General features: G+C 59.3%; 48 protein-coding genes (1 of these 48 running past the window's edge). 34 read left to right on the forward strand and 14 right to left on the reverse strand.

Going from position 1 to position 57,671, the window contains the following annotated elements:
- The 12 genes from ACUTJJ_RS02475 to ACUTJJ_RS02530 form a co-directional block, all read left to right on the forward strand.
- The coding region (locus ACUTJJ_RS02475; RefSeq protein ID WP_445541186.1) for a protease inhibitor Inh/omp19 family protein at positions 1-264 on the forward strand (264 nt) is incomplete at its 5' end.
- A gap of 92 nt (positions 265-356) precedes the next feature.
- Positions 357-1,520 (forward strand): cell division protein ZapE, encoded by a 1,164-nt coding sequence (gene zapE / locus ACUTJJ_RS02480; protein ID WP_445541187.1) that lies wholly within the window; start codon positions 357-359, stop codon positions 1,518-1,520.
- Between the two features lie 178 nt (positions 1,521-1,698).
- A complete protein-coding gene (mdh, locus tag ACUTJJ_RS02485; protein ID WP_003523512.1) occupies positions 1,699-2,661 on the forward strand; it encodes a malate dehydrogenase in 963 nt (320 codons plus the stop codon).
- A gap of 33 nt (positions 2,662-2,694) precedes the next feature.
- Complete coding sequence (sucC, locus tag ACUTJJ_RS02490; RefSeq protein ID WP_445541188.1) at positions 2,695-3,888, forward strand: ADP-forming succinate--CoA ligase subunit beta; 1,194 nt, start codon at positions 2,695-2,697, stop codon at positions 3,886-3,888.
- 17 nt (positions 3,889-3,905) lie between these two features.
- Positions 3,906-4,808 (forward strand): succinate--CoA ligase subunit alpha, encoded by a 903-nt coding sequence (sucD, locus tag ACUTJJ_RS02495; protein ID WP_003492390.1) that lies wholly within the window; start codon positions 3,906-3,908, stop codon positions 4,806-4,808.
- A 176-nt stretch (positions 4,809-4,984) separates the two neighbouring features.
- Positions 4,985-7,981: a 2-oxoglutarate dehydrogenase E1 component gene (locus ACUTJJ_RS02500; protein WP_144578170.1), complete on the forward strand. Its 2,997-nt coding sequence runs from the start codon at positions 4,985-4,987 to the stop codon at positions 7,979-7,981.
- A 53-nt stretch (positions 7,982-8,034) separates the two neighbouring features.
- On the forward strand, positions 8,035-9,267 hold the full coding sequence (gene odhB / locus ACUTJJ_RS02505) for a 2-oxoglutarate dehydrogenase complex dihydrolipoyllysine-residue succinyltransferase (RefSeq protein WP_063948331.1): 1,233 nt from the start codon (positions 8,035-8,037) through the stop codon (positions 9,265-9,267).
- Positions 9,268-9,337: 70 nt separating this feature from the next.
- Complete coding sequence (locus tag ACUTJJ_RS02510; protein ID WP_445541189.1) at positions 9,338-9,751, forward strand: MAPEG family protein; 414 nt, start codon at positions 9,338-9,340, stop codon at positions 9,749-9,751.
- Between the two features lie 11 nt (positions 9,752-9,762).
- Complete coding sequence (locus ACUTJJ_RS02515; protein WP_209086912.1) at positions 9,763-10,404, forward strand: LysE family translocator; 642 nt, start codon at positions 9,763-9,765, stop codon at positions 10,402-10,404.
- A gap of 66 nt (positions 10,405-10,470) precedes the next feature.
- Positions 10,471-11,877, forward strand: coding sequence for a dihydrolipoyl dehydrogenase (lpdA, locus tag ACUTJJ_RS02520; RefSeq protein ID WP_445541190.1), 1,407 nt, complete (start codon positions 10,471-10,473; stop codon positions 11,875-11,877).
- Positions 11,878-12,004: 127 nt separating this feature from the next.
- Positions 12,005-12,505, forward strand: a complete 501-nt coding sequence (locus ACUTJJ_RS02525; protein WP_144578162.1) for a cytochrome b — start codon at positions 12,005-12,007, stop codon at positions 12,503-12,505.
- A gap of 86 nt (positions 12,506-12,591) precedes the next feature.
- Positions 12,592-13,080 (forward strand): DUF2867 domain-containing protein, encoded by a 489-nt coding sequence (locus ACUTJJ_RS02530; RefSeq protein ID WP_445541191.1) that lies wholly within the window; start codon positions 12,592-12,594, stop codon positions 13,078-13,080.
- Here the strand turns inward: ACUTJJ_RS02530 and ACUTJJ_RS02535 are convergent.
- Together ACUTJJ_RS02535 and ACUTJJ_RS02540 are read right to left on the reverse strand one after the other, a co-directional pair.
- Positions 13,064-14,161, reverse strand: coding sequence for a TraB/GumN family protein (locus tag ACUTJJ_RS02535; protein ID WP_445541192.1), 1,098 nt, complete (start codon positions 14,159-14,161; stop codon positions 13,064-13,066). The two genes, ACUTJJ_RS02530 and ACUTJJ_RS02535, sit on opposite strands and share 17 nt — an antisense overlap.
- A gap of 80 nt (positions 14,162-14,241) precedes the next feature.
- Complete coding sequence (locus tag ACUTJJ_RS02540) at positions 14,242-15,189, reverse strand: tyrosine recombinase XerC (RefSeq protein ID WP_445541193.1); 948 nt, start codon at positions 15,187-15,189, stop codon at positions 14,242-14,244.
- Between the two features lie 121 nt (positions 15,190-15,310).
- Between ACUTJJ_RS02540 and ACUTJJ_RS02545 the strand changes: the two genes are divergently transcribed.
- The 8 genes from ACUTJJ_RS02545 to fdhD all read left to right on the forward strand — a co-directional run bounded on the left by ACUTJJ_RS02545 (position 15,311) and on the right by fdhD (position 24,352).
- Entirely contained in the window at positions 15,311-17,527 is a 2,217-nt protein-coding gene (locus ACUTJJ_RS02545) for a primosomal protein N' (protein ID WP_445541194.1), read from the forward strand.
- A gap of 80 nt (positions 17,528-17,607) precedes the next feature.
- Positions 17,608-17,994 carry an AGROH133_08824 family phage infection protein gene (locus tag ACUTJJ_RS02550; RefSeq protein WP_144578152.1) on the forward strand — a complete coding sequence of 129 codons (387 nt, stop codon included), beginning with the start codon at positions 17,608-17,610 and terminating at the stop codon, positions 17,992-17,994.
- A 261-nt stretch (positions 17,995-18,255) separates the two neighbouring features.
- Positions 18,256-18,822: a F0F1 ATP synthase subunit delta gene (locus ACUTJJ_RS02555; protein ID WP_172801591.1), complete on the forward strand. Its 567-nt coding sequence runs from the start codon at positions 18,256-18,258 to the stop codon at positions 18,820-18,822.
- Positions 18,822-20,351: a F0F1 ATP synthase subunit alpha gene (gene atpA, locus ACUTJJ_RS02560; RefSeq protein ID WP_063948351.1), complete on the forward strand. Its 1,530-nt coding sequence runs from the start codon at positions 18,822-18,824 to the stop codon at positions 20,349-20,351. The genes ACUTJJ_RS02555 and atpA overlap by 1 nt, the downstream gene beginning before the upstream one ends.
- 31 nt (positions 20,352-20,382) lie before the next feature.
- A complete protein-coding gene (locus ACUTJJ_RS02565; protein ID WP_063948352.1) occupies positions 20,383-21,261 on the forward strand; it encodes a F0F1 ATP synthase subunit gamma in 879 nt (292 codons plus the stop codon).
- 23 nt (positions 21,262-21,284) lie between these two features.
- Positions 21,285-22,739 carry a F0F1 ATP synthase subunit beta gene (gene atpD, locus ACUTJJ_RS02570; RefSeq protein WP_063948353.1) on the forward strand — a complete coding sequence of 485 codons (1,455 nt, stop codon included), beginning with the start codon at positions 21,285-21,287 and terminating at the stop codon, positions 22,737-22,739.
- A gap of 129 nt (positions 22,740-22,868) precedes the next feature.
- The gene (locus tag ACUTJJ_RS02575; RefSeq protein WP_004443766.1) at positions 22,869-23,279 is read left to right on the forward strand and encodes a F0F1 ATP synthase subunit epsilon; all 411 of its coding nucleotides are present in this window, start codon (positions 22,869-22,871) and stop codon (positions 23,277-23,279) included.
- 308 nt (positions 23,280-23,587) lie between these two features.
- Positions 23,588-24,352 (forward strand): formate dehydrogenase accessory sulfurtransferase FdhD, encoded by a 765-nt coding sequence (fdhD, locus tag ACUTJJ_RS02580; protein ID WP_296071414.1) that lies wholly within the window; start codon positions 23,588-23,590, stop codon positions 24,350-24,352.
- Between the two features lie 129 nt (positions 24,353-24,481).
- On the opposite strand, the gene ACUTJJ_RS02585 is transcribed toward fdhD, so the two are convergent.
- The 5 genes from ACUTJJ_RS02585 to ACUTJJ_RS02605 all read right to left on the reverse strand — a co-directional run bounded on the left by ACUTJJ_RS02585 (position 24,482) and on the right by ACUTJJ_RS02605 (position 33,883).
- A complete protein-coding gene (locus ACUTJJ_RS02585) occupies positions 24,482-26,257 on the reverse strand; it encodes a methyl-accepting chemotaxis protein (protein WP_296071411.1) in 1,776 nt (591 codons plus the stop codon).
- A gap of 328 nt (positions 26,258-26,585) precedes the next feature.
- Positions 26,586-27,062 (reverse strand): chemotaxis protein CheW, encoded by a 477-nt coding sequence (locus tag ACUTJJ_RS02590; RefSeq protein ID WP_003504949.1) that lies wholly within the window; start codon positions 27,060-27,062, stop codon positions 26,586-26,588.
- 262 nt (positions 27,063-27,324) lie between these two features.
- On the reverse strand, positions 27,325-31,485 hold the full coding sequence (locus tag ACUTJJ_RS02595; RefSeq protein ID WP_445541195.1) for a translocation/assembly module TamB domain-containing protein: 4,161 nt from the start codon (positions 31,483-31,485) through the stop codon (positions 27,325-27,327).
- A gap of 45 nt (positions 31,486-31,530) precedes the next feature.
- Complete coding sequence (locus ACUTJJ_RS02600; RefSeq protein WP_445541196.1) at positions 31,531-33,456, reverse strand: autotransporter assembly complex protein TamA; 1,926 nt, start codon at positions 33,454-33,456, stop codon at positions 31,531-31,533.
- Positions 33,457-33,631: 175 nt separating this feature from the next.
- Positions 33,632-33,883: a YMGG-like glycine zipper-containing protein gene (locus tag ACUTJJ_RS02605; protein WP_004443753.1), complete on the reverse strand. Its 252-nt coding sequence runs from the start codon at positions 33,881-33,883 to the stop codon at positions 33,632-33,634.
- Between the two features lie 368 nt (positions 33,884-34,251).
- Between ACUTJJ_RS02605 and hemA the strand changes: the two genes are divergently transcribed.
- The gene (gene hemA, locus ACUTJJ_RS02610; protein ID WP_063948362.1) at positions 34,252-35,469 is read left to right on the forward strand and encodes a 5-aminolevulinate synthase; all 1,218 of its coding nucleotides are present in this window, start codon (positions 34,252-34,254) and stop codon (positions 35,467-35,469) included.
- Positions 35,470-35,503: 34 nt separating this feature from the next.
- Here hemA and dxr read toward each other — a convergent pair whose 3' ends face one another.
- Positions 35,504-36,697 (reverse strand): 1-deoxy-D-xylulose-5-phosphate reductoisomerase, encoded by a 1,194-nt coding sequence (dxr, locus tag ACUTJJ_RS02615; RefSeq protein ID WP_445541197.1) that lies wholly within the window; start codon positions 36,695-36,697, stop codon positions 35,504-35,506.
- A 127-nt stretch (positions 36,698-36,824) separates the two neighbouring features.
- Between dxr and ACUTJJ_RS02620 the strand changes: the two genes are divergently transcribed.
- Positions 36,825-37,526: a phosphatase PAP2 family protein gene (locus ACUTJJ_RS02620; RefSeq protein ID WP_445541198.1), complete on the forward strand. Its 702-nt coding sequence runs from the start codon at positions 36,825-36,827 to the stop codon at positions 37,524-37,526.
- Positions 37,527-37,552: 26 nt separating this feature from the next.
- Positions 37,553-38,809, forward strand: a complete 1,257-nt coding sequence (locus ACUTJJ_RS02625) for an FAD-dependent oxidoreductase (RefSeq protein WP_445541199.1) — start codon at positions 37,553-37,555, stop codon at positions 38,807-38,809.
- 24 nt (positions 38,810-38,833) lie between these two features.
- Here ACUTJJ_RS02625 and ACUTJJ_RS02630 read toward each other — a convergent pair whose 3' ends face one another.
- Genes ACUTJJ_RS02630 through ACUTJJ_RS02645 form a run of 4 tightly spaced genes read right to left on the reverse strand, consistent with a single transcriptional unit; the run spans position 38,834 to position 42,728 of the window.
- A complete protein-coding gene (locus ACUTJJ_RS02630) occupies positions 38,834-39,760 on the reverse strand; it encodes an ROK family protein (protein WP_445541200.1) in 927 nt (308 codons plus the stop codon).
- A gap of 3 nt (positions 39,761-39,763) precedes the next feature.
- Complete coding sequence (gene nagA, locus ACUTJJ_RS02635) at positions 39,764-40,930, reverse strand: N-acetylglucosamine-6-phosphate deacetylase (protein ID WP_445541201.1); 1,167 nt, start codon at positions 40,928-40,930, stop codon at positions 39,764-39,766.
- Positions 40,927-41,949, reverse strand: a complete 1,023-nt coding sequence (locus ACUTJJ_RS02640; RefSeq protein WP_445541202.1) for an SIS domain-containing protein — start codon at positions 41,947-41,949, stop codon at positions 40,927-40,929. Before ACUTJJ_RS02640 ends, nagA begins: the two co-directional genes overlap by 4 nt.
- 26 nt (positions 41,950-41,975) lie before the next feature.
- Positions 41,976-42,728, reverse strand: a complete 753-nt coding sequence (locus tag ACUTJJ_RS02645; RefSeq protein WP_063948375.1) for a GntR family transcriptional regulator — start codon at positions 42,726-42,728, stop codon at positions 41,976-41,978.
- A 441-nt stretch (positions 42,729-43,169) separates the two neighbouring features.
- On the opposite strand from ACUTJJ_RS02645, the gene ACUTJJ_RS02650 reads away from it, so the two are divergent.
- The 5 genes from ACUTJJ_RS02650 to ACUTJJ_RS02670 all read left to right on the forward strand — a co-directional run bounded on the left by ACUTJJ_RS02650 (position 43,170) and on the right by ACUTJJ_RS02670 (position 48,672).
- On the forward strand, positions 43,170-44,351 hold the full coding sequence (locus ACUTJJ_RS02650) for a Gfo/Idh/MocA family protein (protein WP_063948377.1): 1,182 nt from the start codon (positions 43,170-43,172) through the stop codon (positions 44,349-44,351).
- A 13-nt stretch (positions 44,352-44,364) separates the two neighbouring features.
- Positions 44,365-45,249, forward strand: coding sequence for a carbohydrate ABC transporter permease (locus ACUTJJ_RS02655; protein ID WP_445541203.1), 885 nt, complete (start codon positions 44,365-44,367; stop codon positions 45,247-45,249).
- Entirely contained in the window at positions 45,246-46,103 is an 858-nt protein-coding gene (locus ACUTJJ_RS02660; protein ID WP_445541204.1) for a carbohydrate ABC transporter permease, read from the forward strand. Before ACUTJJ_RS02655 ends, ACUTJJ_RS02660 begins: the two co-directional genes overlap by 4 nt.
- Before the next feature lie 38 nt (positions 46,104-46,141).
- Entirely contained in the window at positions 46,142-47,374 is a 1,233-nt protein-coding gene (locus ACUTJJ_RS02665; protein ID WP_209086950.1) for an ABC transporter substrate-binding protein, read from the forward strand.
- Positions 47,375-47,559: 185 nt separating this feature from the next.
- Entirely contained in the window at positions 47,560-48,672 is a 1,113-nt protein-coding gene (locus tag ACUTJJ_RS02670) for an ABC transporter ATP-binding protein (RefSeq protein WP_296071385.1), read from the forward strand.
- 145 nt (positions 48,673-48,817) lie between these two features.
- Here the strand turns inward: ACUTJJ_RS02670 and ACUTJJ_RS02675 are convergent, their stop codons facing one another.
- Positions 48,818-49,303 (reverse strand): hypothetical protein, encoded by a 486-nt coding sequence (locus ACUTJJ_RS02675; protein WP_445541205.1) that lies wholly within the window; start codon positions 49,301-49,303, stop codon positions 48,818-48,820.
- A 243-nt stretch (positions 49,304-49,546) separates the two neighbouring features.
- Here ACUTJJ_RS02675 and ACUTJJ_RS02680 point away from each other — a divergent pair, with 243 nt between their 5' ends.
- The 6 genes from ACUTJJ_RS02680 (at position 49,547) to ACUTJJ_RS02705 (ending at position 56,713) form a co-directional block, all read left to right on the forward strand.
- Positions 49,547-50,410, forward strand: a complete 864-nt coding sequence (locus ACUTJJ_RS02680; RefSeq protein ID WP_063948385.1) for a MurR/RpiR family transcriptional regulator — start codon at positions 49,547-49,549, stop codon at positions 50,408-50,410.
- Between the two features lie 80 nt (positions 50,411-50,490).
- Positions 50,491-51,273, forward strand: coding sequence for an SDR family oxidoreductase (locus tag ACUTJJ_RS02685; RefSeq protein ID WP_445541206.1), 783 nt, complete (start codon positions 50,491-50,493; stop codon positions 51,271-51,273).
- Positions 51,274-51,317: 44 nt separating this feature from the next.
- Positions 51,318-53,237, forward strand: a complete 1,920-nt coding sequence (locus tag ACUTJJ_RS02690; protein WP_445541207.1) for a beta-N-acetylhexosaminidase — start codon at positions 51,318-51,320, stop codon at positions 53,235-53,237.
- 10 nt (positions 53,238-53,247) lie between these two features.
- Positions 53,248-54,681 (forward strand): M81 family metallopeptidase, encoded by a 1,434-nt coding sequence (locus ACUTJJ_RS02695; RefSeq protein WP_445541208.1) that lies wholly within the window; start codon positions 53,248-53,250, stop codon positions 54,679-54,681.
- Between the two features lie 59 nt (positions 54,682-54,740).
- Positions 54,741-55,946 carry an MFS transporter gene (locus ACUTJJ_RS02700; RefSeq protein ID WP_445541209.1) on the forward strand — a complete coding sequence of 402 codons (1,206 nt, stop codon included), beginning with the start codon at positions 54,741-54,743 and terminating at the stop codon, positions 55,944-55,946.
- Between the two features lie 26 nt (positions 55,947-55,972).
- Complete coding sequence (locus ACUTJJ_RS02705) at positions 55,973-56,713, forward strand: copper homeostasis protein CutC (protein ID WP_445541210.1); 741 nt, start codon at positions 55,973-55,975, stop codon at positions 56,711-56,713.
- Here ACUTJJ_RS02705 and ACUTJJ_RS02710 read toward each other — a convergent pair.
- Positions 56,679-57,671: the 3' portion of a glycosyltransferase family protein gene (locus ACUTJJ_RS02710; protein WP_445541211.1), read on the reverse strand. 159 nt of this gene lie beyond the right edge of the window; the window shows 993 of its 1,152 coding nt (coding positions 160-1,152); the start codon falls outside the window, past its right edge; its stop codon occupies positions 56,679-56,681. The two genes, ACUTJJ_RS02705 and ACUTJJ_RS02710, sit on opposite strands and share 35 nt — an antisense overlap.

Consider the following 57,671-nt stretch of genomic DNA (forward strand, 5'->3'; position numbering starts at 1 on the left):
TCCATGGTCGGCAACTGGCGCGTCTCGAATGGCGGCGCCAATTGCGACATGTTCCTGACGCTCACCAACCTCGGTGGCGGTTCGCGTGGCGGCACGCGTGGTTGCTCCGGCGAGCTGACGGCGATGGGGTCCTGGGAAGTGTCCGGCAAGATGGTCGTCTTCAAGAACCGCTCGGGTGACACGATCGGCCGCGTCTACAAGAGCGCCGATGCGCGCTTTGACGGCACGACCAATAGCGGCCAGCCACTCAGCCTCAGCCGATGAGCATGTCCGGTGTGGCCGGAATGTTCATTTTGCTCTAAGCCATTCCATTCGTCGCGGGTGCCTCGTTGCGCCCGCGATCGAGGTGCTTTTCCATGAAGCCATTGCCTGATTATAATCATAGTGTCGTTGAACAGCTCAACGCATTGACGGCAGCTGGCACCCTGCAGGCTGATGCCGCACAGCTTAGCGTCGCGGCCCATCTCGACAGAATTCTCGCCGATCTGAAGGCCCGCAAGCCCGCCAAGAAAAAGAGCGCCCTCGGCTGGATGTTCGCCCGCAAGTCCGGCCCGGCAACGACGGTCAAGGGATTGTATGTCTATGGCAGCGTCGGCCGCGGCAAGACCATGCTGATGGACATGTTCTACGAGATGGCGCCCGTCTCTTCCAAGCGGCGTTGCCATTTTCATGAGTTCATGGCCGACGTGCATAATCGCGTGCATGCGCACCGGCAGAAGCTGAAAAATGGTGAAACCAAGCAGGCCGATCCCATTCCGCCCGTTGCTGCCCAGCTTCTGGCGGAGGCGGAACTCCTGTGCTTCGACGAATTTTCCGTCACTGATATCGCCGACGCAATGATCCTTGCGCGGCTGTTCACCGAATTGTTCGCTCATGGCTGTACATTGGTAACAACCTCAAACGTCGTGCCTGACAATCTCTACAAGGACGGCCTCAATCGCGGCCTCTTCCTGCCCTTTGTTGATCTGCTGAAGAAATATGTTGACGTGGTGACGCTGGACAGCCCAACCGATTATCGGATGGAGAAGCTGGAAAGCCTGCCGGTCTACGTGACTCCGCTCGATGGCGCAGCGGATCAGGCCATGGACATGGCTTGGCGGCATATGACTGGCGGCCATCTCGTCGCTCCAACTGAAATCCCCATGAAGGGCCGCTCCATTCTCGTGCCGCGCGCCAGCGGCCGGGTCGCCCGTTTTTCCTTTTCCGATCTCTGTGAAAAGCCGCTGGGAGCTTCCGACTTCCTTGCCATCGCCAACAGGTTCGATACGATCTTCATAGACCACATTCCGTTGCTGAATGCCGACAAGCGCAACGAAACCAAGCGTTTTATCATCCTCATCGATGCGCTCTATGATCATAGCGTCAGGCTTTTCGCCTCTGCCGCTGCCATGCCGGAAGATCTCCTTGGAAAGCGCAAGGGTACGGAGGGTTTTGAGTTCGATCGCACAGCGTCGCGGCTTTTTGAGATGCGTAGCGCCGATTATCTGGCACTACATCAAGAAAAACGGCAGAAAGTTTGACACTTTCGTGACGCATTGTCTTACGTTTACGTAAGAAAATAATGATCTAAACGATTGAAAATACTGAGCAGAAAAGAATCTGTTGCCTATTTTGGTCAATGGGTCTAATCGGAGTGCGACAATTTGGCTGCCGGTTTGGCGCGGTGAAATTGAATTGAAGCTCAAGAGGAAGCATTCGATGGCTCGCAAAAAGATTGCACTTATTGGTTCTGGCATGATCGGCGGCACGCTGGCGCATCTGGCCAGCCTGAAGGAACTGGGCGATATCGTCCTCTTCGATATTGCTGATGGCATCCCACAGGGCAAGGGCCTGGATATTGCCCAGTCGGGCCCGGTTGAAGGCTTCAATGCAAAGCTCACCGGCGCTTCCGATTATGCTGCCATCGAAGGCGCTGACGTCTGCATCGTGACCGCCGGCGTTGCCCGCAAGCCCGGCATGAGCCGCGACGATCTTCTCGGCATCAACCTCAAGGTCATGGAGCAGGTCGGCGCCGGCATCAAGAAATATGCGCCGAACGCTTTCGTCATCTGCATCACCAACCCGCTCGACGCCATGGTCTGGGCGCTGCAGAAGTTCTCCGGCCTGCCGAAGAACAAGGTCGTCGGCATGGCCGGCGTTCTCGACAGCGCGCGCTTCCGCCTCTTCCTTGCTGAAGAATTCAATGTTTCGGTGGAAGACGTCACCGCCTTCGTTCTCGGCGGTCACGGCGACACCATGGTGCCGCTCGCCCGTTACTCCACCGTTGCCGGCGTTCCGCTGACCGACCTGGTCAAGATGGGCTGGCTGACGGCCGAGCGTCTGGAGCAGATCATCCAGCGCACCCGTGACGGCGGCGCCGAAATCGTCGGTCTCTTGAAGACCGGCTCGGCCTATTACGCCCCGGCTGCCTCGGCAATCGAAATGGCTGAATCCTATCTCAAGGACAAGAAGCGCGTCCTGCCAGCCGCTGCCCACCTCTCGGGCCAGTATGGCGTGGACGACATGTATGTCGGCGTTCCCACCATCATTGGTGCAGGCGGTATCGAGCGCATCATCGAGATCGAACTCAACAAGGAAGAAGAAGCCGCCTTCCAGAAATCCGTCGGTGCCGTCGCCGGGCTTTGCGAAGCCTGCGTCAACATCGCTCCGTCGCTGAAGTAATAGCCTCAAGCGGCTCCAAACAGGGATTATTCCATGAATATTCACGAATATCAGGCCAAGGCTCTTCTGAAGGGCTACGGCGCGCCGGTTGCAGAAGGCGTTGCCATTCTCAAGGTCGAAGAAGCCGAAGCTGCTGCAAAGCAGCTTCCCGGCCCGCTCTACGTCGTCAAGAGCCAGATCCATGCTGGTGGCCGCGGCAAGGGCAAGTTCAAGGAACTCGGCCCGGATGCCAAGGGCGGCGTTCGTCTGGCGAAGTCGATCGAAGAGGTTGTTTCCCACGCCAAGGACATGCTCGGCAACACGCTGGTAACGGCGCAGACGGGCGATGCCGGCAAGCAGGTTAACCGCCTCTACATCGAAGACGGCGCTGATATCGCCCGCGAACTCTACTGCTCGCTGCTGGTAGACCGTTCGGTCGGCCAGGTGGCTTTTGTGGTTTCCACCGAAGGCGGCATGGATATCGAAGCTGTCGCCCACGACAAGCCCGAGAAGATCCACACCATCGCCATCAACCCTGAAAAGGGTGTTTCCGATGCCGACGTTGCTGCGATCTCCAAGGCGCTTGAGCTTGACGGCGTTGCAGCCGAAGATGCCAAGTCGCTCTTCCCGATCCTCTACAAGGCCTTCAGCGAAAAGGACATGGCTCTCCTCGAGATCAACCCGCTGATCGTCATGGAAAACGGCCATCTGCGCGTTCTCGACGCCAAGGTTTCCTTCGACGGCAACGCCATGTTCCGCCATGACGACGTCAAGGCGCTGCGCGACGAGACCGAAGAAGACGCCAAGGAAATCGAAGCCTCCAAGTGGGACCTCGCTTACGTGGCGCTCGACGGCAACATTGGCTGCATGGTCAACGGCGCTGGCCTTGCCATGGCGACGATGGACATCATCAAGCTTTACGGCAAAGAGCCGGCAAACTTCTGCGACGTCGGCGGTGGCGCCGGCAAGGAGAAGGTTGCAGCAGCTTTCAAGATCATCACTGCCGACCCGAAGGTCGAGGGCATCCTCGTCAATATCTTCGGCGGCATCATGAAGTGCGACGTTATCGCCGAAGGTGTTATCGCCGCGGTGAAGGAAGTCGGCTTGCAGGTTCCGCTCGTTGTTCGCCTCGAGGGCACCAACGTCGAGCTCGGCAAGAAGCTCCTGAACGAATCTGGCCTTGCGATTACGGCTGCTGACGATCTGGACGACGCAGCCAAGAAGATCGTCGCGGCGATCAACGGCTAATTGAGGGACCGGAAATAATGTCTATTCTCGTTAATAAAGACACCAAGATCCTCGTTCAGGGTCTGACCGGCAAGACCGGTACCTTCCACACCGAGCAGGCACTTGCCTATTACGGCACGCAGATGGTCGGCGGTATTCATCCGAAGAAGGGTGGCGAAACCTGGACCGGTTCCAAGGGCGAAAGCCTGCCGATTTTCGCAACGGTTGCCGAAGCCAAGGAAAAGACCGGTGCGGACGCATCCGTGATCTATGTTCCGCCGGCAGGTGCAGCAGACGCGATCATCGAAGCCATCGATGCGGAAATTCCGTTCATCACCTGCATCACCGAAGGCATTCCGGTCATGGACATGGTGCGCGTCAAGGCTCGCCTCGACCGCTCCAAGTCTCGTCTTCTCGGCCCGAACTGCCCCGGCATCCTGACGCCGGAAGAATGCAAGATCGGCATCATGCCGGGCTCCATCTTCCGCAAGGGTTCGGTCGGTATCGTATCGCGCTCCGGCACGCTGACCTATGAAGCCGTGTTCCAGACCTCCAACGAGGGCCTCGGCCAGACGACGGCTGTCGGCATCGGCGGCGACCCGGTCAAGGGCACCGAGTTCATCGACGTCCTGGAAATGTTCCTCGCTGACGACGCCACGCAGTCGATCATCATGATCGGCGAAATCGGCGGTTCAGCTGAAGAAGATGCGGCGCAGTTCCTGATCGACGAAGCCAAGAAGGGCCGCAAGAAGCCGATGGCCGGTTTCATCGCGGGCCGTACGGCTCCGAAGGGCCGCACCATGGGCCACGCCGGCGCTGTCGTTTCCGGCGGCAAGGGCGATGCGGAATCCAAGATCGCTGCCATGGAAGCAGCGGGCATCAAGGTATCGCCTTCCCCGGCGCGCCTCGGCAAGACGCTGGTTGAAGTCCTCAAGGGCTGAGACCACATGAAACGGTGACGGGCGGCGCGGCTTGAAGCTCGCGCTGCCCGATGCCGCAAGAACGACAGACAGACGGCATACCGCCCCGGCGGCAGACAGCAATAATCAAAGCGGCAGGCCGGTCGAACGGCCCTAACGGCATCGAGGAGGCGGACGGATAAGTCCGCAAGAACACAATGGCAAGGCAAGAAGCGAACGAGCAGTTTCAGATCACGTCGTTTCTGGACGGCGCGAATGCAGCCTATATCGAGCAGCTCTATGCCCGGTACGAAGAGGATCCCTCTTCCGTGTCGCCGGAGTGGCAGAGCTTCTTCAAGGCACTGTCCGATAATCCGGAAGATGTGAAGAAGGCGGCCAAGGGCGCCTCCTGGAAGCGTGCCAACTGGCCGATCCCGGCAAATGGCGACCTGGTTTCCGCACTGGACGGCAATTGGGCCACGGTCGAAAAGGCCATCGAAAAGAAGGTTCAGGCAAAGGCTGAGGCCAAGAGCGCCGACACCGGCAAGCCCGTCAGCGAAGCCGAAGTGCTGCAGGCGACCCGTGACAGCGTTCGCGCCATCATGATGATCCGCGCCTACCGCATGCGCGGCCACCTGCATGCCAAGCTCGACCCGCTCGGCATTGCCGTTGCCGTCGAGGATTACAACGAGCTCTCGCCGAAGTCCTACGGCTTCGAGGAAAGCGATTACGACCGCAAGATCTTTATCGATAACGTGCTCGGCCTCGAATATGCGACCGTGCGCGAGATGATCGATATTCTGGAGCGCACCTACTGCTCCACCATCGGCGTCGAATTCATGCATATGTCCAGCCCGGAAGAAAAGGCCTGGATCCAGGAGCGTATCGAAGGCCCGGATAAGGGCGTCGCCTTTACAGCCGAAGGCAAGAAGGCAATCTTGTCGAAGCTGGTCGAAGCCGAAGGTTACGAACAGTTCCTCGACGTTCGCTTCAAGGGCACCAAGCGTTTCGGTCTCGATGGCGGTGAATCGCTTATCCCGGCGCTTGAGCAGATTATCAAGCGCGGCGGCCAGGAAGGGCTCGAGGAAGTCGTTCTCGGCATGGCTCACCGCGGCCGTCTGAACGTTCTGACGAACGTCATGGGCAAGCCGCACCGCGCCGTGTTCCACGAGTTCAAGGGCGGCTCGTTCAAGCCTGACGACGTCGAAGGCTCGGGCGACGTGAAGTATCACCTCGGCGCCTCCTCCGACCGCGAATTCGACGGCAACAAGGTTCACCTGTCGCTGACGGCCAACCCGTCGCACCTTGAAATCGTCAACCCTGTGGTCATGGGCAAGGCCCGCGCCAAGCAGGACCAGCTGGCCAAGCAGTGGGACGGGGACATCATTCCGCTGTCTGAACGCGCGAAGGTCCTGCCGCTGCTTCTGCATGGCGATGCCGCCTTTGCGGGTCAGGGCGTGGTTGCTGAAATTCTCGGTCTTTCCGGTCTGCGCGGTCACCGCGTTGCCGGAACCATGCACTTCATCATCAACAACCAGATCGGCTTCACGACGAACCCGGCCTTCTCCCGTTCGTCGCCCTATCCATCCGACGTTGCCAAGATGATCGAAGCGCCGATCTTCCACGTCAACGGTGACGATCCGGAAGCTGTGACCTATGCGGCCAAGGTTGCCACCGAATACCGCATGAAGTTCCACAAGCCTGTGGTCGTGGACATGTTCTGCTACCGCCGCTTCGGCCACAACGAAGGCGACGAGCCGGCGTTCACGCAGCCGAAGATGTACAAGGTCATCCGCGGCCACAAGACCGTCGCGCGCATCTATGCCGACCGCCTGATCGCCGAAGGCTTGATCAACGAGGGCGAATTCGAGAAGATGAAGGCCGACTGGCGCGCTCATCTCGAGCAGGAATTCGAGGCGGGCCAGTCCTATAAGCCCAACAAGGCCGACTGGCTGGACGGTCAGTGGTCCGGCCTGCGTGCCGCCGACAATGCCGATGAGCAGCGTCGCGGCAAGACCGGCGTGCCGATGAAGCAGCTGAAGGAAATCGGCAAGAAGCTGTCGACCATTCCGGAAGGCTTCAACGCCCACCGCACGATCCAGCGCTTCATGGAAAACCGCTCGCAGATGGTCGAGACCGGCGAAGGCATCGACTGGGCGATGGCGGAAGCACTGGCCTTCGGTTCGCTCGTCGTGGAGGGCCACAAGATCCGCCTTTCCGGCCAGGATTGCGAACGCGGCACCTTCTCGCAGCGTCACTCGGTTCTCTATGATCAGGAATCCGAAGAACGCTACATCCCGCTGGCAAACCTTGCGCCGACGCAGGCCCGTTACGAAGTCATCAACTCGATGCTTTCGGAAGAGGCGGTCCTCGGTTTCGAATACGGTTACTCGCTGGCCCGTCCGAATGCGCTGACGCTCTGGGAAGCCCAGTTCGGCGACTTCGCCAACGGTGCTCAGGTCGTGTTCGACCAGTTCATCTCGTCGGGTGAACGCAAGTGGCTGCGCATGTCCGGTCTGGTCTGCCTTCTGCCGCATGGCTATGAAGGTCAGGGTCCGGAACATTCGTCCGCCCGTCTGGAGCGCTGGCTGCAGATGTGCGCCGAAGACAACATGCAGGTTGCCAACTGCACGACGCCGGCAAACTACTTCCACATCCTGCGCCGCCAGGTGAAGCGCGACTTCCGCAAGCCGCTGATCCTGATGACGCCGAAGTCGCTGCTGCGCCACAAGCGCGCCACGTCTTCGCTGGCCGAGCTTGCAGGCGAGTCCTCCTTCCACCGTCTCCTGTGGGACGATGCCGAGGTCATCAAGGACGGCCCGATCAAGCTGCAGAAGGATTCGAAGATTCGCCGCGTCGTCATGTGCACGGGCAAGGTCTATTACGATCTGCTCGAAGAGCGTGAAAAGCGCGGTATTGACGATATCTATCTGCTGCGCGTCGAACAGCTCTATCCGTTCCCGGCCAAGGCGCTCATCAACGAGCTGTCGCGTTTCCGCAATGCGGAGATGGTCTGGTGCCAGGAAGAGCCGAAGAACATGGGTGCGTGGTCGTTCATCGATCCTTACCTGGAATGGGTCCTGGCCCATATCGACGCCAAGTACCAGAAGGTCCGTTACACGGGCCGTCCGGCTGCCGCCTCTCCGGCGACCGGCCTGATGTCCAAGCATCTGGCGCAGCTTGCTGCGTTCCTGGAAGACGCGCTGGGAGAGTGAGAACTCTCCCGCATCGCCCCGTATAAAAGACACCCGAATAACGGAACTAGATCATGGCCACTGAAATCCGCGTACCAACCCTCGGCGAATCCGTCAGCGAAGCGACCGTCGGCACCTGGTTCAAGAAGGTCGGCGACACCGTCAAGGCCGACGAACCTCTCGTTGAACTGGAAACCGACAAGGTTACCGTCGAGGTCCCAGCGCCCGCGTCCGGCGTTCTCACCGAAATCGTGGCGCAGAACGGCGAAACTGTCGGTCTCGACGCGCTTCTCGGCCAGATCGCCGAAGGTGCTGCCGGCGCTGCAACCTCTGCACCGGCTGCCGAACCGGCAAAGCCAGCTCCTGCCGCAGCCGCCGCTCCGGCTCCGGCTGCTTCTGCCGCCAGCGCCATGCCGCCGGCACCTGCCGCTGGCAAGCTGCTCGCTGAAAACAACCTGTCTGCCGATCAGGTCGACGGTTCGGGCAAGCGTGGCCAGGTTCTGAAGGGCGATGTGCTTGCTGCTGTCGCGAAGGGCGTTTCGGCACCCGCCGCCGCTCCGGCTCCGGTTGCTGCGGCTCCCCGTCCCGTTTCCGCCGAGCAGGATCAGGTTCGCGAAGAGCGCGTGAAGATGACGCGCCTGCGCCAGACGATCGCCAAGCGCCTCAAGGATGCTCAGAACACCGCCGCCATGCTCACCACTTACAATGAAGTGGACATGAGCGCGGTCATGGACCTGCGCAACCGTTACAAGGACGTGTTCGAGAAGAAGCATGGCGTCAAGCTCGGCTTCATGGGCTTCTTCACCAAGGCCGTGACACACGCGCTCAAGGAACTGCCTGCCGTCAACGCTGAAATCGACGGCACTGACATCATCTACAAGAACTATTGTCACGTCGGCATGGCTGTCGGCACCGACAAGGGTCTTGTCGTTCCGGTCATCCGCGATGCCGACCAGCTTTCCATCGCTGGCGTTGAAAAGGAACTCGGCCGTCTTGCCAAGGCAGCACGCGACGGTTCGCTCGGTATGGCCGACATGCAGGGCGGCACCTTCACCATCACCAATGGTGGCGTTTACGGTTCGCTGATGTCCTCGCCGATCCTCAATGCCCCGCAGTCCGGCATCCTCGGCATGCACAAGATCCAGGAGCGTCCGGTCGCCATCGGCGGTCAGGTCGTCATCCGTCCGATGATGTATCTGGCGCTCTCCTACGATCACCGTATCGTTGACGGCAAGGAAGCCGTGACCTTCCTCGTCCGCGTCAAGGAAAGCCTCGAAGATCCGGAACGTCTGGTTCTCGATCTTTAATCGGTCTTGCTTTTCGTTCCAGCGGGGTTTCAAGTGAAACTCCGCTGGAACACTACCTTGGAGAGCAGACGTGCAGCCGACATTTCTCGCCGCTTCCCCCTTTCTGCCGCTCATCGGTCTAAGCGTTCTTCTTCTCGTGGCGCATGTCCTGTTGCAAGGGATGATGGCGACCAGAGAATTGGGGCTTGAATGGAATGCCGGACCGAGAGACGGCGAGCAGAAGCCACAGGGCAAGCTGTCCGGTCGCGCTTTGCGCGCATCGGCGAATTTCCGGGAGACCTATCCGGCATTTCTGGCCTTGGCGTTCGGCGTTCTCATGGCGGGTGACCCGGCCGGAATTGCGCTTATCGGCGCGTGGTTGTGGTTGATCTGCCGCATCATCTATATTCCGCTCTATCTCGCAGGTGTGCCATATATCCGGTCTTTCGTCTGGTTGGGTTCAATGCTCGGACTTGCGCTGATGTTTGTCGTGTTGATGTTCTGAGGCTTGATGTGATGCACCAATATCTTATCGAACTTGCATCCCTGATGGCGATCTTCGCTTTCGCAATCGTATCGCCGGGCGCCGATCTTGCGATGGTCATGCGCCAGGCAATGGTTCATGGACGCAGGCAGGCCATCATCACCAGCTTCGGCGTTGGAACGTCGCTGATGTTCCACGTTACCTATACGATCCTCGGACTTGGCCTCATCATTTCCCAGTCGATCTATCTCTTTAACATCGTCAAATGGCTGGGTGTCGCCTATCTGATCTATATCGGCATCAAGGCGCTGCGTGCCGGCAAGACCGAGTTGCCGGGCGTCGAGGGTGAGGCTGTTCAGGCGAAAAGCAGCCAGACCGGGCTCAAGGCCTTCACGCTCGGTTTCGCCGCCAATGCGCTCAACCCAAAACCGGTGTTTTTCTTTCTGTCGATCTTTTCGACGGTGGTTCACGCGCATACGCCCGTTGGCATCAAGTTCGGATACGGGCTCGTCATGGCCAGTTGCCTTATCCTGTGGTTCGTCGGCGTCAGCCTGTTCATGACGACGCCGCGCATGCGCGCCGCATTTCAACGCGCCAGCCAATGGATCGACCGCACCAGTGGCGTGGTCTTCATCGCTCTCGGCATAAAACTCGCAACGGAAAAAGCGGCCTGAGTTTCAGGTCAAATGGAAGCTGGGCAATGATCCGATATCTTGCCCCTATAAAGCAGGAACCAGAACATGGCATATGATGTAGTTGTAATCGGCACCGGCCCCGGCGGTTATGTTTGCGCGGTCAAGGCGGCACAGCTCGGCCTGAAGGTCGCTGTCATCGAAAAGCGTGCGACCTATGGCGGTACCTGCCTCAATGTCGGCTGCATCCCCTCCAAGGCACTGCTGCACGCGTCCGAAACCTTCGCGCATGTTGCCCATGGCGTCGATTCGCTCGGTATCGAAGTCGCCGCCCCGAAACTGAACCTTGAAAAGATGATGGGCCACAAGGACAGCGTGGTGAAGGCCAATGTCGACGGCGTGTCCTTCCTGTTCAAGAAGAACAAGATCGATGCTTTCCAGGGTACCGGCAAGGTGGTTTCCGCCGGCAAGGTTTCCGTCACCAACGAGAAGGGCGAGACACAGGAAATCGAAGCGAAGAACATCGTCATCGCCACCGGTTCTGACGTTGCCGGCATTCCGGGCGTTCAGGTTGATATCGATGAGAGCGTCATCGTGTCGTCTACCGGCGCAATCGCTCTTTCCAAGGTTCCGGAAAAGCTGATCGTCGTCGGCGGCGGTGTGATCGGCCTCGAGCTTGGTTCGGTCTGGTCGCGTCTCGGCGCCAAGGTTACCGTCGTCGAATATCTCGACAACATTCTCGGCGGCATGGATGCCGAAGTTTCCAAGCAGGCGCAGCGTCTGCTTGCCAAGCAGGGCCTCGATTTCAAGCTCGGCGCGAAGGTAACGGCGGTTGAAAAGACCTCCGCCGGTGCGAAGGTCGTGTTCGAACCGGTCAAGGGCGGCGCTGCCGAAACCCTGGAAGCGGATGTCGTTCTGATCTCCACCGGTCGCAAGCCCTTCACGGAGGGACTCGGACTTGCTGAAGCCGGTGTGACGCTCGATAGCCGTGGCCGCGTTGAAATCGACGGCCACTTCAAGACCAATGTCGATGGCATCTACGCCATCGGTGACGTGGTGAAGGGCCCGATGCTGGCGCACAAGGCGGAAGACGAGGGCGTGGCGCTCGCTGAAATCCTTGCGGGTCAGCACGGCCACGTCAATTACGACGTCATTCCCGGTGTCGTTTACACCCAGCCGGAAGTCGCTTCCGTCGGCAAGACGGAAGAAGAGTTGAAGGCCGCGGGCGTCGCTTACAAGGTCGGCAAGTTTCCCTTCACAGCCAATGGCCGCGCCCGCGCCATGCAGGTGACGGACGGTTTCGTGAAGATCCTAGCCGACAAGGAAACGGACCGGGTTCTGGGTGGTCACATCATCGGCTTCGGCGCGGGTGAAATGATCCACGAAATCGCGGTGCTAATGGAATTCGGCGGTTCTTCGGAAGACCTCGGCCGCACCTGCCATGCACATCCCACCATGTCTGAAGCCGTGAAGGAAGCGGCGCTCGCAACCTTCTTCAAGCCGATCCACATGTGATCGGCGTTTGAGCCTGACGCTCAAATATTAAATTTCAGTCATCTGTTAAACCCCGGCTTGCCACGCAGGCCGGGGTTTCTCATACTCGCGACACAGCCTGTCTAACCTTTTGATAAAAGGCAATAAAATGGCGTATCGCACTCAAGTTTCCTTCACGGTTCCACAGCGCATCATCCATTGGGCGATGGCGCTTCTGATCCTCTTCAACCTCCTGTTTCCCGATGGCATGGAACATGCCTACCGTCTGATGCGGCGTGGAGAGGCATTGACGCCGGATCAGCTGTCATCGGCGAATATTCACGCCTATGTGGGTTTCACCGTTCTTTTCCTTGCGGTCGTGCGCCTCTGTCTGCGGCTGATGCAGGGCGTGCCGCCACATCCGCCTGAGGAGCCACGTGTCGCGCAGATTGCCGCCAAGGTGGCGCATTTTACGCTTTACGCGCTGTTCTTCATCCTGCCACTCTCCGGCATCGCCGCCTATTACTTTGGCGTGGGCGCGGCAGGCGATCTGCATTCCGGCCCGTTCAAGGTGCTGATGTGGGTTTTGATCGCGGGCCATGTCGTGGCTGTCCTTGTTCACCAGTTCTATTGGCGCACCAATCTCCTGAGGCGCATGACGCACGGCTAGGGTCTAAGCGGCGGTTTGTCGCGTTTCCTCCCCGCTGGAAAAAGAGGATGGTGGCCCCTGTCGCACCGTGCGGCTGGGGTTCAGGGATGCGAAACATCGAAGAGATATTGGCGGGCGCCGATTGGTGCGATTGTTTTCAGGGCGAAATGATGACGCCGGGAGCGACCTCGCTCGATGTGAGCAGGCTTCTCCTCGATCATCCTCCGGCATGGATTAGCGCGCTGATGGCGCTTCGAAACCGTGTCGTTTCGCTCTTCGGCTTAAAAACGGTCCAGTTGGTGGCCGGCGCTTCGGCGGGTGGATTTCCGGTTCTGTCGTCAAGCCGGGAGCGGACCGTGCTGGGTTTCGATGACCGTCATCTCGATTTCCGGATCGTCGTTGATCTCGAAGAAAAAGGAAGCGACCAGCTGGTGAGTGTCACCACCATCGTCAGGCGCAAGAATCTGTTCGGACGGCTCTATCTTCTCGCTGTCGGGCCGTTTCACCGCCGTATCGTGCCGGCGACGATGCGGCCGTTTTGCGCCAATGTCCGGCCTGTCAGCACCGGAAGTGAGTGGGTCAATCGACCCGCGTGAGGGTGAAGCCCTCTGCGCGCAGCAGTTCGACAAGGCCTTGTTGGCCCGGCAGATGCAGCGCGCCGACGGCCATGAAGACATTGCCCTTGGCAAGCTCAGGTGTGGCGCGGTCTGCCATGACGTGATTGCGGTCGGTGATAATGCGCTGTTCGAAGGCGGCGTAGCCCTGTTCGCTTTCCGCCGCTGTCTTTTTGGGGTCGATGCTTTTCAGCATGGGCATGGTCATGCCGATATCGCCGGCGACGTAGAGATCGGTCATGGTCGTCATCACGTCATCCATGCGGTCGCCCAGTTCCAGCGTTTCGATCAGTGCCTGAAGATGAAATTCCATCGGCAGCTCGGACATGGCCGTCAGCTGTTCGACCATCGTCTCCAGCCCGACGAGGCGCTTTCCGTTCGCAACCGCGTCTTCGGCAAGCTTCTTGTCGAGAAAGGAGAGGCCCGTTGCCTTGCGGGCGAACTCGCAGGCGGGCAGGGCGACGAAGCTCGAGAGCATCCAGGGCTTCATCCGCGAAACCGCATTCAGCGGAATGCCCCGCTCTTTCAAGCCCTTTTCGAGACGCGAAACATTTTCGGGCGACAGGATGTCGGTGATTGATTTGCCATCCAGAAACATGGTGAGTTCAGGCTTGCTCAGCAGCGACGCCGCAATTTTCCTGTCATCAAGGATCTCGTCCGATTCCACGATGACAGTCGCTGCCTTCTCAAAGGCGGGGCTGGCGGCCGCAGGCATCTCCAGAACACGCGGATCGGTGACATGCATGGTGCCGAGAAGATAGGATGGGAGGGTACCTGCCTTTTCGATGCGCCAGAAGTTGCCCTTGCCGTTCGGGATCGCTGCCGCTTCCTGCTCGATCTTTGCGAAAGCTTGCGGATCGGTTTTACGCATGTCTACGAGAATATCGCTGCCCGTGCACGTGACCTTCTGCTCGGCGGCCTCCGCCTCGCCCAGTGACAGCAGGGTCATGAGGAGGATGGCAACGGCTGTAACATGCAGGGCGGCCAGCAGCCAGAGCAGGGCATCGCCGGTTTTGCCCATGAGGGTGGCGGTCAGATTTTCAGGTTTCATCAGGCTTTGCATCGGTCCAATCCGGTTCTCGTTCACTTATAGAACGGCCGTTTGGATGTCTGGTTAATGTTTATGGTTAACCATTTCCTGTGTCATGCGCGAGGGTGCGCGTTGTCGTAGATTTCCAATAATCTTGCCGTATCGACGCCGGTATAGACCTGTGTGGTGGAGAGGCTCGCATGGCCGAGCAGTTCCTGAATGGTGCGCAGATCACCGCCGCCGGCCAGAAGATGAGTGGCGAAGGAGTGGCGCAGCGCATGCGGCGTGGCATTTTCCGGAAGGCCGAACGCGCCGCGCAGCTTCTGCATTTCCCGTTGGATGATGGCGGGCTGCAGCTTGCCGCCGCGTGCGCCGAGGAACAGCGGTTCACTCGCCGACAGGGCATAGGGGCAGAGCTTTTTGTATGTATCGACCGCTTCCGTCACCACGGCCAAAAGCGGCACGATCCGTGTCTTGTTGCCTTTGCCTGTTATACGCAGGCTGCGTGCGCCGGGCGGAAAATCTGCCGGCGTGAGGCTGAGTGCCTCTGAAATGCGCAGCCCGCAGCCATAGAGCAGCGAGAGGACGGCCGCATTGCGGGCTGCGATCCATGGCTCTTCATTTAACTGTGCCTTTGATGTCGTGATCTTCAGCGCCTGCCGATCGGTCAGCGGCTTCGGCAGGGATTTCGGTTGTTTTGGCGCGCGCATGGCGGTGGCGCCGGCGGCATTGACAAGGCCTTTTCGCTGAAGGTGGTGCAGCAGGGAGCGCAGTCCCGCCAGATGCCTGCCGAGGGAACGCGCACCAACGCCTTCCTTGCGCCTGTTGGCCAGAAAGGCGCGCAGATCGACAGGACGAAGATCGGCAATATCCGCAATGGAGGCTGGTTTGCCGATATAGCCTGTCAGGAAGGTCAGGAACTGACGCGTATCGCGCTCATAGGCTTCGACGGTATTGTCGGAAAGGCGGCGTTCACCGCCAAGCGCCGTCAGCCAGGCCTGGCGCTCGGCAAGCAGATCGGGGTCGGCAAATGTCAGGATTTCGGTCACGCGGCGCTCCATTCCACAGCGTGAATATATGCGCCTACGGTCAGCATTTGGTTAAGAGGTGGACTTTGCGGGGCGAGCGCCCTACATCCGGGCGGTTTCCTTTTTCCTGTCGCCGGGGCATGGTCGCCACATCATGGCAAAAGATTCGTCCGATCTGTTTGGGGCCCTGTTCGACCCGCCGTCGCCCACGCGCACGGTGCCCGTTCTTGTGCCCATGCCGGCGCCCGGGCCCTATAGTTACGCTGTGCCTGAAGATATGGTGGTGGACACTGGTTCCGTCGTTCAGGTGCCGCTCGGCCCCCGGCAGGTGTTTGGCGTGGTGTGGGACGAGACCGGAGAGAAAGCTGTCGATCCGAAGAAGTTGCGGCCCATTACCAAGAGTTTCGAGTGCCCGCCCATGAAGACGGAAATGCGCCGCTTCGTGGACTGGGTTGCCGCCTATACGCTGTCTCCGCCCGGTCTCGTGGCGCGCATGGCATTGCGCGCGCCGGCCGCCTTCGATCCCGAGCCGATGATCGAGGGGCTGCGGCTGACGGAAGGCAGGCCGGAGCGCCTGACCCCCGCCCGCGAGCGGGTGATGGAGCTGGCGGCCGAAGGGCACGGCTGGACGAAGAGCGGGCTTGCCCATGCTGCCGGCGTTTCGACCAGCGTCATCGACGGGCTTGTGAAACAGGGCGTGTTCGAGACGATCTTCCTGCCCGCGCCGCCTGTCGTGCCCGAGCCTGACCCTGATTATGTCGAGCCGCGTCTGGAGGGCCCGCAGAGACAGGCCGCTTCGGAGATACTGGAGGATGTGCGCAGGGGCGGCTTTCATGTCTCGTTGATCGACGGCGTGACGGGCTCCGGCAAGACCGAGGTCTATTTCGAGGCCGTGGCCGAAACGCTCAGGCAAGGCAAGCAGGTGCTCATCCTGTTGCCGGAAATTGCCCTGACAGCGGCGTTTCTGGAGCGCTTTCAGGATCGGTTCGGTGCAAAACCGGCGGAATGGCATTCCGACGTCTCACCCCGAATGCGTGAAAAAGTCTGGCGGCAGGCTGTCACCGGCGAGGTGAAGGTGGTAGCCGGCGCGCGCTCGGCGCTTTTCCTTCCCTTCAATAATCTTGGTCTCATCATTGTCGATGAGGAGCATGATCCGGCTTACAAGCAGGAAGACCGTGTTTTCTATAATGCCCGCGACATGGCGGTTGTGAGGGCGCGGATCGCCGAATTCCCCGTCGTGCTGGTCTCGGCCACGCCATCTGTCGAAAGCCAGGTGAACGGCAGTTCCGGCCGTTACAACACGATTCACCTGCACACGCGTTTTGGCGATGCGGCCATGCCGGACCTTCATCTCGTTGATATGCGCCGACACCCGCCGGAGCGCGGAGGGTTTCTGTCACCCGTCCTGCTGCGTGGGATCGGCAAGACGATCGAAAAGGGTGAACAGGCGCTGCTGTTCCTCAATCGACGCGGCTATGCGCCGCTGACGCTTTGCCGGGTCTGCGGCCACCGTTTCCAGTGTCCGCAATGTTCCAGCTGGCTGGTGGAGCACCGGTTCCGCAATCAGTTGCAGTGCCATCAGTGCGGCCATAACGAGCCAACGCCCGATCATTGCCCGGAATGCGGCACTTTTGATCATCTCGTGGCTTGCGGGCCGGGTGTGGAGCGCATCGCCGAAGAAGTGGAGAAACATTTCCCCGAGGCCCGCACCATCGTGCTCTCCTCCGATCTGATGGGCGTCAAGCGGCTGCGGCTGGAGTTGGAGGCGATCGTTAAAGGGGAAGCAGACATCGTTATCGGCACGCAGCTCGTTGCCAAGGGGCATAACTTCCCGCTGATGACGCTTGTTGGCATCGTTGATGCCGATCTCGGCCTTGCCAATGGCGATCCGCGGGCGGCGGAGCGAACCTTTCAGCTGCTTTCGCAGGTAACGGGGCGCGCCGGGAGAACGGGGCGCAAGAGCCATGGTTTGCTGCAAACCTATCAGCCACAACATCCGGTCATGCAGGCCATCGTTTCCGGTGATGCCTCTGCATTCTACGAGAGGGAGATCGTGGAGCGCGAAAAGGCCGCGCTACCGCCCTTCGGACGGCTTGCCTCGATCATCGTTTCGGCCGATACGCGCGGAGAAGCGGAAACGCATGCGAGAGGTCTGAGGGCTGCGGCCCCGCAGGTAACCGGCATCATGCTGCTTGGCCCGGCGGAAGCGCCGCTGGCGCTGATCCGCGGTCGGCACCGTTTTCGGTTGCTGGTACACGGGCGGCGCAATTCCGACATGCAGTCGTTTCTGCGCACGCTTCTGGCCAATGGTCCGAAGGAGCGCGGCAGCGTGCATGTGCAGCTGGATATCGATCCGCAAAGTTTCCTCTGAACTTTGCGGGCGCAGGCGTTTTCCAGCTGTCGCGACCGTGGCATAAGGCGAGCGAACAACAGAATCGATTGGGGAACGATATGGAGTTTTATTTTCCGGCCGAATTCGGCGAACAGTTGGCTTTCGGCGCGGCGTTGGTATCGGCCATCATCGGGCTGTTTTTCATGTTTGCACCCGGCTTGACGCTTCGGGCTTTCGGTCTGCTGCCCGCCGGCGAACGACGGGATGGCTATGCGCTGGTGCGCTCGTCGCTTTCCGGCTTTTATCTCGGCCTCGGCGCCGCCGCCCTGCTTCTCGCCCAGCCCATGGTCTATCTCGCCTTCGGTGCGGCATTCGGCCTCAGCGTGTTCGGCGGGATACTCTCCATCCTCTCTGATGGTGGCGCAAGCATGCGGAATCTCTTACTTCTGGTTGTGCACTTTCTGCTCGCCGCACTCTCGTTGAGCTACGTCTTCGGGCTGGTCTGAAACCGGCTTTTTGGCTTTTGCGCCTCACAGGCGCTTGATCCTGAGCGAAATCGGAAAATTAAAACGCATTCCCCCTTGCCCAAACGGCGCTTTCCGCTATTACGCGTGTTGCGAGTCCCGGCGTCCTATGCTAGACGGACCGCGAAATTGGGAAAAGGCAGGGGGGAATTCCGGTCTTTTTCGGGGAAATTGAAACGATTTCAAGAATTTGATGCGGTGGAGCCCCATCGCTGATGGTCTTGGACGATTAGCAGGGAAAAAGTGCCCGTGGCAGAGACCTCCCAGGGAACATCCGGTGTAGCGGAAAGGTATGCGTCTTCGCTTTTCGAGCTTGCTTTGGAAGCGGGTACGGTCGAAGCGGTTCAGGCCGAACTGGACAAGTTTGGCGCTCTTCTCGACGAAAGCGATGATTTGAAGCGTCTGGTTGCGAGCCCGGTATTTTCCGCCGAGGACCAGTTCAAGGCAATCACCGCAATCTGCGAAAAGGCCGGCATCAACGGTCTCGCGCTGAATTTCCTCAAGGTCGTTGCGAATAATCGCCGTCTCTTTGCCGTTCCCGGCATGATCCGCGCCTACCGCACCATTGCTGCCGCCCACCGCGGCGAAATCACCGCCGAGGTTACCTCGGCACATGCGCTCGACGAGGCGCAGGAAACTGAACTGAAGGCGGCGCTGAAGAGCGTTACCGGCAAGGATGTGGCGGTTTCCGTTACCGTCGATCCCTCGATCCTCGGTGGTCTGATCGTCAAGGTCGGCTCCCGCCAGATCGATACGTCTCTTCGCACCAAACTTTCCACCCTTAAGCTTGCACTGAAAGAGGTTGGCTGATGGATATCCGCGCCGCGGAAATTTCCGCAATTCTGAAAGATCAAATCAAAAATTTTGGCAACGAGGCGGAAGTCTCGGAAGTCGGCCAGGTGCTTTCCGTCGGTGACGGTATTGCTCGCGTTTACGGTCTCGACAATGTTCAGGCTGGTGAAATGGTCGAGTTTCCGGGCGGCATCCGCGGCATGGCGCTCAACCTCGAAGCCGACAATGTCGGCGTGGTTATCTTCGGTTCCGACCGTGACATCAAGGAAGGCGACACCGTAAAGCGGACTGGCGCTATCGTTGACGTCCCCGTTGGCCCGGAACTGCTTGGCCGCGTCGTTGACGCGCTCGGCAACCCGATCGACGGCAAGGGCCCTATCAATGCCGCCAAGCGTTCGCGCGTTGACGTCAAGGCTCCCGGCATCATTCCCCGCAAGTCGGTTCATGAGCCGATGTCGACCGGCCTCAAGGCCATCGATGCCCTCATCCCGGTTGGCCGTGGCCAGCGCGAGCTCGTCATCGGCGACCGCCAGACCGGCAAGACCGCGATCATTCTCGACACGATCCTGAACCAGAAGGCCATTCACGACAATGGCCCTGACGGCGACAAGCTTTATTGCGTCTACGTCGCTATCGGCCAGAAGCGGTCGACCGTTGCCCAGTTCGTGAAGGTTCTGGAAGAGCGCGGCGCGCTGCAGTATTCGATCATCGTTGCTGCGACCGCTTCCGATCCGGCTCCGATGCAGTACCTTGCTCCGTTTGCCGGTTGCGCCATGGGCGAATACTTCCGTGACAACGGCAAGCATGCTCTCATCGGTTACGACGACCTTTCCAAGCAGGCTGTTGCTTATCGTCAGATGTCGCTGCTGCTGCGCCGTCCTCCGGGCCGCGAAGCTTATCCGGGCGACGTTTTCTACCTCCACTCGCGTCTTCTCGAGCGCGCTGCAAAGCTCTCCGACGAAATGGGCGCTGGCTCGCTGACGGCTCTGCCTGTCATCGAAACCCAGGGTAACGACGTTTCGGCGTTCATTCCGACCAACGTGATCTCGATCACCGATGGCCAGATCTTCCTCGAAACCGACCTGTTCTATCAGGGTATCCGCCCGGCCGTTAACGTCGGTCTGTCGGTTTCGCGTGTTGGCTCTGCCGCCCAGATCAAGGCGATGAAGCAGGTTGCCGGCTCGATCAAGGGTGAACTCGCTCAGTATCGCGAAATGGCCGCTTTTGCCCAGTTCGGTTCGGACCTCGATGCCTCGACGCAGCGCCTGCTGAACCGCGGTGCTCGCCTGACCGAGCTTCTGAAGCAGCCGCAGTTCTCGCCGCTCAAGACGGAAGAGCAGGTTGCGGTGATCTTCGCCGGCGTCAACGGTTACCTCGACAAGGTTGCAGTCGCACAGGTCGGCAAGTTCGAGCAGGGTCTGCTCTCCTACCTCCGGTCGGAAGGCAAGGCGATCCTCGACACCATCCGCACGGAAAAGGCTATCAGCGACGATACCAAGGGCAAGCTCAAGGCCGCTCTTGATAATTTCGCCAAGTCTTTCTCTTAAATCAGGGCTCTTTTACTCGGACGGATAACGGATGCCTTCACTAAAGGATCTGAAAAACCGCATTGCCTCCGTAAAGGCGACGCAGAAGATTACCAAGGCGATGAAAATGGTCGCCGCGGCGAAGCTTCGGCGCGCCCAGGAAGCTGCGGAGGCCGCCCGGCCTTATTCGCAGCGCATGAGCGCCGTTCTTGCCAATATCGCGAATGCGGTTGAGGCGGACGTTGCTCCGGCGCTGATGACCGGCACCGGCAAGGACGATGTGCATCTGCTCGTCGTCTGCACGGCTGAGCGTGGCCTTTGCGGCGGTTTCAACTCGCAAATCGCCCGTTTTGCCCGCGATCACGCCCGCAAGCTGATTTCGGAAGGCAAGACGGTCAAGATCATCACGGTCGGCAAGAAGGGTTACGACGCGCTGCGTCGCGAATTTGCAGCCAACATCATCGAGCGCATCGAGTTGCGCGACGTGAAGAAGGTCGGTTTTGAAAACGCCGACCAGATCGCCAAGAAGGTGATTTCGCTCTTCAACGCGGGTGAGTTCGATGTCTGCACGCTGATCTATTCGGAATTCAAGTCCGTCATCAGCCAGATCCCGACCGGCCTGCAGCTCATTCCCGCCGCAACGCCCGTTGTGGAAGAGGATGCCGCAACGCAGAACGCCGTCTACGAATATGAGCCGGATGCGGCTTCTATTCTGGAAGACCTTATTCCGCGCAACATTTCGGTTCAGGTTTTCCGGGCTCTGCTCGAAAACGTTGCCGGTGAAATGGGCGCCAAGATGAGCGCGATGGATAATGCAACGCGCAATGCCGGTGAGATGATCAACAAGCTGACGCTGTCCTACAACCGTCAGCGTCAGGCTCAGATCACCAAGGAACTCATTGAAATCATTTCGGGCGCGGAAGCGCTCTGAGGTAAGGAAAGAGGGTAAGGATAATGGCTAAGGCAGCTACCCCCAAGAAAACCGCAGCGGTGAACGGCGCGGGCAAGGTTACCCAGGTTATCGGCGCTGTTGTCGACGTGGCGTTTGAAGGCGAACTGCCTCCGATCCTGAACGCGCTCGAAACCGAGAACAACGGCAACCGCCTGGTTCTGGAAGTCGCGCAGCACCTCGGTGAAAACGTCGTTCGCACGATCGCCATGGACTCGACCGAAGGTCTGGTTCGCGGTCAGAGCGTTTCGAACACCGGCGCTCCGATCTCCGTTCCGGTTGGTCCGGAAACGCTCGGCCGTATCATGAACGTCATCGGCGAACCGGTTGACGAAGCTGGTCCGATCGTGACCGCTTCCAAGCGCGCCATCCACCAGGACGCCCCTGCTTATGTCGAGCAGTCGACCGAGGCACAGATCCTCGTCACCGGCATCAAGGTCGTCGACCTTCTGGCTCCTTACGCCAAGGGCGGTAAGATCGGTCTGTTCGGCGGCGCTGGCGTTGGCAAGACCGTTCTCATCATGGAACTCATCAACAACGTTGCCAAGGCGCACGGCGGTTACTCCGTATTCGCCGGCGTTGGTGAGCGTACCCGTGAAGGTAACGACCTATACCACGAAATGATCGAATCGAACGTCAACAAGCTCGGCGGTGGCGAAGGCTCCAAGGCTGCGCTGGTTTACGGACAGATGAACGAACCGCCGGGCGCTCGCGCTCGCGTCGCTCTGACCGGTCTGACGATCGCTGAGAACTTCCGTGACGAAGGCCAGGACGTTCTGTTCTTCGTGGACAACATTTTCCGCTTCACGCAGGCTGGTTCGGAAGTGTCGGCTCTTCTCGGTCGTATTCCTTCGGCCGTTGGTTATCAGCCGACGCTCGCAACCGACATGGGTCAGATGCAGGAACGCATCACCACGACGACCAAGGGCTCGATCACCTCGGTTCAGGCCATTTACGTTCCCGCCGACGACTTGACCGACCCGGCACCGGCCACCTCGTTCGCCCACCTGGACGCAACGACGGTTCTGTCGCGCTCGATCGCTGAAAAGGGCATCTACCCGGCTGTTGACCCCCTCGACTCCACCTCGCGTATGCTGGACCCGATGATCGTCGGCGAAGAGCACTATGAAGTGGCTCGTAAGGTTCAGTCGACCCTGCAGCGCTACAAGTCCCTTCAGGACATCATCGCCATCCTCGGCATGGATGAACTGTCGGAAGAAGACAAGCTGACGGTTGCCCGCGCCCGCAAGATCGAGCGCTTCCTGTCGCAGCCGTTCTTCGTCGCTGAAGTCTTCACCGGCTCTCCGGGTAAGCTCGTTGCTCTCGAAGACACGATCAAGGGCTTCAAGGGCCTGGTCAACGGCGAATACGACAATCTGCCGGAAGCTGCCTTCTACATGGTCGGTTCGATGGAAGAAGCCATCGAAAAGGCAAAGAAGCTGGCTGGCGAAGCTGCCTGATGATGAATTGGCGGGCGCGTGGTTTAACCGCGCGCCTTGCCGGCAATGATGGCGAAACCAAAAAGGCTTTGTCGGCATTGTAACAGACAAGTCCGTGACGCCCGCGTAATTGAAAAGAAGTGAATAGCCATGGCTGACAGTTTCAAATTCGATCTCGTTTCCCCGGAGCGTCTGCTCGTTTCCGAAACGGTTACGGAAGTCGTCATCCCGGCTACGCTGGGTGAAATGACCGTTCTGGCCAACCATGCGCCGACGATGACCACGATCAAGCCGGGTCTGGTAACGGTGAAGTTCGCCTCCGGTGAAACGCATAAATATGTCGTTTTCGGTGGATTCGCCGATATTCTCCCGACGGGCTGCACGCTTCTTGCCGAATCCGCCGTTTCGGCCGATGATATGTCTCCCGACACGCTGCAGCGGCGCATCGACGCGGCTAAGGCGGAAATCGAAGAAGGCAATCATCACCACGAGCATCTGACAAAGCTTGAGAAGCATCTTTACGAACTGACGAACCTGCATGAGGTTCTCGTTGCTGCTTGAAAGCACCGGGCGGGTTCTTCGGAATGACTGCCCACAAAAGAGATAAAGCAGAAAGCGGCCTTCAGGGTCGCTTTTTTGTTTCAAGCGCCGCGCAGTTGGGGAGGCAGCGGCCGGATCAGTCCGATACAACTTGAACCGGCGTAAATCTTCCCAAATCGATTCCGAATTTCTGCACTATGGGTTAGATGTTGTAGCGAGGATCAGGTGGCACTGTGGCTGCCACCGCAGAATGAAGCGGCGCTTCATGTTACGGAGGATGAGTCCCGGTGTCGGCACAAACAAGCTTTCGGGTCGTTTCGAGAACCGCCATGCGCGACGGCATTCTGGCCGAAGGCGACCGTGCGGTCCCTGAGGAAGTGCCGATCGCATTTTCTTATGGTGGCAGCACCCACGCCGTAATGATGGCGAGCCCGGCGGATCTGGAAGATTTCGCGGTGGGTTTTAGCCTGACCGAGGGCATCATATCGGCGCGCGGCGATATCAACGCCATCGAGGTCGTTGAAGCCGGAGAGGGATTCGACGTCCAGGTAGATCTCATGGATGCGGAGGCGGATGCGTTGCGCGCGCGCCGCCGGCACATGGCTGGCCCCGTTGGCTGCGGTCTTTGCGGCATCGAGTCGATAGAGCAGGCGGTCCGCATTGTGCCCGATGTCAGCGGTATCTCGATGTCGGTTGGAAGTGGGCACATCGTCGCCGCCATGAGAGCCTTGAATGACGCTCAAGCATTGAACCGTGAGACGAGGGCGGTTCATGGCGCTGGCTTTTACCAGCCGAGAAGCGGCCTGCGGGCAGCGCGTGAGGATGTCGGGCGCCACAACGCGCTCGACAAGCTGGCGGGCGCCGTCATGAATGCGGGCATCTCCGCAGCGAGCGGGATTGTGGTGGTCACCAGCCGCCTCTCAGTGGAAATGGTCCAGAAAACCGCACTCTTGGGCTGCCCCGTGGTGGCCGCCATTTCTGCGCCCACCGGACTGGCGATTGAGACCGCGGAAAGAGCCGGGATTACTCTTGTCGCGCTGGTCCGGGGTGAAGATTTTGAAATCTTCACCCGTCCAGACCGGATCATTTTTTAAGATCCGTGCGTTGGTGAGGTCGGTGACTTCAGAGTATTTCCGCTGATCACGTGATTACCGAAAATGCTCTTTCCTGTTTTTTGCCGCATTGGTCGACGACGCATCGAATACGCTTCGGCTGCAAATATTCTAGAATTCGGCCCATTCCGCAGCCGCGTTTCCATATGTTTTTGCCGGAGCGAATCGTGTTTGCTGCGGGGCCTGCAGGCGTGTAACGGTGGCGGCCTTTCTGTCGAGAGGCTGATGAGATGACACCGGAGCCTCGCGGGAAATCTTGAACTGTCGCAGCAGCTCGTAGAGATTGTCTGCCTCATTGGCGAGGCCGTGGCTGGCGGCCGTGGTTTCTTCAACCATGGCTGCGTTTTTCTGGGTCGCCTGATCCATGATGTTGACCGCCTGGTTAATTTCCTTCAGCCCGTTTGCCTGCTCGCGCGATGCTTCAACAATGGCCGAAACGTTGGCGTCTATTTCTCCCATCTGCGACTGAATATCGCGCAACGCGTCGCCCGTCTTGCCGACGAGATCGACGCCGCTCGCAACCTGCTGACGGGAAGTGTTGATCAGCGACTTGATCTCCTTGGCGGCGACGGCAGAGCGCTGGGCCAACTCCCGGACTTCCTGCGCGACCACCGCAAAGCCCTTGCCCGCTTCACCGGCACGGGCGGCTTCAACGCCTGCGTTCAATGCCAGCAGGTTGGTCTGGAAAGCAATGTCATCGATGACGCCGATGATATTGGTGATCTCGCCCGACGAGCGCGAAATCGCATCCATGGCGGATATGGCCTGCTGCACGACATCGCCGGAATGTTCGGCATGTTCCCTTGTCCGCAGCACCAGCTTACCCGCTTCACCGGCACGCTGGCTGGCATCGGCAACGGTGGTGGTGATTTCTTCAAGGGCGGCAGCGGTCTCTTCCAGTGACGCGGCCTGTTGCTCGGTCCGCTGGGAAAGCTGATCGGCGGCGATCCTGATTTCACCGGAGCCTGAGGCGATTGTCGAGGCATTGTGAGCGATGGTCTGCATGGTGGCCTGCAATTTGCCGACTACTTCGTTGAAGTCGGCTCTGAGCTTCTCCATGCTTGGCACGAAACTGGTATCGAGGCGCTGGACAAGGTCGCCCTCGGCGAGCGATCGCAGGGCGCCGGCGAGAGTGCTGATGGCGCTCATGCGCGGCGTGACATCGGTGGCGAATTTCACCACCTTCACAACCTTTCCGGCATCATCGACAACGGGATTATAAGCCGCCTGAATCCATATTTCCTTGCCATTCTTGCCGTAACGAACAAATTCGTCGGAAATGAACTCTCCGCTTGCCAGACGCGGCCAGAAATTCGCGTAGTCGGTAGAGGCGGCATAGGCAGGATCGCAGAACATCCGATGGTGCTTGCCTTCGATTTCCTTCAGATCGTAATTCACCGTTGCGCAGAAGTTGGGATTGGCGGTGATGATGGTGCCGTCGGGCAGAAACTCGATGGTTGCCTGCGAGCGGGACAGTGCCTCAAGCTTGCCGGCATCGTCCACCGCCTTGATCTTCTTGGCGGTGATGTCGGTGGCGATCTTGATGACCTTGTATGGCTTGCCGGAGCGGAAAACCGGGTTGTAGGAGGCCTCGATCCAGATAACGCTGCCGTCCTTGCGGACACGGCGATACTCTTTGGCCTGAAACTCGCCGCGGGCGAGGGATGCCCAGAACTCGTCGTAGGCGCGCGACGTGGCAAGCGTGTTGTCGCAGAAGATGCGATGGTGTTTGCCGACGATCTCGGTGAGCTCATAACCGAGCGCCGCACAAAAGTTCTTGTTGGCCGTCAGGATGTTTCCTTTAAGATCGAATTCTATAACCGCCTGTGATCTCGAAATGGCGTCGAGCATGTTTTTATTGTCGGCACTTTTCCCTAAACCCAGCATTACACGTCCCCCAAAATCAGCCTAGGGCGCGGCACGCTGCACACCCGGGTGCGCGCCACGCCATATCACGTTGAACAACGAACAGGTTTGCCGCGAAGCGGCGATGCAGGCACTTCTCTATGTCGGCCCTGGGTCAGGTATCGTCCGTTTACGATTACGAGTCGGCGCGGTTCTGATCTATGGCTTTTAATATTAGATATCTATAATATTAAAATGTTCTTATTTTAATATTGCCCTCGGTAGCATAAAACTAAACCGCCGGGCGGCGGCTCCGGCGGTCTGGATTGGTCAGTCGTCACACTTGATGCTGCCAGCGGGCAAGGTGCGCTTATGCTGCGAGGTCTTCAGCCTCTGTGCCCTTGAACATCTTCGCAAGGTTCAGGAAGCAGATCATGCCGTGTTCGTTGGCAATGATGCCTTCAGAATAAGACTTGTCGAAAGAGGCCGAGATTTCCGGAACCGGCTGAACCTGGTTTGCCGGGATCGTGAGGATGTCCGAAACGCGGTCTACAAGCATGCCAATGACCATGTTGTGCACTTCTGCTACCACGATGGCACTGCGTTCGTTGGCAACGGTGCTCTTCATGCCGAGCTTGTGTGCAAGATCGATGATCGGAATAACCGACCCGCGCAGGTTCATGACGCCGATGACGTCTTTCGGCGCGTGTGGAATGGGCGTGGAAGGCGCCCAGCCGCGGATTTCGCGAATGGTCGTCGTCTTCACGCAGAATTCCTGATCATGCAGGCGGAATGCGATGATTTCGAGCGTCTCACCGCCAAAATTGGTAGAGTTAATCATTGCCATCAGAATTCTTCCCAATGCTCGCTGTGGAGGCCGGCGCAAGTGCACCGACACTTGCAATGCGAATTTGGCGTTCTGCCTGGTGCCTGAACAGCCGGAAAAAATATTTCCGTCTTCAATGGCAGAGTCGTAGCACGAGATGGTTTCGCAAACCTAAATGCGAAGCGGTCAAGCAGACTTTTCGCTTTTTCAGATCAGGAAAAGGCTTTTTTTGATATTACGCAGCGTCCTTGCGTAAAACCGCTCCGCAGTTTCACTAGAAAGGCTAATATTCCTTCTCGTAAAAAATGCCCGCCGCGCCTTCACCGTTGCCGCCGGCCTCCCCGCGCAGTTTTACACCACGGCCAACATCAAGATTGATGATGGCCTTTGCACCGGAATCGCCGCTTTGCTGCAGTTCCAGATAGGTTCTTTCATTGAGATACTTGCCGGCGGAAACGCGGGCCTGTCCCTGGGAATCGGTGGAAATATCGAGATCGTCGACGCCAAGATTACTTCTGAGCTTATCGAACAGGGAGGTGGAGCGCCCGCCCGCCAGCTGAGCGGCGGCATCGGCCAGCCGCGCGATCTGCAGCGCCGATAGCTTCGACATGGACTGGCCGAAGATCAGCTGTGCCATCACTTCATCCTGCGGCAGGGCAGGGGCGGAAGAGAAGGCAAAGGTTGGATCGTTGGCATTGCCTGACACCGACACCGTAACGGTTGTCGATCCAACCGTCGAATCCGCCTTCATGTCCAGAACGGGAACAAGCCCGCCACCGAAGGTGATATTGCCCGTGGTGAAATCCAGGCGACGGGTGAGGATTTCCAACCGGCCGCGACGCATTTCGAATCCGCCGGAAATGGCAGGAGCGGCAGCGGTGCCGCGAATGGTGAGGTTGCCGGTGAGTTCTGCATCGATGCCACGTCCGCGAACGAAGATTCCGCTCGGGGCGTTCACTTGCAAGTCGAGATTGATCGTCGAGGAACTGCCGCTTCCACCCTGATCAGCCCCAAGCGCCTTGGCCTGTGCACGCACCTTTGGCGGCGCGTTCTTGTGTTTGACCTCGATTTCCGTCAGCGAGGCCGGAAGTTTTTCCGGAATGGTGATGGCACTCCTGTCCAGCGTCAGATTACCGCCAAGCACAGGGGAATTCAGCAACGGGCCCTTCAGCGTCAGCGTGCCGCTGACCACTGTCGTCACCAGCGTGCCGTCATTGTAACCGGCACGATCCAGCCTGATCGATATATCTGCCGGGAATCCGCCGCCTGATATGCCGACGCTGCCCGTTCCCGAGATCGTTCCGCCACCGGCCAGCCTGCCGCTCAACCGGGAAATGACGGCGCGGTCGCGGTCGAAAGTGATGGTCGCGCCAAGGTCGTTGACGGTGAGGTTCCTGCGCACGTCGGTCAGGCGCGTACCGTCCGTGGTGATAGTGCCGGTCACAACAGGAGCCGAAGCACTGCCGGAAATTTTCACGTCAATGGCTGCGGTGCCGTCGACATCAAGCCCTTGCGCTGCGGTCTGCGCTGCGACGGCGGAGAAGGGCAACCTGCCTGAAAACGACATAGAAAGCGGTCGGTTGCCAGCGATGCCGAGCGAGCCCCCGCCGGAGAGCAACATGCCGCCCTGGCCTGAGACGTTGGTGTCGATCTGAAGGTTTCCGCCAGTAAAACGACCATTGGCCTTGATGCCGAGCGCAGCAAGCCCTGCAGCGCGGGTCTGCGCGACCTCCGCATTGGCCCAGTTCAGATTATAATCGACGGAGGGGTTGGACGCTGCGCCCTCGGCACTGACCGTGCCGGAAATGCTGCCTGCTGCATCCAGTCCGGTGGCGAAGGCATTGGCGAGGCTGGCCGGCAGCGAACGGATCTCGGCGTTGATGTCGAGCGTGGATCCAGCCGTTCCGCTGACCTCGATGCGTCCGTCGCCGGTCACGATGGTCAAACCGGAAATTCGGGCAGTGCCGTTCTGAATAGCGATGGTGCTGGGTTTGTCCAGACGCACCGGAATGCCCCTTGGCGCCGCCGAGAAAGCGTCGAGCCGGACCGTCATCGGCGATCCGCCGGTTTCGGCACTGCCTTTCACCACCAGCGGCGCATTGTCATACCGGCCGTTGACATCAAATTGCGTCGTCGTGCCGGAATGACCAATGGTGGCGCTGAGGCCGGATATTGCGGCGGCACCGGCATTGATACTGTCGGCACTGATCCTGCCATTGATGGCGAGCGCCTTGAGGTCGTCGATAGAGATATCGGCGGCCAGTTTTGAAATCGTTGTCGTGCCCTGGCGAATGCTGCCGCCATTAGCCTTGATCGTTGCGGCGATCTTGCCGTCGGTGTTGCTTAGCGCGATATCGCCGGCGATGTCGCCATCCGCCTGCTGGGCCGCGAGGGCCGCCAGCAGGGAAAGATCGGGAAAATTAAAGGAAAGATTGCCCGTCGGCAGGAATTGCTGCGAAAATTCCAGCTTTCCGTTCAGGACGTTACGGCCAACGGTGATATTGAGTTCCGGAATTGCCGTGCCTTTTTCGGTCTGCACCACATTGGCATTGGCGTCGATCTTCTGCCGGTCAAGACTTCCGCTCGCCGTCAGCTTGGCCTGCGGCGCGGCCGGGTCGGCCTTGCCGGAGGCGTTGACGGTCAGGGCCTCCAGCCGCCGTCCCGCAAGCAGCGCACTTTCGGACGTCAGGCTCACAGTGAAGTCAGGGGCGGCGAGCGCGCCGCTCGCTTCGATGGTGAAATCGGCGACACCCTTCGCCTGGGGCGTCAGCTTTTCCAGCGCCGGGAATTTGCCCTTGAGGTTGGCGCTCAGCGCATCATTTTCGAGACTGACATTACCTTCCGCCTCGATCGTTCCGGACTTGATAGCCAGGTTCTCGACACGGGTGCGCCCGCCGATCGTCACGTCGACATCACCCTGAAGGGCGGTGGTGCTGTCGAATTTTTCCGCGAGCGCTGGAGGAAGCGTCGCAGGCAATGCGAAGAATTGAACGCTGGAGGTGAGGCGGTTACCGGCAAAATCAAACCTGCCATTCAGCGTGCCGCCGACGCTTGCACTCTCAAGCGTTGCACCACTGAAGCTGATGGCCGAGGAGGTGAGGCCAAGTGGCGCCTTTATGGTGAGGGGAGCGCGCACGAGCCGGTCGATATCCGCACTCACGAAGGACGACTGCGCAATGGACAGAACGGTTGCAATCGTGCCGCTACGGTTTGCGATGTTGAGATCGGCGCTCTGGGCTGTCAGCTTGACATCGTCGAGCCTGCCCTGCGGCAGGGATAGGCTCCGCAAGGAAGCGGTCGTGTTGAGATGCGCGGCGTCCGCGTTTCCCTTGAGTGAGAGATCGACGCCGTTAATCAGCGCCTGGACTTCGCCATTCTCAAGCGGCCAGCGGAAATCCACTGGGCCGGCAGTGCCGATAAGGTTCGCGGCAAGATCGTTCTGACCGTTCGGATCGACAGAGCCCGATGCCGTCAACAGCAGGGTGCCGGTTTCAAGGGTGCTGCTGCCGATTTCGATGCGCCCCTGCGGGAAAAGCGTTGCATTTGCATCGAGCTTCGTCTCGCCAGCAAAAAGCTGGCGGAAGGCGGGAGGCAGAAGCATATCCGGCTGACCGCCGCCGGCAATCTCGATCCGCCGCGTGCCGTCATCTCCGAGGAGGTGGCGGCCGGTCACGTTGACGACGGCGTTGCCGGCGACACTGCCGCGCAGCGTGCCCGTCCAGCTGGAAAGAGGGCCGTCGCCGTTCAGGTCCAGCGCCACGGCGGGCGTGCCCGGCAGCGACAGAAGCGTTGCGAGGAGGCCGCCTTCCGGCTCCTTCATCTCCGCCTTCAGCTTCAGGACATTTTCGTTCGGCAGGAAGGCGATGTCGGCGTTGACTTCCGCATCGACGGCATTTCGTCTGTGTGCGGCAAGCGAAAGGCGCATGTCATCCGGGGCAGCCTTGAGATTGCCTTCCGCGGAGAGATCGAAGGCGCGACCGAGAAGCGGTTCGCCGAGGCTGATCTCCGGGAAGCTGAAACTATCGACCGTGATCTCGATGGGCAACGATGAACCGCTGGAACTCTTGCTGCTGTTGTTCTGCTCCGGTGGCAGCGGTTTGCGCTCAACACTGATCGATCCGGCCGACACCCGGTCGGCATGGAAGGTTCCGGCCAGCAGCGAAAGCGGCGACCAGTCGACGGCGATCTCGTTGATGCGGGCATAGGGGCCCTGCCGGTCCGAGAGCGTGACATTGTCGAGCCGCAGTCGCCCTGTCAGAAGACCGCTCGGTGTCGAGAGTGCGATCATCTGATCCGGCGTCGAGACGAGCGACGAAATCTGTTTTGCAGCGATTCTCGCCCCCATTGGGGTGAAGCCGATGAATAAAACCGCAAGCAAGACCAGCGCGACGCCGCAGAGCGCAGCGTAGCCCAACCATTTCAGCAATCGAATCAAAGTTCTCATCAAAAGTAAACTACACTCTATTGTAAGGGTGTTCGACTGCGGCTTTTAAAATGACTGGCCAATGCCCGCATAAATGCCGAAACTGTTACCGCCATCATATTTTTCAAGCGGCATGGCGACATCGAGACGCAGAGGCCCGAACGGTGTTGCGTAACGCAAACCGATACCGGCACCAGCCCGGATATCGGAAAAATCCGGGGTGACCTCGTCTGAAACAACGCCCGCATCGATGAAAGGCACGATGCCAATCGTATCGGTGACCTTAATGCGGGCTTCAACGGAGCCCACGACATACGAGCGGCCGCCGGTTGCGTCGCCAGCGGCATTGTAAGGTGATATTTCCTGGTAGCTGTAGCCGCGGACGGAGCCGCCTCCGCCAGCATAAAAGCGTCTGGTGGTGGGAATGTCCTGCAGATCGCTACCGCCAACCAGCACGCCGCCTGCAAGTTTTCCCGCCATGATCAGGCGGTCTTCGGCGCCGAGGCCCTTGTAGCCGGTGATCGAGCCTTCGAAGGAGGAGAAGAACGTGCCGTTGAGTGCCTCGTAGCTCGGCTTCGCGGCGACCGATGCACGAAAACCCTCCGTCGGATTCAGCTTGTCGTCACGTGCGTCGCGCACGAACTCCAGAGGTATCGATGTCGTCAGATACTGGTTCTTGCCGAAGGCATCTTCCGTATCCGCCCACTGGACCTCGAGGCCGGCTGCGGCCGTATCGGTATCGTTCAGTTCATAGGCAAAGCCGGCCGTGCCCGTTACGGTCTTTGCGTCATAGGTGTCGGGGTGCTCGGTCTTGGCGATCAGGCTCGTCTTGAAGGTGGTACGCGGATTGAACATGCCGGGCTTGGTGAAGGTAATGCCAGCCGAATAATCCATGCCGTCGACGCTTGATGCTTCGGCGATGCGGGAAACGGATCCTTCGATACGCAGTGATTCCGCCTGGCCGAACAGGTTTCGGTGGCCCCAGTATCCCTGAAGCCCGATGCCTTCCGTGGTGGAATATTGCGCGCCAGCCCCAAAATAACGGTGTTTGCCTTCGGACACTTCGATTGTCAGCGGAATGGTGCCGTCGCGCGCGAGGGTTCCTGCTTCCTTGATCGTCAGGCTGGAAAAGACGCCAAGCTGACGCAAACGGTCTGCAGCCTTTCGCAGCTTCTCAGGCGAATAGGGCTCGCCGCCATTGAGGCGGGAATAACGGCGGATGAAGTTGCCGTCGACGGTCTTTTCGCCGGTCACGGTAACGGTGCCGAGCGGTGCGACCGGGCCACCTTCGGCCGCCATGGTGATATCGACCGTGTTCGTCGCGTGGTTGGCCACCGCTTCCCGTTTCGTCAACTTGGCAAGCGGCCTTCCTTCGGCCTTCAGGTCGTTGATAAGCTTGTTGCCGGCGCGGATGATCGCGAGCGATCCGGCATTACCGCCTGTGACGAGGCCATATTCTTCGAGATTGCGGCCCGTGACATCGCCTTCCAGGCGAACGTTCCCAAGCGTGAATTTCGGGCCCGCCGTTACGGTTATGACGACGGGAACGGGCGCACGATGATCGAATACAGGGTTGGGCGGCAGGTCATCGACATTTTTGCCGGCGACCGTCACGTTCACGAGGCCGCCGTAACGGGCGTTTTCGTAAAGCGACGCGATCAGCCTGTCCCGGTCGTCCCTCGCCTTTATCAAAAGGCCGAGGTCACCGGAGGCGGGCTTGTCCTTGTCTGACAGAAGAAGAGAGCTGTTTTCCAGGCTTTCCTTCAAGGATGCGTCGGCGTCCGGGGCATTCAGCGTGACGGTAAATGCGACTGGATTGATGACCTCGACCTCCGGTTCCTCGGAACCCCAGAGGCGGACGCCGAAGAGCTTGAAGGCAAAGGCATCACGCGCAAACGCCGGATACAGGACGAACGTGAAAGCAACCGCAAGAGCGGTGCCAGCTTTCCGATACGCAATACCTGTCTTCGGGTTAGTTCGTGTTCTTCGCATAAGCTGCTTTATGGTTGAGGCTTTATTGTCGCCCTAACCCGTTTCCTGTCCGTTAACGTTGCAATTTAATCATAAATAAACGGCTTTGAGGACCCTCGGGCAGCTGTTTTGCAGCCAATGACGCAAAAAGCCCCGGGTGACCGGGGCTTCTGTGCAACTGTTATTCGCGAAGCGATTAGCGGCAACGTGCCGTGTAACGCTGGCCGTACTGGTCGCGATAATAGCAATAGCCAGGCTCGGAAGCGTTGCCGATCAGAGCACCACCGACGCCACCGATCGCTGCGCCAACAGCCGCACCACGAACGTTACCAGTGACCGCGCCACCGATGACAGCGCCGGAAACGGCACCAATCGAAGCACCCTTTTCAGTCTGCGTGCAGCTTGCGAGCGACAGGCCGACCAGCGCAAATATGATTGCCTTTTTCATGAAACTCTCTCCAACGTTACAATGAGCTCTTTGGCTCGGTAGGCGTCCCATATTTATCTGCGGCGACTGCTACCTCCGACCGCCACAGATAACTAACAATTCGATGTCGTTTAGGGAAGCCTCCACCAAGGCATTCCTCCGAGCGTAAATCGATTGTGCCCCAAACAACGGCGCGGCGCAAAAAAGGTTCCAAAAATCCGCTTTTTTGATGTGAATCAATTTTGCGCTTTTCATGAGCGGCTATAAACGGTTTATTGGAATGGTTCAAAACAACGGCGAATTGACGCAGTGGCGGCTAAAATGACCCGCAAGGGTTGACGGTCCCGGCAACGAGGCAGAGAACGATCTGGTCAATTCTGGAGCATGGCATGGACTTCGAGGCATTTTTCACGACGGAACTGCAAAGCCTGCATTCTGAGGGACGTTATCGCGTTTTTGCGGATATAGAGCGGCAGCAGGGCAACTTTCCCCGCGCGACACGCTACAACGCCGATGGCGAGCGGAAGGACGTTACCGTCTGGTGCTCCAACGACTACCTCGGCATGGGCCAGAACCCGAAAGTCATCGAAGCCATGAAAGCCGCCATTGATCACTGTGGCGCGGGTGCGGGAGGCACCCGGAATATTTCTGGCACCAACCACTATCATGTCCTGCTCGAGCGCGAGCTTGCTGACCTCCATGGCAAGGAATCGGCGCTGATCTTCACCTCAGGTTATGTTTCGAACTGGGCCACCCTCGGCACGCTCGGCCAGAAGATACCTGGCCTGATCATTTTTTCGGACGCGCTCAACCACGCCTCGATGATCGAGGGCATCCGGTATGGCCGTTGTGAGCGGGTGATCTGGAAGCACAATGATCTGGAGGACCTCGAGGCCAAGCTCCAGGCCGCTGATCCGAACGCGCCGAAGCTGATCGCTTTCGAATCCGTTTACTCCATGGACGGCGATATCGCGCCGATCAGGGAAATCTGCGATCTCGCCGATCGTTATGGCGCCATGACCTATCTCGACGAAGTCCACGCTGTGGGCATGTACGGCCCGCGCGGCGGCGGCATTGCCGAGCGCGAAGGCCTGATGGATCGCCTGACGATCATCGAGGGAACGCTCGGCAAGGCCTTCGGCGTCATGGGCGGGTACATTACCGGCTCCGCCGCGGTCTGCGATTTCATCCGCTCCTTCGCTTCCGGTTTCATCTTCACGACGGCATTGCCGCCGTCGCTCGCCGCCGGCGCGATTGCTTCGATCCAGCACCTGAAGGCGAGCCCTTTCGAGCGGGCCCGTCATCAGGACCGCGTGCGCAAGCTGCGCGGGCTTCTCGACGCTCGCGGTATTCCGCATATGGACAATCCCAGCCACATCGTGCCGGTCATGGTTGGCGATGCTGCCAAGTGCAAATGGATTTCGGATATCCTGCTCGATAGCCACGGTGTTTATGTGCAGCCGATCAACTACCCGACCGTTCCGCGCAAGACCGAGCGCCTGCGCATCACCCCGACCCCGCTGCATAGCGATGCGGATATCGAAAACCTGGTGGGCGCACTGCACCAGCTTTGGTCGCACTGCGCGCTGGCGCGTGCCGTGGCGTAAAGCCGGTTTCTGGATTGAAGACTTCGGGCCGCGTTTACGCGGCCTTTTCTTTTGCGGCGATGATTGCAAGCGCATGGCGGCGGGCCTCCTCGTCCGTCGCGAAAACATCGTCGATCGTCGTCGCGGATCGGCCGTCATGCAGGTGGTCCATGACTGTTTCAACGATCTCGGCCATATCAAGGAAGCCAATGCTTCCCTCAACGAAGGCATGAAATGCGGTTTCCTCGGCGGCATTCAGGGCCGCACCCTGCAGGCCGCCGCGCTCCAGTGCAGTGCGAGCAAGGCGGATCGCCGGGAATCGCACTTCGTCCGGCGCTTCGAAATCCAGCCGCGCCAGCTTTGCGAAATCCAGTCTCTCAACATTCAGATTGCCACGCTGCGGAAAGGTGAGGGCATAGGAAATGGCGGTGCGCATGTCCGGCGCGCCGAGTTGGGCGATATAGGAACCGTCCGTGTAGCCCACCATCGAATGAATGATCGACTGTGGATGGACGATCACCTCCACCTGCTCGGGCCGGAGATCGAAGAGATATTTCGCTTCGATCATTTCCAGCCCCTTGTTGAACATCGAGGCGCTGCCGATGGAAACTTTGAGGCCCATCGACCAGTTGGGGTGGGCGCGGGCGACATCGGCCGTGACATTCGCCATCTCATCGCGAGACCAGGTGCGGAAGGGGCCACCGGATGCTGTCAGGACGATGCGCTCCACCGCCTGCTGATGGTCGCCCGTCAGGCATTGGAAGATCGCACTATGCTCGCTGTCGACCGGGATCAGCCGGCCACCACCCTGCTTGACGGTTCGAAGGAAAATATCGCCGGCTGATACCAGACATTCCTTGTTCGCAAGCGCAATGTCCGCTCCGCGCCGTGCCGCTGTGAGCGTCGGGGCGAGGCCGGGCGTACCGGCAATTGCCGCCATCACCCAGCCGGCATCAATGGAGGCTGCCTCTTCGAGGCCTGCCTTGCCCGCTGCAACCGTGATGCCGGTGCCGGCCAGCGCCGATTTCAGCGCTTGGTAATTCTCTTCCTCGGCTGTCACCGCGAGCTGCGCACCAAATTCTACGGCCTGTTCCGCCAGAAGTGTGATGTTTCCCGCTCCTGTGAGGGCGGCGATCTCAAACGCCTCGCGGCCTCCCAACTGGCGAACGACATCAATCGTGTTGGTGCCTATCGAGCCCGTCGAACCCAATATGGTGAGCTTGCGTGGCAATTTGCTGGCATTCGTCATCTTTGGCCCGTTTATTTATTTGGCAGATTAGGCTCTACCCGCGAAAACCTGCCATAACAAGGACAAAGCCCAGCTATTGTTTTTGTTGCCGACAAAGCCATATGCTGGAAAACAGAAGAGGACATCGATGCGACGTTTCGTGGTTTCCAGTGGCTGGATTTTTGCGGCAAGCCTTCTGCTGGTTCTCGTTTTCATTCCTTTTGATCCGCATCTTTCTGAAACCGCGCAGGCCCTGCCGGGTAAAATCGTCTCTTTCAACCGCGCCATCACGGACTTCGGAACGTTCCGCTGGATGCTCTATTCTACCGGGGCACTAGCCATTCTGGCCTATATTGCGGCGCGTGTCCTGCAAGCGCGGACCTATGGCGGGCACCTGCGAACGGCGTGGCGGCTTCTTGCTTATTTTTTCCTGACGATCGGAACAGCAAGTATTCTCGTCCACACGCTGAAATTCCTGATCGGGCGGGCGCGGCCTGAGCTTTTTCTGGAAATGGGTGCCTATAGTCTCACACCTTTCACCGGCGACAATCTTTACGAAAGCTTCCCTTCAGGACATTCAACGGCGGCGGGGGCGTTCTTCGGCGCCTTCGCCATGCTGATGCCACGCTTTCGCTGGGGCTTCCTGCTGCTTGCCCTCGTCATCGGGATTTCGCGCGTCATCGTCGGCGCCCATTATCCGAGCGATGTCGCCGCCGGATTGTTTCTCGGGACGTGGACGGCAATGGCCTTCGCCTTTATCTTCGCGCGGTCGCAGATGCTGTTTAAGTTCGATGCGCAGGGCTGGCCGCAACCGAAAAATGTGAGCCTTCCCTCCGCCGATCCGCGGTGAAGACGAGGCGTGGGGGGAGAGAAGTGATGGACACCGTGAAGAGCGCTCTGGGAGACAATAGCGGGGCCGCCCAGCATATCCGCACCACCATTGCCATCGCCGGCGGCGGACCAGCGGGCGTCATGCTCGGCCTGCTGCTGGCGCGGAGCGGGATCGACGTCGTCGTGGTTGAAAAACACGGGGATTTTCTGCGTGATTTTCGTGGCGACACCATCCACCCCTCCACGCTCGATCTGATCGAGCAACTCGGTTTCATCGATGAGTTTCTGAGCCTTCCGCATACGCGTGCACCGGCGCTTCATGCGGTCATTGGCGGCGAGCGCGTTACGATTGCCGACTTTTCCCGCCTTCCGGTCCGACATCGCTTCATTGCCTTCATGCCGCAATGGGATTTTCTCAATTTCCTCGTGGGGAAAGCCGGGCAATACGAGAATTTCAGATTGCTGATGAATGCGCCGGTAACGGGCCTTGTCGAGCGCGGCGGAAAGGTCGGCGGTATCAGGATCAATACGCCGCAGGGAGAGATAGAGATCGAGGCCGATCTGGTGGTGGGGGCTGATGGCCGCAGTTCCGTCGTCCGTGAGGCCGCAGGCCTGGAGGTCCAGCGCTTCGGTGTTCCGACCGAGGTGTTGTGGATGCGGCTCTCGAAACAGCCCGGCGATCCCAAGGAAACCATGGGCCATGCCGGTCCGCGACAGGGCTTCGTCATGATCGACCGTGGTGATTACTGGCAATGCGGTTATGTCGTGCGGAAAGGGTTTTTCGCTGACATAAAGCTTGAAGGCATCGAAGCTTTCAGGCGTAGGGTAGCCGAAATCTGCCCCTTTCCCCGCGAGAGGCTGGATGAGCTTAAAAGCTGGGATGACGTTTATCTTCTGACCGTCCGTATCGATCGGCTGAAGCGCTGGTGGAAACCCGGCCTGATCTGCATCGGCGATGCGGCCCATGCGATGTCGCCCGTCGGCGGCGTTGGGGTTAATCTCGCGGTTCAGGACGCCGTTGCGGCAGCGAATGTGCTTCTACCTGCAGTTCTTTCCGGCCGCGGTGTTTCAGACGACGATCTCGCCGCAATCGAAAACCGGCGATCCTTTCCCACCAAGGCAACGCAGTTTCTCCAGCGGATGATGCGTGTCGGTCGCAAAAACAAGCAGGTCGATGACGCGGAAAAAAAGAAAGGGCCGCCGGCCTTTGTGCTGGCAATCATGCGATTTCCGTTTCTGGCGCACCTCACCGGCCGATTGGTCGGACTGGGCTTTCGCCGGGAAAAGATCCACACGACCTGATCTCGCCCGGAGCATCTTCGGACGCTAGGCCGGAACCGCGACCTCGTTGGCATATTTCAGGCCGATGACCGCTGAACCGATCAGCCCAGGTTCGATGCGGCATATGGCGGGCACGACCAGGGGGCGATCAAAGCGCCTGAGGATGCGGGTTCTGACGGCAACATCGAGCGCTGTAATCAGCTCCCTGGAATTTGAAAGTCCACCGCCAACCGGGACGATGGTTGCGCCGGTCACGTTGATCACCATTGCCAGGGGCGAGGCGAGAATATCGACGAGGATATCAATGGTTCTGGCAGCACCCGCATCGCCCGCCTGCCACGCGGCGATAATGGCCTCGCTGCTCATCTCTTTTTGGTGAAGGTGCGCGTGCAGTTTTTCCATGCCGCGAGCGCTACCGATGGCGTCGATACAGCCGACAAGGCCGCAGCCGCATTCGAAGCGCGGCAGGCAGACCGGCGGGTTTCCGGCGAGCGTCGCCGCCACAGGGCCGTGGCCCCATTCGCCGGCGAAGCCGCCATCGCTGTTGATAAGCTTGCCATCGATGACGAGGCCACCTCCGACACCGGTTCCGAGGATGACGCCGAAGACCACGCGATGACCGCGACCGGAACCGATTTCGGATTCGGCGATCACGAAACAATCCGCGTCGTTCGATACGATGACGGGCAGACCCAGCGCCTTTTCGAGCTCGTCCTTCAAGACCCGGCCATGGATACTCTGAATATTGGCGACGGTTGCCTTGCCGGTGTCGGGATCGATGACGCCGGCAATCGACAGCGACACGCAGCCGGGCTCGCCGCCGCTTTGATCGATGACGGATTTCAGGCCGGCGGCGAAATCTTCGAAACTTGTCTTTGGCGTCGGGATGCGCGGTACAGGGCGGATATCGTCAGGAGCATAGGCCACCGCCCCCTTGATGGTCGTTCCACCGATGTCGAAACAGACGATCATGGGTCAGGCTCCGGTCCGTGCGGCGTCAAAGATTTTTTCGCCCGCTATCCATGTGGAATGCATCTGAAGGTCTGATGTCAGCATGACGAAATCGGCATCGAAACCGGGCATAAGTTTCCCCTTATGCGATACGCCGATTGCTGCGGCGGGATAGGCGGAGGCCATTCTCAGCGCTTCCTCAAGCGGCGCTCCCATTTTTTCGTGCATGAAGCGGACGCAGGAGAGCATATCGATATCTGCTCCTGCCAGCGTACCATCCTCAAGGGTCAGCCGGCCGCCGTTGCGGTAAACGCGTCTGCCATTCAGTTCAAAGCCGTCATCATCCGTGCCGATCGTCGACATCGCATCGGTAACGAGGAAGATGCGGCCCGGACCAGTCTTGGCGCGTAGCGCGATACCGATCGCCGCCGGATCGACATGAAAACCGTCGGCGATCAGTCCACAATCCAGCCGGCCATTCGAGAGGGCAGCGCCAACCACGCCCGGCTCGCGATGGCCGAGAGGGCTCATGGCGTTGAAGAGATGGGTTACCATGGATGCGCCGGCCTCGGCATAGGCCATCGCGACGGCGAAGCCGACATCGCTGTGGCCGAGGCTGACGATGACACCAGCTTTTTGCAGGGCCGTCACCTGCTCTTCAGTGACGTTCTCCGGAGCGATTGTCGTCAACACGAAGGGAAGCTGCGCCCTGCAGGCGGCCAGAACGTCAAGATCGGCCGGTTCCATCTTCCGGATCAGCGCCGGATCATGCGTGCCCTTGCGGGCGATAGACAGGTGCGGCCCTTCGAAATGCAAACCGAGAAAGCCGGGAACACCCGCTTTATGAGCGGCGACGCCTGCTCCAGCGGCCTTGGCTGTGATATCCGGCCGGTCGGTGATGAGGGTGACCATCAGCGCGGTGGTGCCAAATTTGGCATGGGCGGCGCAGATGCGGGCAATGCCGTCAACGTCGGGCTCATTATTAAACATCACCCCGCCGCCGCCATTAACCTGAAGGTCGATGAAGCCCGGTGCGATGAGCAGTCCCTCGGCCGCGATGACCTCAGCATCCGCAGGCGCCCCACTCGATAGTGTCGCAACCTCGCCGTTGCCGATGACGAGAACCTCGCCGTCATGCCATGTGGCGCCATCGAAAATGCGGGCGCCGACAAATGCCTTGCTGCTGCTCATTGGGTTTCCGTTACCTTCTTCAATGCCACGGGCGCATCCGGGTTGAAGCCGCGGGCGCACGACAATTGCTCGATAAAGCCGTAGAACGGCGCGATCAGCAACAGGGCGTCTGTCAGCGGATGGTTTGTTTCCACGAAAGGCAGGGACTTCGCCGGGCTGCCCTTGGCGGAGGTGACAAAAACGCTCGCGCCCTTGCCTGCAAGACCAGAAGCGATTTCCGTGACGGAGGTCTCGGCGCGGTCACGGGCTGCAAAAGCGATAACGGGGAATTTCGGTGCAACCAGCGACACCGGGCCATGCATGACCTCCGCGGAGGAGTAGGCCTCGGCGTGCAGTTCGCAGGTTTCCTTGCATTTCAGCGCGGCTTCCGCAGCGATCGCGAGAGCTGGTCCACGGCCCAGCATATAAAGCGATTCCTCACCTTTGACTGCCTCGCCGATCTGGCTCCAGTCCAGCGCCACGGCCGATGCGAAATTCTGGGGAAGGGCACCGACGGCTTCGGCAAGCTGTTTGTCTTCTGTCCACGCGGCAAGGATTGCGAGGCCCGCGACGATGGAGTTAACGAACGACTTGGTCGCCGCGACGGCCTTTTCCGGGCCTGCCTGAATGTTGATGGCGTGATCGGCCGCGTCGCCGAGGGGCGAGGGAAGGGTGTTGACAAGCGAGAAGGTGAGCGCGCCACCCTTGCGGGCGCTTTGCGTGAGAGCGACGATATCAGGGCTCTTACCGGATTGCGAAACGGCAAAAGCTGCCGCCCGCTCCAGCCTCAGCTGCGTCTGGTAGATGGATGCGAGTGAAGGGCCGAGCGAAGCAACCGGTAACCCGGTCTGCAACTCGATGGCATATTTCAGGAAATGCGCGGCGTGGTCCGACGAGCCACGCGCGATGGTGACGATAACAGCCGGATCACGCGCCTTCAGCTTGGCGCCGGCTTCCTGGAAATCCGCACTGGCATTATCAAGCAGGCGTGCGACTGCATCGGGAATCTCGTTGATTTCCTGGCGCATCAGGGTTGTCATTGTTTCGTATCCTCGATCGGTGTTTGTCATTCAGGCCCCATCGTCAGCTCGGCGACGAGGTCATAGGCATCGCTGCGGTACAGCGCGCGGGATATTTCCATCAGGCGGCCGCTTTCCAGATAGGCCATGCGCTGCACCGAGAGCGCCGCCGAGCCAGGGGGGACACCCAGCAGCAGGGTTTCTTCATCGGTGAGGTTGCGGGCAGAGATGCGCTGGATGGCGCGCACCGGGCGGATGCCGCTTTTCTCAAGTTCGAGATAGAGCGAATTTTCGACCAGTTGCGGATCCGGCAAAATGTCGCCCGGCAGGCTGGTGACTTCGAGCGCAATCGGTTGGTCGTTGGCAAGTCGCAAACGCGTGAGCCGCGCCACCATGGCTGACTGGGAAAGACCGAGCGCCATCATTTCGTCGCCGGTCGGGTGAAACAGGCCCCTGTCCAGCCAGCGGGTGCTTGCCGTCATGCCACGCCTTCGCATGTCCTCGGTAAAGGAGGTAAGCTTGGTCAGGGGCTGCTGCATGCGGGTGATGGGCTTGACAACAAACGTACCGGAACCGTGGCGGCGGACGAGAAGGCCGTCGCGGACGAGGTCGTCCACTGCCTTGCGCACGGTCACGCGGCTGACGCACGCGCTTTCTGCAATGTCGCGTTCCGGCGGTAGCGCGTCGCCATGTTTCAGGCGGCCCGCATTGATGGCGTCTTCAATCGTCTGGCGCAGCTTCAGGTAAAGCGGGCCGCCGCCTGATTGCAGGTCATCCAGATTTAGCGCTGCCCCGTTCATCCATAACCTCTGTCACAATCCCGATGTGGCTGCCTCTGGCTATACCACACGATGGCTGATCGGCAATACCAAAATAGAACCATTATCGAACATGTATTGCTGATCGGAGCATTTTTCGGGTTCTTGCCTCAATTTCAGGCCTGTTGGTCGAAATTTCTGCATTAACCAAAAAAATTTTCCTGTTGCTGTAATTACTCTAGACGATTGGCATTTTTTTGGTATTGTTTTGGCATCGGTTGCCGGTGGATAGCTGTTGCGCGTCCCGCTGGCCTGGAAGAATCGGTTTCTTGTCCGTGACTTGCCAGAGTGAGCCGAATTTTGCTTGACCGTTTTGAAAACTAATTTCATCATGGTTGGAGATTGTCGCAGATAATTGAATAACCGACGTAGAAATGGTTGCTTCTGCGAAAATTATTTACGAGTGAGCAGGGAACAAAGTTCATGAAGGTGGGAATAATCGGACTCGGATTCCGTCTTGGATATCTGGGCTACGTTTTTCATGAGATCGACAAGGATTTCGAGATCGTTGGCTATGTCGATCCCGCCCCGGCTGGTCTTCCTGGCTTGCAGGAGAAGGGCATCTCGGTCGGCAAGGCTTACGACAGCCCTGAAGCCTTGATCGAGAACGAGAAATTCGATCTCCTGATGATCGGCTCGCCGAACCACATGCATCTGGACCATATCAGGATCGGTCTTGAGGCCGGCTGCACCATCTTCTCCGAAAAACCCATCGTCGTCAGCATCGAGGAAAGTCTCGAACTCGCCCGGCTGCTCAACAAGCACGGCCATGAGCGGCTGCTGGTCGGCCTTGTCCTGCGATATTCGCCGCTTTACCGCGATCTGCGCGCCGCGCAGGCCGAAGGCAAGCTTGGCGATGTCGTCTCCATCGAGGCATCCGAACATATTCCTCCCTACCACGGCGCCTTCTTCATGCGCGACTGGCGGCGTTACGAGCACTATTCAGGCTCGTTCATGCTGGAAAAATGCTGCCACGATCTCGATCTCTATAACGGCGTGGTCGGTGCGCGGCCGCGTTTCGTCTCGAGCTTCGGTGGCCGCAAGAGCTTTACGCCGGCTAATGCGCCCCAGAATGACGGCATCAACGACATGGAAGTCTACCATCGCAAGCCGAGCGGCTGGATGGGATCCGACAAGGTATTCGACAGCGATGGCGATATCATTGATTACCAGACTGCGATCGTCGAATATGAAAATGGCGCATCGTTGGCCTTCCACACCAATCTCAACGTTCCCGACGATTTCCGCCGCTTCTGCGTGATCGGCGCCAAGGGTATGGCTGAAGGTGATTTCGTGCGCGGTTTCCTCAACGTGCACAATGCCCGCACCAACGAGAAGACGGTCGCCAAGACCTATTCGGCGGCGACAACGCTCTCACAGCATTATGGTGCGGACGAGCAGATGGCCGAGGACGTCATCGCCCATGTCGTCAAGGGAGCGCCCTTACCGGTTTCCGCGCTGGATGCGATCGAGGCCGGCATTCTGGCGTTGGCCATGGATGAGGCGCGCCATGGCCGCAAGGTGGTCGATCTCAAACCGGTGTGGGAGGCATATGATCTGGCGCTGCACGGTCAGCTGCACTCCCCCGCCGTGAAATCGGCTTGAGGGGGACTGCGCGATGGATGCTAAACGCAGCGCAGTCATTTTCGCCTGGCTCCTTCTTGTCCCGGCGCTTCTCTATATAACGCTTGTCGTTGCTTACCCGCTGGTCGACACCTTCATTCTGTCGTTCACCGATGCGTCGCTTAAAAAGGTGACGAACTGGGTAGGTTTCGTCAATTACGAGAAGATTTTCAATGCGACTTTCGCCGATGTCATCACGCGGACCTTTATCTGGACGTTTTTTTCCGTTTCGATAAAGATGATCATCGGCACCTTTGGTGCAGTGCTGTTGAATTCCGCCGTTCCCGGCCGGGCGCTGTTTCGCATCCTCACCATGCCGCCATGGATCGTGCCGATGGCTATCGGCATCTTCATGTGGGGCTGGATGTATAACGGTCAGTTCGGCATGATTTCGGGAGTGCTGCAGAATCTCGGCCTGGTGGACGGCCCCATCGCCTTCCTCGCCTATGGCAAAACGGCCTTCTGGGCAACGATCGCGACGGATGTCTGGATCGGTGTTCCCATGGTGACGCTTTACCTGTTGGCCGCCATCCAATCCATTCCACAGGACCTGTATGAGGCCGCCTGGACGGATGGCGCAAGCCGCGCCTATCGCTTCCGTCGCATAACACTGCCGCTGATGCTGCCGGCCATGATTACCATGTCGGTGCTGTCCTTGATTTCGACGTTCAATTCCTTCGATATCATCTGGATCCTCACCCGTGGCGGACCGAATGGCGAAACCACGACGATGATCATCGACACCTACAAGACGGCGATCGGGGCCTACAAATATGGCGAAGGCGCTGCGCGCGCCGTGCTGATCTGTATCTTCCTGTCGATCTTCACCTTCTTCTATTTCCGTATCACCAGCCGTATCTCGCAGGAGGCCAGCCGATGAGCGACAGACATGCGAGGATCAACCGCTACGCCTGGTATGAAATCATCGGAATTTATTGCGGCGTTGCCGTGTTCCTGACCTTCGTTCTGGCGCCCTTTGTGGAAGGTTTTCTGGTTTCGCTGAAGCCGCTCAGCCTGCTTTTTTCGTCGCCTTACAAATTCTGGCCCGAGAATGGTTCGTTTGAAGCCTACCGGACGATGTGGGTCAGCGTTCCCGGCTTTGCCATCTATATCTTCAATTCCTTCTTTATCGCCGGCAGCATTACGCTCATCGTTCTGATACTGGTGATACCCGCTTCCTATGCATTTGCCCGCTTCAATTTCAAGGGCGCCGGTCTGCTGCTGGGCATATTCCTGGCGGTGAAGATGTTCTCGGGTGCGGTGCTGCTCATTCCGCTGTTCCGCCTCATGCGGTCGATCGGCGTGCTGAACACCTATTTTGCGATGATCATCCCCGGCGTCGCCTTCATCATCCCGACGGGCATCCTGCTTCTGGTAACCTATATGCGCCGCATACCGCGCGAGCTGGAGGAGGCGGCCTATGTGGACGGTGCAAGCCGCCTTTACACGCTGCGCCGCGTGGTTCTGCCGATTGCAACGCCGGGCATCGCTGTCGTTGCCATCTCCTCGTTCATCGAGGCCTATGCGCAGCAGTTCATCTACGCTCTGACCTTCAATTCCAAGACCGAATATATGCCGCTGCCGGTTGGACTGTTTGCCTATTTCGGCCGGCAGGAAGTGGTCTGGAACGAGTTGATGGCGGCAAGCTTCGTCGGCATCGCGCCAGCAATGATCGCGATTTTCCTGATGCAACGATATCTCGTCGGCGGGCTGACCGCCGGCGCGGTGAAATAAAGCAATAACCGGAACGACCACCAAAACGGGAGACTACAATGGCACTGAAACATTACGGTTTGGCGCTCTGCGCCTTCGCATTTGCCGGTTCCACCGCCCTTGGCACGGTGACGGCACATGCCGCCGACAAGGAGATCAGCTGGATCTACTGCGGCGACAAGATGGACCCGATCCATGAGAAATACATCAAGGAATGGGAAGGCAAGAATGCCGGCTGGAAGGTCGTGCCTGAGGTCGTCGGCTGGGAACAGTGCCAGGATAAGGCCACCACCCTCGCTGCCGCTGGCACGCCGGTCGCCATGGCCTATGTCGGTTCGCGCACACTGAAGCAGTTTGCGCAGAACGATCTCATCGTTCCGGTGCCGATGTCGGATGAAGAGAAGAAGAGTTACTACCCGCACATCGTCGACACCGTGACCTTCGAGGATACGCAGTGGGGCGTACCGGTGGCCTTCTCCACCAAGGCGCTTTACTGGAACAAGGACCTGTTCAAGCAGGCCGGCCTCGATCCGGAAACGCCGCCGAAGACATGGGCGGAAGAAATCGCCTTCGCCAAGCAGATCAAGGAAAAGACGGGCATTGCCGGTTACGGCCTGCCTGCCAAGACCTTCGATAACACCATGCACCAGTTCATGCACTGGGTTTACACCAATAACGGCAAGGTCATCGACGGCGACAAGATCACGGTCGACAGCCCGCAGGTTGTCGAAGCCCTGAAGGCCTACAAGGACATCACGCCTTATTCCGTCGAAGGTCCAACGGCCTATGAGCAGAACGAAATCCGCGCCATCTTCCTCGATGGCAAGGTCGGCATGATCCAGGCCGGGTCGGGTGCTGCAACCCGTCTTCAGGAAACCAAGATCAACTGGGGCATCACGACGCTTCCGCTCGGTCCTGAAGCCAAGGGGCCCGGCACCCTGCTCATCACCGACAGCCTTGCGATTTTCAAGGGAACCGGTGTTGAAGAAAAGGCGACCGAGTTTGCCAAATTCATCACTTCGCCTGGCCCGCAGGGCGAATATGAGCTGCAGGGCGGCGCCGGCCTGACCCCGCTGCGCCCGTCGGCCAAGGTCGATGAATTCGTCGCGAAGGACCCCTTCTGGAAGCCGCTGATCGATGGCATCGCCTATGGTGGTCCCGAGCCGCTCTTCACCGACTACAAGGGCTTCCAGGATACCATGATCGAGATGGTGCAGTCTGTCGTGACTGGCAAGGCAACACCGGAAGATGCCGCGAAGAAGGCATCCGCCGCTCTCGAGCAGTACAAGTAAACATCCATGAGGAGGATGCGGGCGCAACGTTGCCCGCATCCGATCGGTTTTCGCTGCGGGAATGCTGGCGCCTTCAGGTGCTTCTCCCGTGTTTTTTCAACGGTTTCGATCCGGCGCGGTGTGGCGCGGGTTCGGGACATCTCTGAACGCGGCCCGATGTCGGCCGCCGCCGGGAGAGGCAAGTCTTGGGTCAGCTTTATCTCAACAACGTCCGCAAGAACTATGGACATTTCGAAGTCATCAAGGGCGTTCAGCTCGACATCAGGGATGGCGAGTTCGTCGTTTTTGTCGGTCCTTCCGGATGCGGTAAATCCACATTGCTTCGCATGATCGCCGGCCTTGAAGATATTTCCGCCGGCGACGTCGTCATCAATGGCGTGAAGGTCAACGAACTGCCGCCTGTCAAGCGCGGCATCGCCATGGTGTTCCAGTCCTATGCGCTCTATCCGCATATGACTGTTTTCGAAAACATCGCATTTCCCCTCCGGGTCGAGAAGATGGAGGAGGAGAAGATCAAGCAGAAGGTTGAAGGCGTTGCGAAAATCCTTCAGCTCGACCAGCGCCTGCAGCAGCGGCCCGGCATGTTGTCCGGCGGCCAGCGCCAGCGCGTCGCTATCGGCCGTGCGATTGTGCGCGAGCCGAAGATATTCCTTTTCGACGAGCCGCTCTCAAACCTCGATGCCGCCCTTCGCGCCGACATGCGCATCGAGCTTACCAATCTTCACAAGACGCTGAAGGCGACGATGATCTATGTCACTCACGATCAGGTGGAAGCCATGACCATGGCCGACCGCATCGTGGTGCTGAATGCCGGCGAAATCGCCCAGGTCGGTGCACCGCTCGAGCTATATCACAAGCCGGCAAACCTCTTCGTGGCCGGTTTCATCGGCAATCCCAAAATGAATTTCCTGAAGGTCACCTGCAAATCAGTCAGCGCAGAGGGCGTGACTGTGGCATATGAAGGCCAGACAATCACCGTGCCGGTGGAGCCTCGTGCGGGTCTTGAGGGTTCTAAGCTGACGCTGGGCATTCGCCCGGAACATACCCTGCTTGAAGCCGCCGATCTTAATATCAAGGTTGCGCCGAGTGTGATCGAGCGGCTCGGGATCAACACGATCGCTTACGGGGTCGCGCCGACGGGCGAGAATTATTGCGCCCTGCTGTCGGGCTCGGCACCTGTTGTCGTGGACGAGCCCATTGTCACCGGCATCAAGGCCGCCGATTGCCATCTGTTCGATGAGAGCGGCATTGCGCTCGAGCGACGCGTCGATCTCTCCGTTCTGAAGTTGATACAATAGGGGCTGGAGCCGGGCTATGACATCTGTTGACCCATGCCCGGCTGTTTCCGACACGACCCGTGTGCGGCAGTCTTCTGTCTCGAGACGAAAAAACAACGCCGGACGTTCGGCCCGGCGTTCACATCTTTCTCTGATGCTTGTTGGTTCAAGGCATGGGGTTGGGCATGTAGCCGGTGAAGCCGCTGATTTTCCAGCGCCCTTGGTGCAGCCTGCAATAATAGAGCGTCTGCCATTTCATGACGTCAAAGCTGCCATCGGCCTTGCGAAGCCCGCCGTCGAACTTCTTGCGCACCAGCGCGGTTTCTCCTTCCACTTCGATCTCTTCGAGCGTGGTTGTCGTGAAAATGGCGTGGCGCGGATCGTCCGCAAATTTCTGGGTCTGGAAATCATGCGCCTGCCGCAGCCATTCCTCCCGATAGGCCGAAAGAGATGGGAAAGACAGGCGCCAGTTGTCCGGGTTTGGATCTCTGTTGGCATTGATTCCGAGGAAGCCATCCTCAACGAAGTCGCCCGCGACCCTCGACCAGTCAGCCGCGAGGAAGGCATCGATGTCGCGCGTCACCAGCATCTCCCAGATGGAGTGGCGGGCACTGTCGGTTTCGGGGAAGGGATTTTTGAAGGGGTCGCGCATCATTCGGGTCCAATGTTGAAATTGTTTTCAGATTTTGGATATTTATCTGGCGAATATTGTTGGCATATGCTCATCTCTCAATCAACAGAGAAAATTATTTTCATTAAGGAGATGTCGGTGCTGTCGTCAGAGGGACGAAATACGCTTGTTTCAAGGAGGAATGCGGTTGACGGGCGCATCTTAATAGGATGCATCGGGAACGGGGCCAGACTTTAGGTTTTGGCACAACGGAGACCGGCGAGCATGGATATTTTTGCAAAGATTCAGGAAGACAGGGGACAGTTCTCGCAGTCGGAGCGGCGGATAGCCGACATTCTGGTCTCGGATTTCGAATTTGCGGTCAATGCGTCGATCATCGAGCTTGCGGCCCGCGCGGAAGTATCGCCACCAACGGTGACGCGTTTTTGCCGGCGGCTGGGCTGCCAGAGCTTTTCCGATTTCAAGGTGAGCCTTGCCAAGACGGCTTATGTCGGCGTTCGATATCTGACGTCCGAGCCCTCCAGCACCAGCCCGTCAGACGTTGCTGAAGAGGTATTGGCCAAGGCGCAGGAAGCTCTGTTTCTGTTACACAGGACGCTCGATCCGGCGCTTGCAGATGCGGCGGCGACAAAGATTGCCAATAGCGGCATGATCTATGCCTTCGGAGCGGGCGGCAATTCGTCGATGATCGCTTCCGAGATTCAGAACCGGCTGTTTCGCCTTGGGTTGCGGGTTTCGACCAGTGCCGATCACAGCATGCAGCTGATGATGACGGCCGCAGCACGCAAGGAAGACGTGATTATCGGCTCGTCCTTTTCGGGGCGCAATATGGAGTTGGTGAAGTGCTTCAGGCTGGCGCGCGAAATGGGCGTGACGACGATTGCACTCACCCAGAGCGACACGCCCGTCGCCGCCGCCGCGGATATGGTGGTGGCGGTCAATGTGCCCGAGGGAAACAATATCTTCCGCCCGACCTCGTCGCGCTATGCCTATCTCGCCGCCGTCGATGTTCTGGCGACGCTTGCTGCCTACCATCAACGGCAAAGGTCAATGGTGACCCTGCGTCACATCAAGCAGCAGCTTGTCGAGCATCGTGACCCGGACGACAGGCAATTGCTCGGTGATTGAGGGTGGAATGATCGACAAAATAGGTGCTTTGCCTGAACCCGCTTAACGACGGGTTGCAAGCTTCAAGGGAGTTGCAGGACATGCAAGACAGAAAAGACCAACTCGCCGTGGTAACCGGCGCGGCCGGCGATATTGGCCGGGCAATTGCCGCGGCACTCGCTGAGACCCATGCAAGGGTGGTGTTTGTCGATATCGACGCTGACGCCCTTTCAGGGGCTGTTTCGCTGCTGTCCGATTCCGAAGTCATTGCGAAGACCTGCGACGTTACGGACCCGCAGGACCTTTCAAGGCTGGCGGCTGAAGTCGCCGAACTGGGTGATGTCGCCACCCTCGTTAACAATGCGGGTGCTGCAAGAGCCGTCAGCCTGCATGATACGACGCCCGAAATCTGGCGCAAGGACAATGCGCTCAATCTGGAAGCGCCGTTTCTCTGCTTCAGGGCATTCGAGGAAGCGTTGAAGCGCACGCAGGGCTCTGTGGTCAACATCACCTCCGTGAACGGCATGGCAGTCTTCGGTCATCCGGCTTACAGCGCGGCGAAGGCCGGCTTGATCCATCTGACGAAACTGATCGCCGTTGAATACGGCAAGTTCGGCATTCGCGCCAACGCCGTTGCGCCCGGCACGGTGCGCACACAGGCGTGGGAGGCCCGTGCTGCTACCAATCCCAGGGTATTTGAGGAAGCGCAGCATTGGTACCCGCTGCAACGGATCGTCAAGCCCGAAGACGTCGCAAATGCGGTCGCTTTTCTGGCGGGTCCTCAGGCTGCTGCCATCAGCGGCGTGTGCCTGCCGGTCGATTGTGGCCTGACGGCCGGGCAGGCGCCGCTGGCGCGGACGTTTTCGCAATCCGAACACTACTGATCAAAACCCTTTTACGGGTTTAATGCGAAATAAAGGGGAGCATCATGGCGCTCGCACAGTATCGTCTCGAAAATTCCTGGCATCCGCTTGCCGACTCCGCATCTGGCGGCTTCACTTTCACCCTGGTCAATCTGTCGCGTGAGCCGTTGACGGATTTCCGCATCGTTTACACGTCGCTGACGCGGACGGTGGACAAGCCGGTTTGCGACAACGCGGTTTACCTGCGCCGAAATGCCAATTTCCATGAATTTGCGCCGCCGGTCGGCTTCGTGCTGGAAGCCGGACAATCCTGGCGCTTTACCGTCGATGGCCTGCTGCGACCGGCGAGGCACCGCACGGATGGGGCAAAGTCTGCTTACATCAGCCTTGCCGATGGCACGCATCGCGCCGTGGATGTGGGGGACTTGATGCTGGATGGCCGTCACAGCGAACCGGCGCCGGTGCTGCTTCCCGAAGGCAAGCTCGATCTGCCCTTCGCCATTCAGCCCTGGCCCGCCGAAATCGACGCCGAGCCCGGCGAGGGCTTTCCCGTCGCGCTCTTCCCGACGGAAGATGCGGGAGCCGAAGAAGTGCTTGCGGTGGAAACCGTGCTGTCGCTGTTCCGCAGGCTCTTTGCCGTCGGGCATGTGCCTTTCAGCCTTGCGCCGGTGCATGAAGGAAAACCACTGCATTTCAAGCGGCATAGCGGGCTGGAAGCGGAAGGTTACCGCATTTCCTTCTCCAGCGACGCTGTGACAGTCGAATATTCGGCTGCTGCCGGTCTGCAATATGGTCTCACGGTTCTGGCGCAGCTGCTGCATGGCGCGCGCGTCGATCCGAAATTCCGGTTCCCAGCCTCGGGCACCATCGGCGATGCGCCGCGCTATAGCTGGCGCGGCTGCCATCTCGATGTTTCGCGGCAGTTTTATCCGACAGACGATGTGCTACGGCTGATCGATATTCTCGCATGGCTGCGTATGAACCGCTTCCACTGGCATCTGACGGACGATGAGGCATGGCGTCTGGAAATCAAGGCCTATCCGCTGCTCACGACGATCGGTGCGACGCGTGGCCCGGATGCGCCGCTCCTGCCACAGCTCGGCAATGGGGCGGAGCCGGTTTCCGGCTTTTACACGCAGGACGATGTGCGTCTCGTGGTCGCGCATGCGGCGGCATTGAATATCGAGGTCGTGCCGGAGGTCGATATTCCCGGTCATAGCACGGCGGCTTTGGTTGCCTATCCGGAGCTGACGGATGGGCAGGAAGCACCTGACAGCTACCGTTCCGTGCAGGGATACCCGAACAATGCACTTAACCCCGCGATCGAGCAGACCTACGAATTCCTCGGCAAGATCTTTGACGAGATGGTTGAACTCTTTCCGTCACGGCTGATCCATATCGGCGGTGACGAGGTTGCGGACGGATCGTGGCTGGCCTCGCCGCTTGCGAGGGGTCTCATGGAGAAGGAAGGGCTCGATGGCACTTTCGGTATTCAGTCCTACTTCATGAAGCGCGTCCAGGCCATGCTGCATGAGCGCGGCCGCCAGCTTGCCGGCTGGGATGAGGTTTCTCACGGCGGCGGCGTCGATCCGTCGGGAACATTGCTGATGGCGTGGCAAAAGCCGGAGGTCGGGCTTGAGCTGGCAAAGCAGGGTTATGACGTGGTGATGACGCCAGGTCAGGCCTATTATCTGGACATGGTGCAGGATGAGGCATGGCAGGAGCCGGGTGCAAGCTGGGCTGGCACCGTTCCGCCGTCGCATACCTACGGGTATGAGGCCGTTGGCGAGTTTCCCGACGAATTGAAGGAAAGGATGAAAGGCGTTCAGGCCTGCATCTGGTCCGAACATTTCCTCAACCGCGCCTATTTCAACCACCTCGTTTTCCCAAGGCTTCCGGCCATTGCCGAGGCGGCGTGGACACCGAAGGCGCAAAAGGACTGGCTGCGTTTTGCAGCCATCGTTCCGTTGAACCCGGTTTATTGAGGAGGGTGGGATGCGCATTGCCATTGGCGGTATTCATACCGAGTGCAGCACCTATTCCCCCGTGTTGATGGTGCAGGAGGATTTTCGCGTCTTTCGCGGCGTAGATCTTCTGGAGGCGGAATATTTCAGTATCCTTCGCGAGGGCGGGGCGGAACTGCTGCCGCTGCTGCATGCGCGGGCGGTGCCGGGCGGCCCGATTTCACGCGCAGCCTATGATGCGTTCAAGGACGAATTCCTCGAGCGTCTGAAGACCGCATTGCCGCTGGACGGGCTTTATCTCGCCATGCATGGCGCGATGAATGTCGAGGGCATGGATGATGCGGAAGGCGACTGGATTTCCAGTGCCCGAGCTTTGGTTGGCCCGGATGTTGTTGTCGCGGCGAGCTACGATTTGCATGGCAATGTCAGCCAGACCATTATCGATCAGCTGGATATTTTCGCCGCCTATCGCACAGCCCCGCATATCGACGTACGCGAAACGATGGTGCGTGCCTGGACGATGCTGAACAAGGCTCTGAAGACGGGAGAAAAGCCCGGCGTGGCCTGGGCGAAAATTCCGGTTCTGCTGCCGGGCGAAAAGACGTCCACGGAAGACGAGCCTGCCAAAAGCCTCTATGCCGCCCTGCCGGATTACGATGCACGGTCCGGCGTGTGGGATGCGAATTTCATGATCGGTTACGTCTGGGCCGACGAGCCGAGGGCGACCGCTTGCGCGGTGGTGACGGGGACCGACAAGGCGGCGGCAAAGGCTATCGCCACCGAAATTGCGCAATCCTACTGGGATGCACGGCAGGATTTTCGTTTTGGTCCGGTGACGGAGCCGCTCGACACCATCCTGGGGATTGCCGAAAGGACCGCCACACGGCCGATCATTCTTGCCGACTCCGGCGATAACCCGACGGGCGGCGGAGTGGGCGACCGCGCCGATGTACTGGCGGCGCTGATTGAGCGCAACTGGCAGGGTGCGCTGTTGGGCGGCATAACCGACCGGCCGGCTGTTGACGCTTGTTTTGCTGCTGGCGAAGGTGCTGCGCTTTTCCTGAAGATCGGCGGCAGTCTCGATCCGCAGAGCCCGTCCGTGACCGTTGAGGCCCGTGTTGTGAAACTGGACGATCCAGGTGCTGCTGACCAACGGCAGGCGGTGGTCGCCATCGGCGGCATCACGGTCATTCTGGCGGCGCGGCGCAGGCCCTATCACATGATTTCCGATTTCACCCGTCTTGGCTTTAATCCAAAGGAGGTGCGGCTACTGGTCGTCAAGTCCGGTTATCTTTCACCGGAGCTTGCGCCTATTGCCAATCCCAACTTCATGGCGTTGACGGAAGGCGTCATCAATCAGGATATCGAAAATCTTCCCAATCGCCGCCGGGACGGCGATTTTTACCCATGGAAGCCGGATTTCGATTATTCACCCACACCCGTTCTGTCGGCCCGCTGGCGATGACGGCGCTCCGATAGTTTACCCCGATCCGGCAAAGCCGGATCACATCCAGGCGAATTCCCATGCCATCGGCTCTTTCCATCGTCATCAACAATCCGTCGATCCGCATCGGGGCGCTCGCCATCCTGTTTTTTGGCTTCTCGAATGCCGCGACTGCCCCCTATCAGGCAGTCATCGGTATTCGCGAAATCGGGCTCAGCAACAGCGTCTATTCGATGCTGATGCTGCTTGCCGCCATCATCAACGTCAGTGCCAGCGTGTTGATGGGGATCGTGGCCGACAGGCTGGGAGAATATCGTAAACCCATGCTGTTCATCGCGCTTTTCGGCGTTAGCGGTTATCTTCTGGTCTATCTGGTCGGCAACGCCACGGCTTTCGTCAGCGCCAAGCTCCTTCTGCTTCCGATTTTCGGGGCGATGAATTCGCTGATCTTCGCGCATGTGCGCGCGGACGCACGCAACCTTTCGACCGGCGACATGATCGCGGTGAATTCGATCATGCGCGCCACCATCTCCCTGTCCTGGGTTCTGGTGCCCGGTATCGTCGGTATTTTCCTTGTGAACTCCGGCAATATGCTTCTGGCCTTCCTGTTCTCGGGCATTTGCGCGCTTGTCTGCTTCCTGTTGGTTGCTTTCTGCTTGCCACGCGCGGCGACGCCGGCGGTGGTCAATACGGAGGCGCGCTTCGGCTTTATGGCTTCGCTTTCGGAAATCGGATCGCGGCGGGTGCTGTTGCGGATCATCGCCATCGCGCTGATCTGCTCGATGCTGCATCTGAACGACTCTATCCGCTCGCTCATCATCACCGGACAGGCAAGGGGTACGGTCGCAGATATCGGCATCGTCGCCGGTATCGTTGCCGCGCTGGAAATCGTTTTCATTCTCTTTTGGGGCTGGATCGAGAAGAAGATGCCGCAAACGCTCACGCTTGCGGCTGGCTCGGTACTTTACGCGATATACCTTGTCCTGCAGGGGCTCGCGACCGCGCCATGGCACATTTACGCGCAAACCCTCATCAGCGCGCTGGGTGCAGCCGCCATCATCAGTATTCCCATTACCTATCTACAGGAGTTGATCGCAGACCGGCCGGGGCTAGGAAGCTCGCTGATCGCCGTAAACATCTTCCTTGGGGCTGGTCTCGGCGCTCTCATTTTTGCTTTGGGAACGCTGGTCACCAGCTATTCCGGCACGTCGATACTCGGTGCGATCGTCGGTTTGGGCGGCGTTTATATGCTCTACACGCTTGATGGGACCGGCCGCCGCAGGTAACGGCCACCCGGATGAAAGAGGTACCTATGATTCTCGAAATTTGCGTGGACGATGTGGCGGGTCTGGAAGCGGCCGTGAGGGGCGGGGCAGACCGTATCGAACTTTGTGCCGCGCTCTCGGGCGGCGGGGTCACCCCATCGGCAGGGTTCATGCAGCGGGCGGCGACCTATGGACTGCCGGTGAGCGTGATGATCCGGCCGCGCGCCGGCGATTTCGTGTTCACGCGCGACGAGGCCGACGTGATGAAGCGCGATATCGATGCGGCACGCGTGGCAGGGCTTTCCGGCGTAGTGATCGGCGCATCGCGTGCCGATGGCTCGCTTGATATGCTGATGCTTGAAGAATTGCGCCGCCACGCGGATGGGCTGGACATGACGCTTCACCGCGCGTTCGATGTCGCGCCCGATTTGGAGGAGGCTCTGGAGGCTGCTATCTCGCTCAGTTTTCCTCGCGTCCTCACCTCAGGCGGTGCGCGCTCGGCGCTGGAGGGCATCGAAACTTTGGCGCGTCTATCGGATGTCGCCAAGGGCCGCATCGTCATCATGCCGGGTGCCGGTGTGCGTCCGCAAAGCGTTCAGGCTTTGCTGGATCGCTTTCCGATCACGGAAATCCACGCTTCCTGTTCCGCCGTGCTATCCTATGATCCGGAAAGCATGGTGGCGAAGCTTGGTTTCACCGGTGCAGGGCGGAAGGCGACGGACGAAGCCGCCGTGCGCCAATTAAAGGCAATTCTCACCGCTCGTCATAAAGGCGGCGTAGCGCTCTAGCGGTGCCGGCGGCGCCATCGAGATCGAGGTGAACCTTGCCCGGTTCCGGCAGCGCCAGAGCTGCCTCGATGGCGTCGGACATGGACTGTCCAGAGATGTTTTTTTCCTCCAGCACCTGCGCCAGCCCGAGCCGCGCCAGCCTTTCCGCGCGGGCGCTCTGCTCCGTCTCGCCCCCGGCCGCGAAGGGGATAAGAAGCGAGCGGCATTTCGCCTGGAGGACGTCGCAAACGGTGTTGTAGCCAGCCTGCGAGACCGAAAGCCGCGCGCCTGCCAGAAGACTGGCGAAATCCTTGCGGAAGCGGAAGACGGAGACATTGTCCGGCGCTTCAGCGGAGATCGCATCGAAATCCATCTGCGGCATGTTCGGGCCGGTGACGAGGCACCAGCTTTTGATGCCAGGGAGCAACGGGGCGGCCTCAAGCGCTGCCCGGATGAGCGCTGCACCGACAGCACCACCACCTGCGGAAACCACGATATCGAATTTTTCCACCGGCTCCGGCGGTGGCAGCGGGGCGACGAGCCCGGTGTAGACAATGCGCTGGCTGATCTCGTCGGCGAGGGGGAAAGTGTCTTCCAGCCGGGCGAAGTCGGGATCACCGTGCACCAGCACCGCGTCGAAATGTTTCTTCACCAGGGAAACGGTCTCTTCGTCCCGTCCCGGCTTGGTCTTTTCCTGCAGGATATCACGCAGCGATGTCATGACGAGCGGGCGTGGTTCGCTGTCTTCGATCTCGTCCAGCAGCGGCAGCAATTCGAAGCGCACCTGTCGGCGGCCAAAGGGGAAAGCCTCGATGATGACGATATCGGGTTTCGCGCCGTGATAGGCGCCGATCAGCATGTCGGTTCTGAGGTTCTTGATGGCGTCGTCAACCGGCTTACCGGCACTGTCGACAAGGCCGGAAAAGCTGCCGTCACTCACGGCGATCGGCGGCAACTCCACATGGCGGATGCCTTCACC

The sequence above is a fragment of the Agrobacterium sp. DKPNP3 genome, from assembly GCF_052686535.1.

Excerpts from the sequence above, each read along its gene's own strand:
- ACUTJJ_RS02620 (WP_445541198.1), top strand. The coding sequence starts at position 36,825 with ATGCGACGTTTCGTGGTTTCCAGTGGCTGGATTTTTGCGGCAAGCCTT.
- ACUTJJ_RS02515 (WP_209086912.1), top strand. The coding sequence starts at position 9,763 with ATGCACCAATATCTTATCGAACTTGCATCCCTGATGGCGATCTTCGCT.
- ACUTJJ_RS02705 (WP_445541210.1), top strand. The coding sequence starts at position 55,973 with ATGATTCTCGAAATTTGCGTGGACGATGTGGCGGGTCTGGAAGCGGCC.
- hemA (WP_063948362.1), top strand. The coding sequence starts at position 34,252 with ATGGACTTCGAGGCATTTTTCACGACGGAACTGCAAAGCCTGCATTCT.
- ACUTJJ_RS02650 (WP_063948377.1), top strand. The coding sequence starts at position 43,170 with ATGAAGGTGGGAATAATCGGACTCGGATTCCGTCTTGGATATCTGGGC.
- ACUTJJ_RS02675 (WP_445541205.1), bottom strand. The coding sequence starts at position 49,303 with ATGCGCGACCCCTTCAAAAATCCCTTCCCCGAAACCGACAGTGCCCGC.
- atpA (WP_063948351.1), top strand. The coding sequence starts at position 18,822 with ATGGATATCCGCGCCGCGGAAATTTCCGCAATTCTGAAAGATCAAATC.
- ACUTJJ_RS02585 (WP_296071411.1), bottom strand. The coding sequence starts at position 26,257 with ATGCTGGGTTTAGGGAAAAGTGCCGACAATAAAAACATGCTCGACGCC.
- nagA (WP_445541201.1), bottom strand. The coding sequence starts at position 40,930 with ATGAGCAGCAGCAAGGCATTTGTCGGCGCCCGCATTTTCGATGGCGCC.
- fdhD (WP_296071414.1), top strand. The coding sequence starts at position 23,588 with ATGCGCGACGGCATTCTGGCCGAAGGCGACCGTGCGGTCCCTGAGGAA.
- lpdA (WP_445541190.1), top strand. The coding sequence starts at position 10,471 with ATGGCATATGATGTAGTTGTAATCGGCACCGGCCCCGGCGGTTATGTT.
- ACUTJJ_RS02645 (WP_063948375.1), bottom strand. The coding sequence starts at position 42,728 with ATGAACGGGGCAGCGCTAAATCTGGATGACCTGCAATCAGGCGGCGGC.
- ACUTJJ_RS02625 (WP_445541199.1), top strand. The coding sequence starts at position 37,553 with ATGGACACCGTGAAGAGCGCTCTGGGAGACAATAGCGGGGCCGCCCAG.
- ACUTJJ_RS02685 (WP_445541206.1), top strand. The coding sequence starts at position 50,491 with ATGCAAGACAGAAAAGACCAACTCGCCGTGGTAACCGGCGCGGCCGGC.
- sucC (WP_445541188.1), top strand. The coding sequence starts at position 2,695 with ATGAATATTCACGAATATCAGGCCAAGGCTCTTCTGAAGGGCTACGGC.
- atpD (WP_063948353.1), top strand. The coding sequence starts at position 21,285 with ATGGCTAAGGCAGCTACCCCCAAGAAAACCGCAGCGGTGAACGGCGCG.
- ACUTJJ_RS02655 (WP_445541203.1), top strand. The coding sequence starts at position 44,365 with ATGGATGCTAAACGCAGCGCAGTCATTTTCGCCTGGCTCCTTCTTGTC.
- ACUTJJ_RS02550 (WP_144578152.1), top strand. The coding sequence starts at position 17,608 with ATGGAGTTTTATTTTCCGGCCGAATTCGGCGAACAGTTGGCTTTCGGC.
- ACUTJJ_RS02700 (WP_445541209.1), top strand. The coding sequence starts at position 54,741 with ATGCCATCGGCTCTTTCCATCGTCATCAACAATCCGTCGATCCGCATC.
- ACUTJJ_RS02600 (WP_445541196.1), bottom strand. The coding sequence starts at position 33,456 with ATGCGAAGAACACGAACTAACCCGAAGACAGGTATTGCGTATCGGAAA.
- ACUTJJ_RS02540 (WP_445541193.1), bottom strand. The coding sequence starts at position 15,189 with ATGGAGCGCCGCGTGACCGAAATCCTGACATTTGCCGACCCCGATCTG.
- ACUTJJ_RS02530 (WP_445541191.1), top strand. The coding sequence starts at position 12,592 with ATGCGAAACATCGAAGAGATATTGGCGGGCGCCGATTGGTGCGATTGT.
- ACUTJJ_RS02640 (WP_445541202.1), bottom strand. The coding sequence starts at position 41,949 with ATGACAACCCTGATGCGCCAGGAAATCAACGAGATTCCCGATGCAGTC.
- mdh (WP_003523512.1), top strand. The coding sequence starts at position 1,699 with ATGGCTCGCAAAAAGATTGCACTTATTGGTTCTGGCATGATCGGCGGC.
- zapE (WP_445541187.1), top strand. The coding sequence starts at position 357 with ATGAAGCCATTGCCTGATTATAATCATAGTGTCGTTGAACAGCTCAAC.
- ACUTJJ_RS02545 (WP_445541194.1), top strand. The coding sequence starts at position 15,311 with ATGGCAAAAGATTCGTCCGATCTGTTTGGGGCCCTGTTCGACCCGCCG.
- ACUTJJ_RS02575 (WP_004443766.1), top strand. The coding sequence starts at position 22,869 with ATGGCTGACAGTTTCAAATTCGATCTCGTTTCCCCGGAGCGTCTGCTC.
- ACUTJJ_RS02590 (WP_003504949.1), bottom strand. The coding sequence starts at position 27,062 with ATGGCAATGATTAACTCTACCAATTTTGGCGGTGAGACGCTCGAAATC.
- ACUTJJ_RS02605 (WP_004443753.1), bottom strand. The coding sequence starts at position 33,883 with ATGAAAAAGGCAATCATATTTGCGCTGGTCGGCCTGTCGCTCGCAAGC.
- ACUTJJ_RS02660 (WP_445541204.1), top strand. The coding sequence starts at position 45,246 with ATGAGCGACAGACATGCGAGGATCAACCGCTACGCCTGGTATGAAATC.
- ACUTJJ_RS02630 (WP_445541200.1), bottom strand. The coding sequence starts at position 39,760 with ATGATCGTCTGTTTCGACATCGGTGGAACGACCATCAAGGGGGCGGTG.
- ACUTJJ_RS02690 (WP_445541207.1), top strand. The coding sequence starts at position 51,318 with ATGGCGCTCGCACAGTATCGTCTCGAAAATTCCTGGCATCCGCTTGCC.
- ACUTJJ_RS02665 (WP_209086950.1), top strand. The coding sequence starts at position 46,142 with ATGGCACTGAAACATTACGGTTTGGCGCTCTGCGCCTTCGCATTTGCC.
- ACUTJJ_RS02680 (WP_063948385.1), top strand. The coding sequence starts at position 49,547 with ATGGATATTTTTGCAAAGATTCAGGAAGACAGGGGACAGTTCTCGCAG.
- ACUTJJ_RS02500 (WP_144578170.1), top strand. The coding sequence starts at position 4,985 with ATGGCAAGGCAAGAAGCGAACGAGCAGTTTCAGATCACGTCGTTTCTG.
- dxr (WP_445541197.1), bottom strand. The coding sequence starts at position 36,697 with ATGACGAATGCCAGCAAATTGCCACGCAAGCTCACCATATTGGGTTCG.
- ACUTJJ_RS02535 (WP_445541192.1), bottom strand. The coding sequence starts at position 14,161 with ATGCAAAGCCTGATGAAACCTGAAAATCTGACCGCCACCCTCATGGGC.
- ACUTJJ_RS02565 (WP_063948352.1), top strand. The coding sequence starts at position 20,383 with ATGCCTTCACTAAAGGATCTGAAAAACCGCATTGCCTCCGTAAAGGCG.
- ACUTJJ_RS02525 (WP_144578162.1), top strand. The coding sequence starts at position 12,005 with ATGGCGTATCGCACTCAAGTTTCCTTCACGGTTCCACAGCGCATCATC.
- sucD (WP_003492390.1), top strand. The coding sequence starts at position 3,906 with ATGTCTATTCTCGTTAATAAAGACACCAAGATCCTCGTTCAGGGTCTG.
- ACUTJJ_RS02595 (WP_445541195.1), bottom strand. The coding sequence starts at position 31,485 with ATGAGAACTTTGATTCGATTGCTGAAATGGTTGGGCTACGCTGCGCTC.
- ACUTJJ_RS02695 (WP_445541208.1), top strand. The coding sequence starts at position 53,248 with ATGCGCATTGCCATTGGCGGTATTCATACCGAGTGCAGCACCTATTCC.
- odhB (WP_063948331.1), top strand. The coding sequence starts at position 8,035 with ATGGCCACTGAAATCCGCGTACCAACCCTCGGCGAATCCGTCAGCGAA.